The organism is Kitasatospora sp. NPDC052896 (assembly GCF_044547075.1).
Taxonomy (GTDB): domain Bacteria; phylum Actinomycetota; class Actinomycetes; order Streptomycetales; family Streptomycetaceae; genus Kitasatospora.
This window is the reverse complement of record NZ_JBITZU010000008.1, coordinates 70820-127127: the sequence shown is the minus strand read 5'-3', so window position 1 is coordinate 127127 and position 56308 is coordinate 70820. Positions and strand designations below refer to the sequence as shown.

The 56308-nt window shown below is 73.2% G+C and carries 53 protein-coding genes and 1 pseudogene (2 of these 54 cut by a window edge); 23 read left to right on the top strand and 31 right to left on the bottom strand.

Annotated elements, in window-relative coordinates; all coding sequences use genetic code 11:
• The 6 genes from ACIGXM_RS18775 to ACIGXM_RS18750 all read right to left on the bottom strand — a co-directional run.
• A protein-coding gene (locus tag ACIGXM_RS18775; RefSeq protein ID WP_396562174.1) for an 8-oxoguanine deaminase crosses the window boundary here: on the bottom strand, positions 1-1191 show its 5' portion. Its footprint begins 192 nt before the window's first position; the window shows 1191 of its 1383 coding nt (coding positions 1-1191); it begins with the start codon at positions 1189-1191; its stop codon lies beyond the left edge, outside the window.
• Between the two features lie 193 nt (positions 1192-1384).
• Entirely contained in the window at positions 1385-2299 is a 915-nt protein-coding gene (gene pucL / locus ACIGXM_RS18770) for a factor-independent urate hydroxylase (protein WP_396562172.1), read from the bottom strand.
• A 16-nt stretch (positions 2300-2315) separates the two neighbouring features.
• Positions 2316-2648 carry a hydroxyisourate hydrolase gene (gene uraH, locus ACIGXM_RS18765; protein ID WP_396562170.1) on the bottom strand — a complete coding sequence of 111 codons (333 nt, stop codon included), beginning with the start codon at positions 2646-2648 and terminating at the stop codon, positions 2316-2318.
• Positions 2649-2708: 60 nt separating this feature from the next.
• On the bottom strand, positions 2709-3242 hold the full coding sequence (uraD, locus tag ACIGXM_RS18760) for a 2-oxo-4-hydroxy-4-carboxy-5-ureidoimidazoline decarboxylase (RefSeq protein ID WP_396562168.1): 534 nt from the start codon (positions 3240-3242) through the stop codon (positions 2709-2711).
• A 174-nt stretch (positions 3243-3416) separates the two neighbouring features.
• Positions 3417-3800, bottom strand: coding sequence for a helix-turn-helix domain-containing protein (locus tag ACIGXM_RS18755; protein WP_396562166.1), 384 nt, complete (start codon positions 3798-3800; stop codon positions 3417-3419).
• Positions 3797-4060: a thiamine-binding protein gene (locus ACIGXM_RS18750; protein WP_396562164.1), complete on the bottom strand. Its 264-nt coding sequence runs from the start codon at positions 4058-4060 to the stop codon at positions 3797-3799. The genes ACIGXM_RS18755 and ACIGXM_RS18750 overlap by 4 nt, the downstream gene beginning before the upstream one ends.
• A 214-nt stretch (positions 4061-4274) precedes the next feature.
• On the opposite strand from ACIGXM_RS18750, the gene ACIGXM_RS18745 reads away from it, so the two are divergent.
• From ACIGXM_RS18745 to ACIGXM_RS18695, 11 genes are all read left to right on the top strand, one after another.
• On the top strand, positions 4275-5117 hold the full coding sequence (locus ACIGXM_RS18745; RefSeq protein ID WP_396562549.1) for a hydroxypyruvate isomerase family protein: 843 nt from the start codon (positions 4275-4277) through the stop codon (positions 5115-5117).
• A 55-nt stretch (positions 5118-5172) separates the two neighbouring features.
• Positions 5173-6066, top strand: a complete 894-nt coding sequence (locus ACIGXM_RS18740; RefSeq protein WP_396562162.1) for a 2-hydroxy-3-oxopropionate reductase — start codon at positions 5173-5175, stop codon at positions 6064-6066.
• Positions 6067-6562: 496 nt separating this feature from the next.
• Positions 6563-7708 carry a glycerate kinase gene (locus tag ACIGXM_RS18735; protein WP_396562160.1) on the top strand — a complete coding sequence of 382 codons (1146 nt, stop codon included), beginning with the start codon at positions 6563-6565 and terminating at the stop codon, positions 7706-7708.
• A gap of 120 nt (positions 7709-7828) precedes the next feature.
• Complete coding sequence (gene allB, locus ACIGXM_RS18730) at positions 7829-9196, top strand: allantoinase AllB (protein WP_396562159.1); 1368 nt, start codon at positions 7829-7831, stop codon at positions 9194-9196.
• 8 nt (positions 9197-9204) lie between these two features.
• Positions 9205-10485: an allantoicase gene (alc, locus tag ACIGXM_RS18725; protein ID WP_396562157.1), complete on the top strand. Its 1281-nt coding sequence runs from the start codon at positions 9205-9207 to the stop codon at positions 10483-10485.
• Positions 10486-10526: 41 nt separating this feature from the next.
• On the top strand, positions 10527-11987 hold the full coding sequence (locus tag ACIGXM_RS18720) for a catalase (protein WP_396562155.1): 1461 nt from the start codon (positions 10527-10529) through the stop codon (positions 11985-11987).
• A 266-nt stretch (positions 11988-12253) separates the two neighbouring features.
• A complete protein-coding gene (locus ACIGXM_RS18715) occupies positions 12254-13033 on the top strand; it encodes an IclR family transcriptional regulator (RefSeq protein ID WP_396562153.1) in 780 nt (259 codons plus the stop codon).
• A 181-nt stretch (positions 13034-13214) separates the two neighbouring features.
• Positions 13215-14120 carry a metal-dependent hydrolase gene (locus ACIGXM_RS18710; RefSeq protein ID WP_396562151.1) on the top strand — a complete coding sequence of 302 codons (906 nt, stop codon included), beginning with the start codon at positions 13215-13217 and terminating at the stop codon, positions 14118-14120.
• Between the two features lie 18 nt (positions 14121-14138).
• Complete coding sequence (locus tag ACIGXM_RS18705) at positions 14139-15299, top strand: PDR/VanB family oxidoreductase (RefSeq protein ID WP_396562149.1); 1161 nt, start codon at positions 14139-14141, stop codon at positions 15297-15299.
• A gap of 3 nt (positions 15300-15302) precedes the next feature.
• On the top strand, positions 15303-16148 hold the full coding sequence (locus tag ACIGXM_RS18700) for a M24 family metallopeptidase (protein ID WP_396562147.1): 846 nt from the start codon (positions 15303-15305) through the stop codon (positions 16146-16148).
• Positions 16145-17893, top strand: a complete 1749-nt coding sequence (locus ACIGXM_RS18695; RefSeq protein WP_396562145.1) for an SDR family oxidoreductase — start codon at positions 16145-16147, stop codon at positions 17891-17893. Before ACIGXM_RS18700 ends, ACIGXM_RS18695 begins: the two co-directional genes overlap by 4 nt.
• 3 nt (positions 17894-17896) lie before the next feature.
• Here ACIGXM_RS18695 and ACIGXM_RS18690 read toward each other — a convergent pair whose 3' ends face one another.
• Positions 17897-18166 (bottom strand): hypothetical protein, encoded by a 270-nt coding sequence (locus ACIGXM_RS18690; protein ID WP_396562143.1) that lies wholly within the window; start codon positions 18164-18166, stop codon positions 17897-17899.
• Positions 18163-18588 (bottom strand): ATP-binding protein, encoded by a 426-nt coding sequence (locus tag ACIGXM_RS18685; RefSeq protein WP_396562547.1) that lies wholly within the window; start codon positions 18586-18588, stop codon positions 18163-18165. Before ACIGXM_RS18685 ends, ACIGXM_RS18690 begins: the two co-directional genes overlap by 4 nt.
• A 60-nt stretch (positions 18589-18648) precedes the next feature.
• On the opposite strand from ACIGXM_RS18685, the pseudogene ACIGXM_RS18680 reads away from it, so the two are divergent.
• A pseudogene (locus ACIGXM_RS18680) lies at positions 18649-19068 on the top strand (XRE family transcriptional regulator); the annotation flags it as partial.
• A 266-nt stretch (positions 19069-19334) separates the two neighbouring features.
• Entirely contained in the window at positions 19335-19733 is a 399-nt protein-coding gene (locus tag ACIGXM_RS18675; protein ID WP_396562141.1) for a hypothetical protein, read from the top strand.
• 5 nt (positions 19734-19738) lie between these two features.
• Here ACIGXM_RS18675 and ACIGXM_RS18670 read toward each other — a convergent pair whose 3' ends face one another.
• Entirely contained in the window at positions 19739-20368 is a 630-nt protein-coding gene (locus ACIGXM_RS18670; protein WP_396562139.1) for a hypothetical protein, read from the bottom strand.
• Between the two features lie 49 nt (positions 20369-20417).
• Between ACIGXM_RS18670 and ACIGXM_RS18665 the strand changes: the two genes are divergently transcribed.
• The gene (locus ACIGXM_RS18665) at positions 20418-20705 is read left to right on the top strand and encodes a hypothetical protein (RefSeq protein WP_396562138.1); all 288 of its coding nucleotides are present in this window, start codon (positions 20418-20420) and stop codon (positions 20703-20705) included.
• Between the two features lie 65 nt (positions 20706-20770).
• On the opposite strand, the gene ACIGXM_RS18660 is transcribed toward ACIGXM_RS18665, so the two are convergent.
• From ACIGXM_RS18660 to ACIGXM_RS18605, 12 genes are all read right to left on the bottom strand, one after another.
• Complete coding sequence (locus tag ACIGXM_RS18660) at positions 20771-22747, bottom strand: glycosyltransferase family 39 protein (RefSeq protein ID WP_396562136.1); 1977 nt, start codon at positions 22745-22747, stop codon at positions 20771-20773.
• Positions 22740-23759: a glycoside hydrolase family 26 protein gene (locus ACIGXM_RS18655; RefSeq protein ID WP_396562134.1), complete on the bottom strand. Its 1020-nt coding sequence runs from the start codon at positions 23757-23759 to the stop codon at positions 22740-22742. The genes ACIGXM_RS18660 and ACIGXM_RS18655 overlap by 8 nt, the downstream gene beginning before the upstream one ends.
• Entirely contained in the window at positions 23756-25423 is a 1668-nt protein-coding gene (locus tag ACIGXM_RS18650; protein ID WP_396562133.1) for a glycosyltransferase family 2 protein, read from the bottom strand. Before ACIGXM_RS18650 ends, ACIGXM_RS18655 begins: the two co-directional genes overlap by 4 nt.
• Positions 25424-25662: 239 nt before the next feature.
• Positions 25663-26844: a globin domain-containing protein gene (locus ACIGXM_RS18645; protein ID WP_396562131.1), complete on the bottom strand. Its 1182-nt coding sequence runs from the start codon at positions 26842-26844 to the stop codon at positions 25663-25665.
• Between the two features lie 22 nt (positions 26845-26866).
• Complete coding sequence (locus ACIGXM_RS18640) at positions 26867-27043, bottom strand: hypothetical protein (RefSeq protein ID WP_396562129.1); 177 nt, start codon at positions 27041-27043, stop codon at positions 26867-26869.
• Positions 27044-27468: 425 nt separating this feature from the next.
• Positions 27469-28470 carry a hypothetical protein gene (locus ACIGXM_RS18635; RefSeq protein WP_396562128.1) on the bottom strand — a complete coding sequence of 334 codons (1002 nt, stop codon included), beginning with the start codon at positions 28468-28470 and terminating at the stop codon, positions 27469-27471.
• Positions 28467-29249, bottom strand: coding sequence for an RNA polymerase sigma factor (locus ACIGXM_RS18630; RefSeq protein ID WP_396562126.1), 783 nt, complete (start codon positions 29247-29249; stop codon positions 28467-28469). The genes ACIGXM_RS18635 and ACIGXM_RS18630 overlap by 4 nt, the downstream gene beginning before the upstream one ends.
• A 138-nt stretch (positions 29250-29387) precedes the next feature.
• Complete coding sequence (locus tag ACIGXM_RS18625) at positions 29388-30572, bottom strand: XdhC family protein (RefSeq protein ID WP_396562124.1); 1185 nt, start codon at positions 30570-30572, stop codon at positions 29388-29390.
• A gap of 95 nt (positions 30573-30667) precedes the next feature.
• Complete coding sequence (locus ACIGXM_RS18620; RefSeq protein ID WP_396562122.1) at positions 30668-32161, bottom strand: NCS2 family permease; 1494 nt, start codon at positions 32159-32161, stop codon at positions 30668-30670.
• A 275-nt stretch (positions 32162-32436) separates the two neighbouring features.
• Complete coding sequence (gene pucD, locus ACIGXM_RS18615) at positions 32437-34797, bottom strand: xanthine dehydrogenase subunit D (protein WP_396562120.1); 2361 nt, start codon at positions 34795-34797, stop codon at positions 32437-32439.
• Positions 34794-35279, bottom strand: coding sequence for a (2Fe-2S)-binding protein (locus ACIGXM_RS18610; RefSeq protein ID WP_396562118.1), 486 nt, complete (start codon positions 35277-35279; stop codon positions 34794-34796). Before ACIGXM_RS18610 ends, pucD begins: the two co-directional genes overlap by 4 nt.
• The gene (locus ACIGXM_RS18605) at positions 35276-36163 is read right to left on the bottom strand and encodes an FAD binding domain-containing protein (RefSeq protein WP_396562116.1); all 888 of its coding nucleotides are present in this window, start codon (positions 36161-36163) and stop codon (positions 35276-35278) included. The genes ACIGXM_RS18610 and ACIGXM_RS18605 overlap by 4 nt, the downstream gene beginning before the upstream one ends.
• Positions 36164-36693: 530 nt before the next feature.
• On the opposite strand from ACIGXM_RS18605, the gene ACIGXM_RS18600 reads away from it, so the two are divergent.
• Positions 36694-38286: a PucR family transcriptional regulator gene (locus ACIGXM_RS18600; RefSeq protein WP_396562114.1), complete on the top strand. Its 1593-nt coding sequence runs from the start codon at positions 36694-36696 to the stop codon at positions 38284-38286.
• A 51-nt stretch (positions 38287-38337) separates the two neighbouring features.
• On the opposite strand, the gene ACIGXM_RS18595 is transcribed toward ACIGXM_RS18600, so the two are convergent.
• A complete protein-coding gene (locus ACIGXM_RS18595) occupies positions 38338-39456 on the bottom strand; it encodes an alpha/beta hydrolase (protein WP_396562112.1) in 1119 nt (372 codons plus the stop codon).
• A gap of 379 nt (positions 39457-39835) precedes the next feature.
• Here ACIGXM_RS18595 and ACIGXM_RS18590 point away from each other — a divergent pair, with 379 nt between their 5' ends.
• Positions 39836-40939, top strand: coding sequence for an ROK family glucokinase (locus ACIGXM_RS18590; RefSeq protein ID WP_396562110.1), 1104 nt, complete (start codon positions 39836-39838; stop codon positions 40937-40939).
• Positions 40940-41087: 148 nt separating this feature from the next.
• Positions 41088-41891, top strand: coding sequence for an exodeoxyribonuclease III (locus tag ACIGXM_RS18585; RefSeq protein ID WP_396562108.1), 804 nt, complete (start codon positions 41088-41090; stop codon positions 41889-41891).
• Between the two features lie 26 nt (positions 41892-41917).
• Here the strand turns inward: ACIGXM_RS18585 and ACIGXM_RS18580 are convergent, their stop codons facing one another.
• Positions 41918-42337 (bottom strand): cytidine deaminase family protein, encoded by a 420-nt coding sequence (locus tag ACIGXM_RS18580; RefSeq protein WP_396562106.1) that lies wholly within the window; start codon positions 42335-42337, stop codon positions 41918-41920.
• Positions 42338-42451: 114 nt separating this feature from the next.
• Positions 42452-43168 (bottom strand): lysoplasmalogenase, encoded by a 717-nt coding sequence (locus ACIGXM_RS18575; RefSeq protein ID WP_396562104.1) that lies wholly within the window; start codon positions 43166-43168, stop codon positions 42452-42454.
• A 299-nt stretch (positions 43169-43467) separates the two neighbouring features.
• Here ACIGXM_RS18575 and ACIGXM_RS18570 point away from each other — a divergent pair, with 299 nt between their 5' ends.
• Positions 43468-45318, top strand: a complete 1851-nt coding sequence (locus ACIGXM_RS18570; RefSeq protein ID WP_396562102.1) for a DUF2398 family protein — start codon at positions 43468-43470, stop codon at positions 45316-45318.
• Positions 45319-45364: 46 nt separating this feature from the next.
• Here the strand turns inward: ACIGXM_RS18570 and ACIGXM_RS18565 are convergent, their stop codons facing one another.
• The 7 genes from ACIGXM_RS18565 to ACIGXM_RS18535 all read right to left on the bottom strand — a co-directional run bounded on the left by ACIGXM_RS18565 (position 45365) and on the right by ACIGXM_RS18535 (position 51449).
• Positions 45365-46222, bottom strand: coding sequence for a class I SAM-dependent methyltransferase (locus ACIGXM_RS18565; RefSeq protein WP_396562100.1), 858 nt, complete (start codon positions 46220-46222; stop codon positions 45365-45367).
• 128 nt (positions 46223-46350) lie between these two features.
• Positions 46351-46653, bottom strand: a complete 303-nt coding sequence (locus ACIGXM_RS18560) for a hypothetical protein (RefSeq protein ID WP_396562098.1) — start codon at positions 46651-46653, stop codon at positions 46351-46353.
• Positions 46654-47192: 539 nt separating this feature from the next.
• Positions 47193-47831 (bottom strand): TetR/AcrR family transcriptional regulator, encoded by a 639-nt coding sequence (locus ACIGXM_RS18555; protein WP_396562096.1) that lies wholly within the window; start codon positions 47829-47831, stop codon positions 47193-47195.
• 74 nt (positions 47832-47905) lie between these two features.
• Positions 47906-48823, bottom strand: coding sequence for an acyl-CoA thioesterase (locus tag ACIGXM_RS18550; RefSeq protein ID WP_396562094.1), 918 nt, complete (start codon positions 48821-48823; stop codon positions 47906-47908).
• A gap of 121 nt (positions 48824-48944) precedes the next feature.
• Entirely contained in the window at positions 48945-50129 is a 1185-nt protein-coding gene (locus ACIGXM_RS18545) for an MBL fold metallo-hydrolase (protein WP_396562545.1), read from the bottom strand.
• A 287-nt stretch (positions 50130-50416) separates the two neighbouring features.
• A complete protein-coding gene (locus tag ACIGXM_RS18540) occupies positions 50417-50869 on the bottom strand; it encodes a MaoC family dehydratase (protein ID WP_396562092.1) in 453 nt (150 codons plus the stop codon).
• 184 nt (positions 50870-51053) lie between these two features.
• Positions 51054-51449 carry a pyridoxamine 5'-phosphate oxidase family protein gene (locus tag ACIGXM_RS18535; protein WP_396562090.1) on the bottom strand — a complete coding sequence of 132 codons (396 nt, stop codon included), beginning with the start codon at positions 51447-51449 and terminating at the stop codon, positions 51054-51056.
• A 398-nt stretch (positions 51450-51847) separates the two neighbouring features.
• On the opposite strand from ACIGXM_RS18535, the gene ACIGXM_RS18530 reads away from it, so the two are divergent.
• From ACIGXM_RS18530 to ACIGXM_RS18510, 5 genes are all read left to right on the top strand, one after another.
• Positions 51848-52693 (top strand): hypothetical protein, encoded by an 846-nt coding sequence (locus tag ACIGXM_RS18530; RefSeq protein WP_396562088.1) that lies wholly within the window; start codon positions 51848-51850, stop codon positions 52691-52693.
• Between the two features lie 356 nt (positions 52694-53049).
• A complete protein-coding gene (locus ACIGXM_RS18525; protein ID WP_396562087.1) occupies positions 53050-53532 on the top strand; it encodes a hypothetical protein in 483 nt (160 codons plus the stop codon).
• Positions 53526-54554, top strand: coding sequence for a hypothetical protein (locus ACIGXM_RS18520; RefSeq protein WP_396562085.1), 1029 nt, complete (start codon positions 53526-53528; stop codon positions 54552-54554). The genes ACIGXM_RS18525 and ACIGXM_RS18520 overlap by 7 nt, the downstream gene beginning before the upstream one ends.
• 75 nt (positions 54555-54629) lie before the next feature.
• Complete coding sequence (locus ACIGXM_RS18515) at positions 54630-55418, top strand: SAF domain-containing protein (protein WP_396562083.1); 789 nt, start codon at positions 54630-54632, stop codon at positions 55416-55418.
• A protein-coding gene (locus ACIGXM_RS18510) for a hypothetical protein (RefSeq protein WP_396562081.1) crosses the window boundary here: on the top strand, positions 55418-56308 show its 5' portion. Its footprint extends 567 nt past the window's final position; only the first 891 of its 1458 coding nucleotides appear in the window; the start codon lies at positions 55418-55420; the stop codon falls past the right edge of the window. Before ACIGXM_RS18515 ends, ACIGXM_RS18510 begins: the two co-directional genes overlap by 1 nt.

The window sequence follows — 56308 nt, the reverse complement described above, 5'->3', positions numbered from 1 at the left end:
CCTCCAGAGCGCCAGGTCGGCCAGCTTGCCCACCTCGATCGAGCCGATCTCGTCCTGACGGCCCAGCACCCGGGCACCGCCCATGGTGCCCAGGCGCAGCGCGCCGCGCGCGGTGAGCGCGTCGGGGCGGCCGTGCAGCCGGTTGATCAGCAGCGCGTTGCGCAGCTCGGTGCCCAGCTCGCCGGACTCGTTGGAGGCGGTGCCGTCCACCCCGAGGCCGACCGGGACGCCGGCCCCGAGCATCTCCGGGACCCGCGCGATGCCCGCCGCCAGGCGGGCGTTGGAGGACGGGCAGTGCGCGACACCGGTGCCGGTCTCGGCGAACTTGGCGATGTCGGAGTCGTTCATGTGGACGCAGTGCGCCATCCAGACGTCCTCGCCCAGCCAGCCGGTGGACTCGAAGTAGTCGGTCGGGCCCATCCCGAACAACTCCTTGCAGAACTGCTCCTCCTCGGCCGTCTCGGAGCCGTGGGTGTGCAGCCGGACGCCCTTGCGGCGGGCCAACACCGCTGCCTCCCGCAGCAGTTCGGTGCTGACCGAGAACGGCGAGCAGGGCGCGATCGCGACGTGCAGCATCGAGCCGAAGGAGGGGTCGTGCCACTTGTCCACGGCCGCCTCGGAGGCGGTCAGGATCTCCTCGGTGGTCTCCACCGCGTGGTCCGGCGGCAGGCCGCCGTCCTTCTGGCCGCGGTCCATCGAGCCGCGCAGCGCGGTGAAGCGCAGGCCGAGCTCCTGGACCGCCTCGATCGAGGCGCCCAGGACGTCGCCGCCGCCGCGCGGGAAGACGTAGTGGTGGTCGCTGGCGGTGGTGCAGCCGGACTTCAGCAGCGCGGCGGCCGAGCCCTGGGAGGCGGCGTGCACCAGCCGGTCGTCGATCCGGGCCCAGGTCGGGTAGAGCGCGACCAGCCAGTCGAAGAGGATGTTGTCCTGGGCCAGGCCGCGGGTGATCCACTGGTAGAAGTGGTGATGGGTGTTGACCAGCCCCGGGGTGATCAGATGGCCCTCGCCGTTGATCCGGCGCACCACGTTGTCCAGCCACCGCGGGGCCGGGCCGTTGCCGACCGACTCGATCAGATTGCCCCTGACCACCACGTGGCCGCGGGCGTGCTCGGTGTCGTCGGCGTCGACCGTCGCGATCGCGACGTTCTCGATCACGATCCGCTGCTCGGGGTTGGGAGGCTGGACTGCCATGGCTGACTCCTGGGAGTGGGGGAGGGCTTGGGGGTGCCCCGGGGTGGACCTCACGGTCGGACGGCCGGGCGGGGAGGCCGGCTGGTGGGCCGTCCGACCGCGGAGGCCCGTCGGGGGGAGGACCGCCGTCGGTACTGCTGGCCCCCGAGGGCGGGACCGCGGAGCGAGAATCCCTCGGGCCGCGGTTCCCCGGTCAGGCGACCGGGATGACCGGGACGACGCCCTCGCGGTGCACGGTGCCCTCGATCAGCCCGTACATCCGGTCCGCGGCGTAGTAGACCTCGTTGTCGTTCTTCAGCCCGAACGGCTCCAGGTCGACCAGGAAGTGGTGCTTGTTGGGGAGTTCGAGGCGGACCTCGTCAACTTCCGCCCGGTTGTTGAGAACCCGGGTGCCCATCGCGTGCAGGGTCTGCTGCAGCGAGTAGGAGTAGGTCTCGGCGAACGCCTCCAGCAGGTGCCGGCGGACGTGGCTGTAGGAGCGGTTCCAGTTGGGCTGGGTCTCGTCCTCCCGGCCGCGGTAGGAGTACGCCCAACGGGCCGTCACCTGGGTGGCCAGGATCCGGTCGTAGGCCTCCTTCAGTGTGGTGTAGCGGTCCTTGATGTAGCCCCAGAACTCGGAGTTGGTGGTGTTCATCACGACCAGGTCCTTGAGGCCGGAGATCACCTGGACGGTGCTGCCGTCGTAGACGATCTCGGAGGTGCGGACCTCACCGCCGTTGCGGACGAAGGAGTGGCCGACCTCCTCCGAGCCGATGAACCGCGAGGTGTTGTCCGGAGTCCTGATCCGGTCCCAGGAGTACTCCTCGATCCGGATCCGGGCCCGGTGCACCGGCGGGGTGTCGTCGACGAAGTGCCGGGCCAGCGTGATGCCGAAGGCCTCGGCCGACTCGATGCCGTGCTCCTTGGCGAAGGCGTACACGGTGTTCTTGGTGGTGTCGGTGGGCAGGCAGTTGGCGTTCGAGCCGGTGAGGTGGACGTCGTCGAACTCGCCGGAGAGGGCGACCGAGACGTTCAGGTCCTTGATCTCGTGCCGGGTGCTGTCGCGGTACACCCGGACGATGCGGTTCTCTGCCTTGCCGTACTGGTTCTGACCGAGCACGTGGGCCATGGCGGGCTCCTGGTTCCTAGCTTCCGCGGTAGACGGAGTATCCGAAGGGGTTCAACAGCAACGGCACGTGGTAGTGGTGCTGCGCGGGCGCGACCGTGAAGACGATCGAGACCTCGGGGAAGAACGGCGCCTCGTCCGAACCCGCGTAGTAGGCCGCGGTGTCGAACCGGAGCCGGACGACCGAGCCCGCCTCCACGGCCGGGAGGTCCTTCACCCGGCCGTCGGAGTCCGTGGCGGAGGTGCCGAGCGCCTGCCAGCCACCCTCGGTGTTGAGTGCGAGCTCGACCGGGACGCCCTCGGCGGGACGGCCGCGGCTGGTGTCGAGCACGTGCGTGGAGATGCCAGTCATGGCGAGAAGACCTTACTGGTAACGTGATTGACGGATCGTCAAAAAGCTTCTCCGGGGAACCTACCGGGCGAGGGTCTCGTCCAGCAGTCGGTTGAGCCGGATGTCGTTGATCTTGCGCAGTTCGCCGCGGACGATCTCGGCCTCGGTGGCCGCGTCGTTGGGGAACCGCTCGCGCAGCGCGGCGAGCATGGTGGCCGCGGTGCGGCCGGTGGCGCAGATCAGGAACACGTGGCCGAACTTCGCCTCGTAGGCGGCGTTGGCCCGGTGTAGCTCGTCGAGGAGCGTGGGGTGCACGCCCTGGATGCCGGCCTGCTCGCGCTCGGAGGTGGCGTCACCCGACTTGGGCCTGCCGATCCGGGCGTGGCCGGCCATGGCGTCACCCAGGTCGGCGGTGCTGAGCCCGGCCATCGCCGCCTCGTTGGCGGCGAGCAGGACGTTCCGGTCGGACCAGGGCCGGGAGGCCGCTACGGTGGCCGCCCAGCGGGGGCTGGAACAGACCTCCAGGAGGAGGTGGTCCAGTTCGGCGGCCGGAGTCGCCGCCAGCGCCGAGAGGGCGCCGGTGGCGTCAGGGGACGCGTGGGGGTGGTTGCTCACGGGTGGACCTCCTGAAGAGTGGTGCCACCCGCACAAGCTAGATCCACCACCCCCGGGCGTCAACACTTTGTTGAACCCTTGGTGGTTACGTTTCGAGGCGCCGCCGCCGGCCGGCCGCTTTCGTGTGCGATCCGCCAAGTGTGCCGTCCCGGTCGGTCGGCAAGACTGGCCCGGTCAGCCGGCCTTCGGGCCTTCGACCTGGCGGTTCAGGTAGTTGTACACGGTGAACCGGCTGACTCCGAGCGCCGAGGCGACCGTCTCGACGCCGTGCCGGACGGTGAACGCGCCGCGCTCCTCCAGCAGGGCGACCACCTGCTGCTTCTCCAGGCGGTCCAGCTCGGCGAGCGGACGGCCGTCGAACTGCCTGGTCATCTCGGTCAGCAGCCGGTCCAGGGCGCTGCTCAGGTGGGGCAGGCGGACGGCCATGACCGGTTCGTCCTCCCAGCGCAGCACGACATCGTCCGGCTTGGCGGCGTCCAGGTCGAGGACCGTGGCGCCGACGGCGTCGAGCAGTGGCTTTATCGCCACGGTGAGCGGGTGTTCCAGGGCGTCGCTCACTGCGTACCCACTCCTTCGGGGGACTCGGGGATCACGCTGACCTGGACGGAGATCCGGCTCGCGCCGTGCTCCAGGGTCTCGTGCAGCAGTCGGTCGACCGCGGCGAGCACCTGCTGGGCCTCGCCCTCGGCGCTGGTGCCGAACGGGCCGACCGAGACGGTCAGGCCGGCCTCGTCGACCACGCGGCGGGCCGCCACGGCGTGGTCCGGGAAGTTGACCAGTTCGAACGGTTCTGTCGTGAATTCCACCATCAATCGCACCTGCTCACTGTAGCGAGCGGGCGGGTGGTGGGGTCTGGCCGGTTCTGACTGGTCGATCGGACAGTCGGTCGCCGACGCGGGAGGCGGGTTTCGGCCTCTTCAACAAATTGTTGCGACGACCTTGACACTCCATCGGGTGCCCGTGCCATGCTTCCACCAAGCAGAATCCCTCTTCCGGATCGTGGAAGTTGCGGATGAGGAAGAGTGAAAGGTGATGGACGTGACTGCCGCTGCCGAGCACAGCTACACGGTCAACCTGTCGATCCTGTTCAGCGAGCTCCCGCTCCTGGAGCGCCCGGCCGCGGCCGCGGCCGCCGGCTTCACCGCCGCCGAGCTGTGGTGGCCGTTCGGGACCGAGGCCACCCCGTCCGAGGCCGAGCTGGACGCGCTCCGCAAGGCCTTCACCGATGCCGGCGTCCGGCTCACCGGCCTCAACTTCCTCGACGACCTGACCGTGGGCGCCAAGGGCACCCTCTCCGTACCGGCCGAGCGCGAGCGCTTCCGGGCCAACCTCCCGGTGGCCGCGGCGCTGGCCGGCTCGCTCGGCGCCGGCGCGCTCAACGCGCTCTACGGCAACCGGCTCGCCGGGGCCGACCCGGCCGAGCAGGACGCGCTCGCCCTGGAGAACCTCGTCCTGGCGGCCCGCGCGGCGCACGAGATCGGCGCCGTGCTGCTGATCGAGACGCTCAACAAGGTCGACGCCCCGGACTACCCGCTGCTCACCGCGCAGGCCGCGGTGGACGTGGTGGACCGGGTCAACGCCGCCACCGGCCTCGGCAACGCCAGGTTCCTCTGCGACCTCTACCACCTGTCGGTGAACGGCGAGGACCTGGCCGCCGTGATCGACGGCTTCGCCGACCGGATCGGCCACGTGCAGATCGCCGACCTCCCCGGCCGCAACGAGCCCGGCACCGGCGAGCTGGACTTCGAGGACCTGTTCGAGCGGCTCGCCGCGGCCGGCTACACCGGCCCGATCGGCCTGGAGTACCGCCCGTCCACCGGCGTCAGCGCCGAGAGCTTCGAGTGGCTGCCGCGCGAGCTGCGCGCCGCGCGGTGACCCCCTCCCCTCCCTGCCCGCCCGCACCCACCCCCGTACGAAGGAACGCGACGCGATGAGCGCCTCCCGCAAGATCGCCTTTATCGGCCTCGGCATCATGGGCAGCCCGATGGCCGCCAACCTGGTCAAGGCCGGCCACCACGTCACCGGCTTCAACCTCACCCAGCCCCAGATCGACGCCCTGGTGGCGGCCGGCGGCCACGGCGCGACCAGCATCGCGGACGCGGTCAAGGACGCCGAGGTCGTGATCACCATGGTCCCGGCCGACCCGCAGGTCGAGCAGGTCATCCTCGGTGAGGGCGGTGTGCTGGAGAACGTGGAGCCGGGCGCCCTGGTGATCGACATGTCCTCGATCACCCCGCAGACCTCGATCAAGGTGGAGGCCGCGGCCAAGGGGAGGGGCGTCCGCACCCTGGACGCGCCGGTCTCCGGCGGCGAGGCCGGTGCCGTCGAGGCGGTCCTCTCGATCATGGTCGGGGGCGAGGCGGCGGACTTTGCCGAGGCCAAGCCGCTCTTCGACGCGCTGGGCACCACGGTCATCCACGTCGGCCCGGCCGGCGCCGGCCAGACCGTGAAGGCCGCCAACCAGCTGATCGTGGCCATCAACATCCAGGCCGTGGCCGAGGCCGTGGTCTTCCTGGAGAACGCGGGCGTGGACCTGTCGGCCGCGCTGGACGTGCTCGCGGGCGGCCTGGCCGGCTCGACCGTGCTGAACCGCAAGAAGGCCAACATGGTCGGCCGTGAGTTCGCCCCTGGGTTCCGGATCGACCTGCACCACAAGGACATGGGTATCGTGACCTCCGCCGCCCGCGCGGTCGAGGCCCCGCTGCCGCTCGGCGCGGTGGTGGCCCAGCTGGTCGCCTCGGCCCGGGCCAACGGTGACGGTTCGCTGGACCACTCGGCCCTGCTGCGCGGCGTGGAGCGGCTCGCGGGCCGCGAGGTCGACTAGCCCGCCCGCCCACCCGTCGCCCGCCACCGCCCTTCTGTGGGCGCGCTGCGCGCGGCACCTCTTGGATCCGTCGCCCGCCACCGCCCTTCTGTGGGCGCGCTGCGCGCGGCACCCCTTGGATCCGTCGCCCGCCACCGCCCTTCTGTGGGCGCGCTGCGCGCGGCGCCCCTTGAACTCCTCCTGGTGGCGTGTACCTGTCCGGTCGTGCCCGCGCCACCAGGAGGGCAGTTTCGGCCGGTAGGCAGGCTGAGGCCCAAGCACCTGCCTACCGGCCGTGCCAGACCGGCGGCGCAGCGCACTTCGGTCGTGCGCGGGCGCCGCCCGGCCCCCTCCCTCGCCGAGGGGAGCCCCCCGTACGTCGGAAGCGGGACGGGAGGAACGGCGGGGAGGGGGTCGCATCCCCACAGCCTGGGACCCACCATTGAGAGCACGTCACCCAGCTCGACCCGGAACAGCCCGAACCGGAACAGCTCGACTCGGAAGTGAGGCCAGCACCATGCCCGCCATCCCCACCCAGGGCCATGTGGTCGTAGCTCCCGACAAGTTCAAGGGCACCCTGGAGGGCGCCGAGGTGGCCGCTCGCCTCGCCGCCGGGATCCGCCGGGTCCGCCCCGAGCTGGAGGTCCGCGAACTGCCGGTCGCCGACGGCGGCGAGGGCACCCTGGCCGCCGCGCTGGCGGCCGGGTTCACCCGGATCCCGGTCAAGGTGGCGGGCCCGACCGGCCTGCCGGTGGACGCCGCGATCGCGTTGCGGGACGACACCGCCGTGGTCGAGCTGGCCCAGTCCTCCGGCCTGGCCCGGCTCCCCGGCGGCCGGACCGCGCCGCTCGCGGCGGCCTCCTACGGGGTCGGCCAGTTGATCGCCCGCGCGGTCTCGCTAGGCGCCGGGCGCGTCGTGCTGGGTCTGGGCGGCAGCGCGTGCACCGACGGCGGGGCCGGCATGGTGCAGGCGCTCGGGGTCGGGCTGTACGACGCCGCCGGCGTCGAACTGCCCCCGGGCGGTGCGGCCCTGCGCCGGCTGCACCGCCTGGACCCGGGCACGCTGGCGGACACCCTGGCGGGCGTGGAGGTGGTGGTCGCCTGTGACGTGGACAATCCGCTGCTGGGCCCGCGCGGCGCGACCGCCGTCTACGGCCCGCAGAAGGGCGCGGAGGGCGAGGACCTGGTGGTCCTGGAGGCCGGTCTGACCCGCTGGGCGGACGCGGTGCGGGACATCACCGGCCGGGACGTCCGCGACGCCCCCGGTGCCGGAGCGGCGGGCGGGGTCGGCTTCGCCGCCCTGGCCCTGCTCGGCGCCACCATGCGGCCCGGCATCGAGCTGCTGCTCGAGCTGCTGGGTTTCGACGAGGCCGTGCGTGGGGCACGCCTGGTCGTGACCGGTGAGGGGTGTCTGGACGCGCAGACGCTCCATGGCAAGGCCCCGGCCGGCGTTGCCGCGGCGGCCACCGGGGCGGGGGTTCCGGTGGCCGCCGTGGCAGGGCGGCTCGAACTGTCGGAGGGTGAGTGGCGGGGCGCGGGTTTCGTCGCCGCGTACGCCCTGACCGACCTGGCCGAGCAGCCCGGTGACAGCCTGACGAAGGCCGCCGAGCTGGCCGAGGTCGCGGGGGAGCGGTTGGCCGCGGAGCTGCTGGCGGCCCGTTGAGGACCGGGAGTTCACCTCCTGGCCCCACCCGATCCTGTCGTACTTTCCTACATTGACGTTTTGTTGAAGGCGGCCCTAGGCTCCGAGCCACCGCTACTCCACCTCAGTCCGGAGGTCTTGATGCCGCGCAGCGTGACTCCCCAGGCGACCGCGGTGATCCGTTCCCGCCGCGTGGTCCTCCCGGACGGCGAGCGCCCCGCGGACCTGCTGATCCGGGACGGCCGGATCGAGCGGATCGCCGCCCACGACTCGCTGCTCGTGGCGGACGCCACCCTCACCGACCTCGGCGACACCGCGCTGCTGCCCGGCCTGGTCGACACCCACGTGCACGTCAACGAGCCGGGCCGGACCGAGTGGGAGGGCTTCGCCACCGCCACCCGGGCCGCCGCGGCCGGCGGCGTCACCACGGTGATCGACATGCCGCTCAACTCGATCCCGCCCACCACCACGGTGGAGGGCCTGGCGGTCAAGCGGAAGACCGCCGAGGGTCAGGCCTGGGTCGACCTCGGCTTCTGGGGCGGCGCCGTGCCCGGCAACGCCGACGAGCTCGAACCGCTGCACCGGGCCGGGGTGTTCGGCTTCAAGAGCTTCCTCGCGCCGTCCGGCGTGGACGAGTTCCCGCACGTCGAACAGGCCGACCTGGAGAAGGCGCTGGCCGAGCAGGCCCGGATCGGCGCACTCGCGATCATCCACGCCGAGGACCCGGCCGTGCTGGCCGCGGCTCCGCAGCAACCCGGCGTGCACTACCGCGACTTCCTGGCCTCCCGGCCCGACGACGCCGAGGCGGCCGCGGTGGCCCGGCTGCTGGACACCGCGCGGCGGACCGGCGCCCGGGTGCACATCCTGCACGTCTCCTCGGCCGCGGTGCTGCCGCTGCTGGCCCAGGCCCGGGCCGACGGCGTGCGGGTGACCGCCGAGACCTGTCCGCACTACCTGACCCTGGCCGCCGAGGAGGTGCCGGACGGCGACACCGCCTTCAAGTGCTGCCCGCCGATCCGCGACGAGTCCAACCGTGACCTGCTCTGGGCCGCGCTGGCGGCCGGCGAGTTCATCGCGATCGTCTCCGACCACTCGCCGTCCACCCCGGACCTCAAGCTGCTGAAACGTTTCGGCGGCAGCGGTGACTTCGCCGCCGCCTGGGGCGGGATCGCCTCGCTGCAGCTGGGTCTGCCGGCGATCTGGACCGAGGCCCGCCGGCGCGGCCACCAACTCACCGACGTGGTGCGCTGGATGTCCGCCGGGCCGGCCGCACTGGTCGGCCTGGAGGGCAGCAAGGGCGCGATCGCGGTCGGCCGCGACGCCGATCTGGTGGCCTTCGACCCGGACGCCGGATTCGCCGTCGTAGCCGACGAGTTGCACCACCGCAACCCGGTCACCCCGTACGCGGGCAAGACCCTGACCGGCGTCGTCCGGACCACCTGGCTGCGCGGCCGGGTGGTGGACGTGCACGCCGAGCCCTTCGGCCGGCAGATCCTTCGTACCCGCTGAGGAGCGAGATGAGTACCCGTCAGACCCCGGCCGCTCCCTTCACCGAGCTGGTCAACCTGGCCTCCCGGCTGCTCGGCGCCGGCGTGGTGGCCACCAACGAGGACACCTTCGCCGACGCGGAGAACCTGCTGGTCGCCGAGGACGCCGAGTTCCGTCCGCACACCTTCGGCCACAAGGGCCAGATCATGGACGGCTGGGAGAGCCGGCGCCGGCGCGGCGCCTCGGCCGAGCAGCCGCACCCGACCGACCAGGACCACGACTGGGCGGTCGTCCGGCTCGGAGTGGCCGGCCGGATCCGTGGCGTGATCGTGGACACCGCGCACTTCACCGGCAACTACCCGGAGAGCGCCTCCGTGCAGGCCGCCTCGATACCCGGCATCCCCTCGGTCGAGGAGCTGGCCGCGGCCGAGTGGACCGACATCGTGTCGCGCAGCCCGCTGCAGGGCGACACCGCCCACGCGTTCGAGGTCACCGACCCCACCCGCTACACCCACGTGCGGCTGAAAATCTGGCCCGACGGCGGCGTCGCCCGGCTGCGGGTGCACGGCGAGGTGCTGCCCGACCCCCGCGACCTGGACGGGCTGACCTTCGACCTGGCCGCCCAGGAGTACGGCGGGGTCGCCGAGGCCGCCTCGGACCGTTACTTCTCCTCCCCGCACAACCTGAACGCTCCCGGCCGTGCCTCCGTCATGGGCGAGGGCTGGGAGACCCGGCGTCGGCGCGACAAGGCCAACGACTGGGTGCAGATCGCCCTGGCCGGGGGCGGCGAGGTGCTGGCCGTCGAGGTGGACACCACCCACTTCGTCGCCAACGCCCCCGGCTGGGCCGACCTGGTGGGCTACGACGCCTCGGCGGGTGGTGGGTCCGGTCGCTGCCGTCCGGAGGACGATGCCGCTGGTTGGTTCGAGATCCTGCCGCGTACCCGCCTGCAGCCCGACACCCGCCACCGGCTGCGCCTCGACGTGGGCCGCCCGGTGACCCACGTACGGATCAACGTGTACCCGGACGGTGGCCTGGCCCGGCTGCGGCTCACCGGCCGGCTCACCGAGGCCGGCCGCGCCGCCCTCGCGCTGCGCTGGTTCAACGCGCTGCCCGCCACCGAGGCCGCGCAGGCGCTCGCCGACGCCGGCCTGACCGGCGCCGAGGCCATCACGCTGGCCGCCGCCCGCCCGCTGGCCACCCCGGCCGAGGTCACCGCCGCCCTCGCGGCGCTGCGGCCGGCCGACGGGCCGGACGGCACCGAGACCTCCCGCCGGGGCGCCGCGATCTGGCGCCTGCTGGGCGTCTGATCCCCCTTCACCACGCACCGCTCCCCTTCCGAAGGACCGCCATGCCCAAGATCCTGACCACCGAGTCCGGCGCGCCCGTCGCCGACAACCAGAACTCGGCCTCGGCCGGCGAGTACGGCCCGCTGCTCGTCCAGGACCAGCAGCTGCTGGAGAAGCTCGCCCGCTTCAACCGCGAGCGCATCCCGGAGCGCGTGGTGCACGCCCGTGGCTCCGGCGCCTACGGCTACTTCGAGGTGACCGACGAGGTGTCGCGGTACACCCGGGCGGACTTCCTCGCCGACGTGGGCAAGCGCACCGAGGTCTTCCTGCGGTTCTCCACCGTGGCGGGCAACCTCGGCGCCAACGACGCGGTCCGCGACCCGCGCGGCTTCGCGCTGAAGTTCTACACCGCCGAGGGCAACTACGACCTGGTCGGCAACAACACCCCGGTGTTCTTCATCAAGGACCCGCTGAAGTTCCCCGACTTCATCCACTCGCAGAAGCGCGACCCGTTCACCGGCATCACCGAGGCCGACAACGTGTGGGACTTCTGGGCGCACGCCCCCGAGGCCACCCACCAGATCACCTGGCTCTTCGGCGACCGCGGCATCCCGGCCTCGTACCGGCACATGAACGGCTACGGCTCGCACACCTACCAGTGGGTCAACGAGTCGGGCGAGGCGTTCTGGGTCAAGTACCACTTCAAGACCAACCAGGGCGTCCGCTCGCTCGACGCGGCGCAGGCCGCCGAGGTGGTGGGCGGCGACGCCGACAGCCACCAGCGCGACCTGCACCAGGCGATCGAGCGCGGGGTGTTCCCGTCCTGGACCCTGTACGTGCAGATCATGCCGGTGGCCGAGGCGGCCGACTACCGCTTCAACCCGTTCGACCTCACCAAGGTCTGGCCGCACGCCGACCACCCGCTGATCAGGGTCGGCCGGCTGGTGCTCAACCGGAACCCGGAGAACGTCTTCGCCGAGGTCGAGCAGGCCGCCTTCTCGCCGAACAACTTCGTGCCGGGCATCGGCCCGTCCCCGGACAAGATGCTCCAGGGCCGGCTCTTCGCCTACGCGGACGCCCAGCGCTACCGGCTCGGCGTGAACCACACGCTGCTCGCGGTCAACGCTCCGAAGGCGACCGAGGCGAACAACTACGGCCGCGACGGCTTCTCGGCCGTCAACAAGTCCGGCCGCGGCAAGAACTACGAGCCCAACTCGTACGACGGCCCGCGTCAGACCGACAACGCGCTGGCCGCGCCGGTCGCGCTGAACGGCCACACCGGCGGCTACACCACCCCGGCCCACACCAAGGACGACGACTTCTTCCAGGCGGGTGAGCTGTACCGGCTGATGTCCGAGGACGAGAAGAGCCGGCTGATCGGCAACCTGGCCGGGTTCCTGGCCCAGGTCAGCCGGGACGACGTCGTGGCGAGGAACCTCGCCCACTTCCACGCCGCCGACGAGGAGTACGGCGCGCGACTGGAGGCCGCCGTCAACAAGCTCCGGGCGGGCGACGAGGGCTGATGCCCGTTCAGATCGGCTGACTCGCCGGGCAGGCCACCCTCAGGGCACCCGCTCCGCTCCGGGCGCCCGGCCGCCGACCCCTCTCCCAGGACAGTGGGGGAGGGGCCGACGTGCTGCCGATCCCCGCTTCGCGCCGCTTTCCGGCCGCCTCGCATATGCCAATCGGCCAATAGCTGTCACCTGCGGGAATCTGGGATGACCGGGGCTTGCGCGGGCCTGACCCCGGATAGGCTGATGGGTGGTACAGGGGAGCGGAAGGGGAGGCCATGCCGGCACAGAGCCACGGTCGTCCGGCCATGCTTGACCACGACGCGGCGGGTCCGCAGGGCTCCCTGCGGCGGGCACTGCGGGTGCTCGAGGCGGTGGATCGGCACCCGTACGGGGCCACCCTGGCCGACCTGGCGCGGGAGACCGCGCTGCCCGGGCCGGTGGTCCGCGAGCTGGTCGGCGTGCTCGCCGCCGAGGGCTACCTGCAGTCGCTGGACGGTGGTTGGCTGCTGGGCGGGGTCTTCGCGATGCTCGGGCAGCAGAACCGCGAGCAGCTGATCCGGATCCGGCTGCACCACAAACTCACCGAGCTGCGTGACGAGTTGGGCGCCGCCGTGTACTTCGGGCGCTACCACGACGGCGAGTTGAGCGTGGAGGCGGTCGCCGCGGCGGAGCACGCGCCGGCGGTGCACGAGTGGGTGGACTTCCGGGCCACCGCGCACGCCAGCGCGCTGGGCAAGTGCCTGCTCAGCCAACTCGACCACGAGGGCCGGCTGGACCACCTCTCCCGGCACCCGATCGCCCGGCTCACCTCGCGCACCATCACCGACGCCGAGCAGCTGATGCACCGGCTGGAGCGCCAGCCGGCCACCGTCCCCACCCTCGACCTGCAGGAGTACGCCCTCGGCACGGTCTGCGCCGCCGTCCCCGTGACGGCCGGGAGCACGGTGGGCTGCCTGGCGATGTCGCTCCCGCTGGACAACGCGCACCGGCTGCGGGCCGCGTCGGAGCTGCTGGCCGAGCGGGCGGCGCCACTGATGCTGGCGATGGCGGTGTAGTGCTCGATCCGTCCACCCACCGAGGGGCCCGTGCCTGCGCGCGGGCCCCTCGGCGTTCGGCGCCCCTCGCGGACGTTATTAGACTCACCGTCGATAAGAATGGCCGAACCCCTTGTGAGCTGCGGTACCCGCCAGTAGTTTGAAGTGCTGCCGCCACCCCCGCAGGTCAGGAGGCCCTCCCATGCCCCGAACCAGAGGCCCCGTCCGCCCCACGGCCCCCGAGGTGCACCACGACCTCGTGCTGGAACCCCGCGACGTGGCGTTCGACTGGACCGAGCTGCCGTTGCACTGGATCCCGGACGAACCGTTCGCCACCCACACCATCAACGTGCTGCACCTGCTGCTCCCCGAGGGTGAGCGCTGGTTCATCCGGGTCTTCAAGGAGGCCCTGCCGCTGATCACCGACGACGGGCTGCGCGAGGAGGTGCTCGGTTTCATCGGCCAGGAGTCGATCCACGCCGAGGCGCACCAGGAGGTGCTGGACCACCTGCTGGCACAGGGCCTCGACCCGCGGCCCTACGTCCGGCAGATCGCCTGGCTGTTCCAACGGATCCTCGGCGAGAAGCCGCACCTCAACGCGCGGCAGCGGCGTGAGACCGTCATCGAGCGAGTCGCCTTCGTCGCCGCGATCGAGCACTTCACCGCCTTCCTCGGCAACTGGGCGCTCAACTCGCCGGGCCTGGACCGGGCGCACGCCGACCCGACCATGGTCGACCTGCTGCGCTGGCACGGCGCCGAGGAGGTGGAACACCGCAGCGTGGCCTTCGACCTGATGGTTCACCTGGACCCGGGCTACCCGCGCCGGATCCGCGGCATGCTGGTCTCCGGGCCGCTGCTGGTGCACCTGTGGATCCGCGGGGTGCGCTACCTGCTGGCGCACGATCCGAGCCTGCGCGGCCGGGTCCGGCCCAGTTGGCGACAGGCGCAGGACGCGGCGCGGCGCGGCCTGCTGCCCGACCCGGTGCAGTCGATCCGCTCCGGGCTGCGCTACCTGAAGCCGGGCTACCACCCCACCCAGGAGGGCTCCAGTGCCCAGGCCCTGAGCTACCTCGCCACCTCGCCGGCCGCCCGCGCCGCCGCCCGCTGAGTTCCGGAGCACCGCCGCATGGACCACACCCCGACCGAGCAGCACGGCCCGACCGGGCCGACGGCCCCCGCCCGCAGCGCCGCCTTCGGGCGCACCAGCACGCACGACCTCAGCGCCCCGCCGCCCGACCTCTACGGGCGTCCGCGCGCCGACCGCTTCCTGCGCGGCCTGACCGCCTTCGACCGGCACTACGGCCCCGCGCTGGGTTCTCCGGGTCTGCGCCGCAACCCGCGCCGCCCGGCCGCCCGGCCCACCGCGCCGCTCTGCCTGGTGGTCGTCTCGCACCGGCAAGTCGCCGATGAAGTCGTCGAGTTGCTGCTCGCCGATCCCGCCGGAGGCCCGCTGCCCGGCTGGCAGCCCGGTGCCCACCTGCGGCTCACCCTGCCCTCCGGCCGCGAACGCCACTACTCGCTCTGCGGCGACCCGGCCGACCGCGCCACCTACCGGATCGCGGTGCGGCGGATCGCCGACGGAGGCGGTGGATCGGTGGAGATCCACGAGGAGTTGCACGTCGGTGCCCGCCTGACGGTCCGCCGGCCGCGCAACGGCTTCGCCTTCTGCGGCGAGCCGGTGCCGCTCCTGGTGGCCGGCGGGATCGGCGTCACCCCGCTGCTGCCGATCGCCCGGGAGGCCGAACGGCGCGGACTGGACTGGCACCTGGTGTACGCCGGGCGGAGCTCCGGGTCGATGCCCTACCTCGACGAGCTGCGTGCCCTGGCCCCCGACCGGCTCACCCTGCTCACCGGCCGGATCCCCACCGGTGCCGAGCTGCTGGCCCCGGCCCGCCCCGGCGCCGCGGTCTACTGCTGCGGCCCGGCCCCGATGCTGGCAGCCGTGCAGCGGGCGCTGGACGGATCGCCGGCCACCGCCCTGCACTTCGAGCGGTTCGGCGCCGCGCCGATCACCGACGGTCGCCCGTTCAGCGTGCAACTGGGCACCGGGGGACCGGTGTTGCCGGTCCCGGCGGACCGCTCCGCGCTGGACGTGCTGCGCGAGGCCCGCCCCGACCTGCCGTACTCCTGCCGCCAGGGCTTCTGCGGCACCTGCCAGGTCAGCGTGGCCGCCGGCAGCCCCGAGCACCGCGACCGCCGGCTGACCGCCGAGGAGCGGGCCGCCGGCGCCCTGCTGCCCTGCGTCTCACGGGCCGCCGAGGGCGACACCCTGGTCCTGGAGGTCTGAACCTTGAGCCGGTCACCGTCGTTCCGCTACACCACGCAGGACCTGGACCGTTTCCGTGAGGTCCAGCAACTGGCCTACCACTGCGCCGAACAGGTCGCCGCCTGGATCGAGCCCGGCGTCACCGAGCGGCAGGCCACCGCACGGCTGCGCCACCTCCTGGTGGCCGCCGGGGTGCGGGACTTCTTCCACGTGCCGTTCGCCTGGTTCGGCGACCGCACCGCGTTCCGACACTTCCACACCCCGCTGCAGTTCTTCGCCGGCGGCCGGGTGCTGCGCGAGGGCATGCCGTACGTGCTGGACTGCGCGCCGGTGGTGGACGGCTACACCGCCGACATCGGCTACGGCGGCAAGGTCGGCGACAACCCGGTCTGGGACCGGCTCGCCCGCGACCTGCGGGTCTACCGGGAGCTGATCCTGCGCGAGGTGCGGGCCCGCAAGCCGCTGGACGAGGTCTACGCGGCGGTCGACGCGCAGATCGTCGCGCACGGCTACGACAACCGCCACCAGGTCTACCCGGGCCGGGTGATCGGCCACCAGGTGACCCGCAACACCAGCCGGGCGCCGGTCGGGGTCAACCTGTTCGGCTTCGGGCTGCGCACCCTGCAGACCCTCGGCCGTGAGCTCATCAGCGAGCGCCTGCAAGGGCGTTCGCCGCTCTGGGCGGACGGTCGGGCGTCCCGGCACGCGCCCACCCCGGGCCTGTGGGCGGTCGAACCGCACATCGGATTCCGCGAGGTGGGCATCAAGTTCGAGGAGCTCCTCGTGGTGACCGAGGACGACGCCTACTGGCTGGACGACGACCTGCCGCACGTGCGGCGCTGGAACAGGCTTGAGGAGGCCGCCCGATGAGCCCCATGACGCCGATCAGCCCGACGCCGCCGCCCGCGACCCGGCGGAGCACCGTGCACTCGGCGGGCGTCGCGCTCGCCGTCTTCGCACAGGGCGATCCCGAGGCGCCCACCGTGCTGCTGGTGCACGGGTACCCCGACACCCATCGGGTCTGGGACGACGTCGCGGCCGACCTGGCCGCCGACCACCACGTGGTCCGCTACGACGTGCGCGGGGCCGGTGAGTCCGGGGTGCCGGACGGCCGCGACGGCTATCGGCTGGAGCTGCTGGCCGCGGACCTGTTCGCGGTCGCCGACGCGGTCAGCCCGGACCGTCCGGTGCACGTGGTCGCGCACGACTGGGGTTCCCTGCAGTCCTGGGAGGCGGTCACCGAGCCCGACGCGGAGCGCCGGATCGCCTCGTACACCACGATCTCCGGGCCCTGCCTGGACCACATGGGCTACTGGATCCGGCACCGGCTGCGCCGGCCCACCCCGCGGCACCTGCGCCAACTGCTCGCCCAGGGAGCGCACTCCTGGTACATCACCGCCTTCCACCTGCCGGTGCTGGCTCCGGCCACCTGGCGGCTCTGGCTGGCCCGGGCCTGGCCGCGGGTGCTGCGCGATCTGGAGGCGGTCACCCCGCGGCCCGGACACCCGCAGCGGACGTTGCGTCAGGACGCCGTCCGGGGGATCGAGTTGTACCGCGCCAACATGCGTCCCCGGCTGCGCGCCCCGCGCGAGCGGCCGACGAAGGTGCCGGTGCAGCTGATCACCCTGCGCCGGGACCACTACGTCGCGCCGTTCCTCTCCGAGGGGTTGGAGCGCTGGGCGCCGCACCTCACCCGGCGCGAGCTGAACGCCACCCACTGGTCCGCCCTGTTGGAGCGTGGCGATCAAGTCGCCGGACTGGTCCGGGAGTTCACCGGACGCCTGGCCTCGGGTGCACCGTCCGACGCGAGCCGCCGGTTGGTGGTGATCACCGGCGGCGGCAGCGGGATCGGGCGGGCCACCGCGCTGGCCTTCGGCGAGCAGGGCGCCCGGGTGGTGGTCGGCGACCTCGACCTCGCGGCGGCCGAGCGGACCGTCGAACTCGTCGCCCTGGTGGGCGGATCGGGGCACGCGTACCGGGTCGACGTGAGCGACGGCGTGGCCGTGGACGACTGGGCGCGGACCGTGGCCGCCACGCACGGCGTGCCGGACGTGCTGGTCAACAACGCCGGCATCGGGCACTCGGGAACCTTCCTGCAGACCACCGAGAAGGAGTGGCAACGGGTCCTGGACGTCAACCTGTGGGGCGTGATCCACGGCTGCCGGGCGTTCGGCACGCTGATGGCCGAGCGCGGACAGGGCGGGCACATCGTCAACCTGGCCTCGGCCGCCGGCTACCTGCCGTCCAAGATGCTGGCCGCCTACGCCACCAGCAAGGCGGCTGTGCTGATGCTCTCCGACTGCCTGCGCGCCGAACTCGCCCCACAGGGCATCGGGGTGAGTGCCATCTGCCCCGGCATCGTCAACACCAACATCACCCGCACCGCGACCTTCTCCGGTCTCTCGGCCGACCAGCAGGCCGTCAAGCAGGCCCGCGCCGCCCGGCTGTACGCCCGACGGGGCTTCCCGCCGGAGAAGGTCGCCGCCGAGATCGTCCGGGCGGTCCGCACCGGCAAGCCGGTGGTCCCGGTGACGCTGGAGGCCAGGGCGGCCCGGCTGCTCGGCCGACTCTCACCGGGGCTGCTGCGCCTGGCGGCCCGGCTGGACCTCGGCTGACCGCTACCCACCGGCGGTCGGGTGCATCCGCAACAGGTGCACCCGGCCCGCCACTTCGAACGTCAGCGTGAGTCCGCCGTCCCGTTCCAGGAACTCGGTGGCCCGCTCCACGGCGTCCGGGCGGGTGAGGAAGTACTCGTACGCCCGGTGGGTGCTCTCGTCCAGCGCCAGCACCCGCATCGCCGCCCAGAGCGCGGCGAGCGCGTCGCCCACCCGCGCGAAGCTCGCGGGCCCGGTGATCCCGGTCAGCTCCACCGTCACCGCACCGATCACCCGCCCACCTCCGGGGCGCACTCGCACCACACCACCTTGCCGACCCCGCTCGTCCGAGCCCCGGCACCCCACCCGACCACCAGCGCCTCCACCAGCACCAACCCCCGTCCACCCTCGGCCTCCCAGGCGCCGCCGCCCCGCTGCGGCCAACGCTCCTCACGGGCGTCGTGCACCTCAATACGCAGCCGTTCGCCCTCGAGTTCAAACCGCGCGCGGAGCAGCCGCCCCCGTGCTCGCCCGTGCAGCACGGCATTGGTCACCAACTCGCTGACCAGCAACTCGCCTGGACGCAAAAAGCGTTCACCCCCGGGTGCGCTCCCCAGCCACCCCCGCAACGCGCGCCGCGCCAACCCCGGCGCCCGCCGACTGTAGGGCAGCCAGCAGTCGTGGGCGCCGGTGGGGGACGGGGATCTCCCGATCATTTCGGACATGGTGCAGCCACCTTCCCGGGTGGACGTCTGTTGAGATGCGCGCTCGAGCAGCCCGCTTTCCACGCCACGCTCCGCGACAAGGCCGAATCCGGTTGCCGGGTCCGGTTCCTGCTCGGCGACCCGGAGGGCGAGGTCACCCGGCGGCGGGAGGAGGTCGAGGAGGTGGCCCTCACGGTCTCCACCCGGATCCGGATCACCCTGGAGAACCTCGCCGGGCTGCGGGACGTTCCCGGGCTGGAAGTCCGCCACAGCTCGGCCGCGGACGCGCCCAACCACGTCGGCCTGTGCGTCTTCCGTTTCGACGCCGACGCGCTGGTGACCCCCCACCTCGCGCGGGTGGTCGGCCACGACTCGCCCCTGTTCCACCTCCGGCGGCGCCAGGACGGCGGCATGTTCGACCGGTTCGCCGCCCATGCCGAGGAACTCTGGTCGCGGGGAGTCGAGTCGAGCCGCCCGGTGGCCGGCGGTTGAGGGGGCGCACCGCACCGGCCCTCCCTCTCCACCCGCCGGCGCGTAACGACTCGGCAAACAGCTGACCGTTTGTCATGTTGCCCTGCCACGCTGCCGCTGTCCGAGCAGGCGAGCGCGCGAGCAGCAGGAGCAGTGCGATGGGGACACCGGATCCGCGGCGGCGGACCAGCTGGGGGACTCCCGCGCGGTCGGTGCCGCGGCCGCCGACGTCCCATCGGAAGAAGGGCGGCGGGCGGCGGGGGCGACGGCTCGGGTGCGCCGTCGTCGTGCTGCTCGTCGCCCTGGCCGGTGCCGCCGTGGCCGTCGAGGCCAGGGACGGCGCCCGTCGCCCGGCGGCCTCCGCCCGGCGGCCGTCGACGGCCGCCACCGCACCCCACACGCTCACCTACGTCGTCACCGGCGCCGGGAGCGCGGCCGTCCAGTACGGGCCGGCCGGTTCCGACCTGCAGGGCCACGCACCGATGAGCGTGACCCAGCCGCTCGGCAACCCCAGCTACTACGCGATCTCCGCCCAGCTCCAGGGCGGCGGCGCGGTCAGTTGCCAGTTGGAGGTGGATGGCCAGGTGATCTCGCAGGCCACCGCCTCGGGCGGCTACGACATCGCGTCCTGCGAGATCAGCAAGGACCCGCGCACTGGCAACTGGACCGCCACCGACCAGGGTTGACCGCCCTAGCGGTCGGCCGTGCCGGCGCGCCCGACGGCGGCGAGCGCGACGGCGTAGGCCAGGTCGAGTAGCAGGATGCTGACGAACAGGTAGGGGAGCAGCGGCCCGTGGTGCAGCGGCTCGTCCGCCCGGCCGAGCCAGGTGTCGGCCGAGGCCAGCGCCGTGCCGACCAGCTTGCAGACGGCGATCCCGAGCGACTGCCCGCGGGTGGAGCGCCGGGTGAGCAGCATGCCGAGGAAGAGGCCGGACATCATCAGGTTCTGGCCGAACGCGGCGAACGTCCCCGCCCCGGCGTCGAACTGGCGGCAGACCGCGTCAACGCCCAGGTAGCTCAGCCCGATCGTGCCGGCCACCAGGGCGGGGAAGGCCCGGCACGACAGCCACCGGAACTCGCGCGGGCCGAACCGCAGTACGGTCCACAGGATGCCGCAGTCCAGGGCGAGCCAGACCAGGTCGATCACGTGCTGCACACCGTCGTGCGGCCGGACGAAGCTGAAGATGAACTCCCAGGAGAGGTTGGCCCCCAGTGCGACCAGCGGCATCCCGTAACTGCGGTCGCGCAGCCCGACCCGGATGACCAGCACGTAGGTGACGGTCCAGAAGACCCCCGAGCCCACGGCGAGCGCGGTCCCCATCGCGTTCCCTCCCCCAGATGGCATGCTCGGGACAGCGTACGCTGCTGCGGTGTCCCTCGCCTTCGTCCGCCGCCTCGACGGCCTGACCTACCACTTCCGGCCGGACGGTACCCGCAACGGCAGCCCGTGCCACCGACGCGTCGACCTCGACCTGTGGCTGGTCCGGCTCCCCGACCGCGGCTGGTGCACCTGCGACGCGGACGGCGTCGCCAACGGCTGGCCCCTCCCGTCCGGCGCGGCCCACGCGGCGCTGCCCCCGCTGACCGCGTGGCGGAGCTGGAAGGCGGGCCGGTCGTACCTCTACGACCTGCGCGCCTGCGGGCCGTCGGGCTGCTGATCCCCGCTGACCCGCTGACCCGCTGACCCGCGGGCCGCCGGTCAGCCGGTCGGCCGATCGGCCGTTCAGCTGGTGCGCAGCCAGACCTCGAAGTGGCCCTGGCCGGCCGAGGTGCGGTAGGGCAGGGCGCTGTCCAGCCGGTACCGTCCGCCCGACCGCAGCTGGTCGCGGATGGCGGTCTCCACGGCGCCGGGGTTGTCCGACCAGTCGAGCACCACGCCGTCGAAGTAGCCGTCCTGGAGCGCGGCCACGTAGCCGGGGATCCCGGTCAGCTGTTGACCGGGACGGCCGGTGTAGTCGATGTAGAAGATCGAGGTCCAGCGCGTGTAGTCGGTCAGACGGCGTGCCGTCAGGTAGTAGACCGGTCCCTCGTGCGGCTCGCCGAGCCAGCGCTGCCCGGGCTGGACCTTGGTGGACAGCTCCTGGATCAGGTAGGTGGTGTTCGGCCAGATCCCGTAGTTGTACGCGGACTGCGACATGCCCAGGGTCAGCGCGATCGTCCCGATCGCTATCGCCGCCTGCGGGAACTTGAAGTGGGCGCCCATCAGCCGGGTCATCCCGACCCCGGCCATCGGGGCCGCGAACAGCAGCCCGAACCCGACGTGCTTCTGCAGCGAGGTGGTGGTCTGGAGGTGGATCTGGTACGCGGGCGCGAGCAGTGCCGTCCCGGTGAGCAGGGTGCCCAGGGCCAGTCGCCAGCGGGCCCCGGGGACGGCCTGCCGCCAGCCCGGCATCTCGCTGAGCCGGGCCCGCCGGGCGTACAGCACGGTGCCGAGGGCGGCGACCGCGAAGAGCAGGCCGCCCCACTGGGTGCTGTCCTGGATGATCGTCCAGGCCGAGTCGGTGCCGAGGGCCCGGGCGGTGGTGGTGCTCTGGATCGCCTGGAGGTAGTCGGTGGCGTACAGCGCACCACCGAGCAGCCCGACCACGCCGACGGTGAAGACGGCCGCGCGCAGCAGCGCCCGCGGCACGCCGTACCGCTGGTAGGCGACCAGCATCAGGAGCATGGCCAGGGTGGGCAGGTAGAGCGCGGAGGCGTACTTCACGCCGACCGCGAGCGCGGCCACCGGAGCGGGGAGCAGCGACAGCGCCCAGTGGCCGTGCCCGAACCGGACCACGATCCAGGCCGACAGCGCGAGCAGGAAGACGGCGCACGCGTCGTAGGTCGCGAAGTTGCCGAGGAACAGGGTGGACTGCGCGAAGGCGAAGAGCACCGCGCCGCAGAGCCCGGCACGTTCGCTGAAGAGCCGGCGGGAGAAGGAGTACAGCAGCGCGGTGCTGCCCAGCATGAAGAACAGGCTCATCACCCGCACACCGGCCAGGCCGAAGAGCGAGTCCACCGCCGCCGCCAGCACCGGGTAGAGGGTGGGCGCGCCGGAGAAGTACGAGCCGAAACCGCCGTAGTCCGGGACTCCGTGGAAGAGGTGCGCGATCATCGCGTGACCGGCGTAGATGTACAGCGCCTCGTCCTCGAAGGCGGTGTTGGTCAGGCGGAGCGAGAGCGCCGCCTGCACCACCAGGAGCACGGCGAGCAGCCCGCGGCTGATCCAGGTCCGCCGGGAGCTGGCGCCGGCCGCCCAGGCGGCGTCCGGGACGTGCGGCAGTGTCCAGCCGGGGCGCACCGGCTCGGCGAAGGCGTAGCCGGGGTCCGCCGCCGGGTCCGGGGAGGGCAACACCCGCAGCTGCATGGTGCGTTCGGCCTGGCGTTCCGGCTGCCGCCCGGTCGGCGGGTCGGTCGGCGGGTCGGTGGGTCGAGCGGCGGGTGGCGCGGCCGGGTGGCGCCGCGCCGACTTCGGCAGCACGGACAGCTTCAGCGTGGCATCGACGTCGAAGCCGGACTGCCGCGCCGGCCCGGGGACGGTCGACCGGGGTGTGGGCGGCTGCGACTCGGCCGCCTCCGGGCCGGCCGGTCGCGGGTCGGCCCGTGCGGCCGTGCTGCCGTGAGCCGGTCCGGTGCCCGGCCGGCCGGGCGCGAACCAGGAGCCCGCGTTCTCGGGCGTCTGCGCGGGGCCGCCGGGCCCCTTGGTGTTCTGCTCAGGCATCGGGGTGCTCCACGTCGAAGCCGAAGCGCGGATCAGCCGCTGCGTTCCGGAAGGCAGCCAGGGACTGCGGACTGCTGTCGATCCGCCAGTCGGTCTCCTTGTTGAGGTCGAACCAGACGAAGCCCAGCACGTCGTCGCGCGCCGCGACGCCGGCGAACAGGTCGGCGATGTCGGCGGGCTTGCGCGGGGTCGGCTCGGAGGCCGTCTCGGAGAGCAGCACCGGCTTGGCGGTGAAGGCGCGCACCTCGTCCAGGGTCGGCCCGAACAGGGTGTCGAAGGTGTGCGGCCCGGTCGCGGCGTAGTAGCCGATCACGCCGAGCCAGTCCACGTAGCCGTCCCCCGGGTAGTACGGCTTCAGCTGCACGGTGGGCGCCGGGTTGATCACGTTCGGGCTCCACACCCAGATGACGTTGGAGACGCCCACGTCCTGGAAGCGGTCGTGGAGGTGCTGCCAGGCCTTGACGAAGTCGGCGGGGGTGTTCTGCTTGGTGCCCCACGGGTACCAGTCGCCGTTCATCTCGTGCCCGAAGCTGATCGCCACCGGCACGTTGAGGGCGCGGATCGCCTCCGCGGTGCGCTGGATGTAGTCGTCCTCACCGCCGCCCGCGATCTGCTGGAGGGTCTTCTTGAACGGCTCCCACGCGACGTACGGCAGCATGCCGTGCTTCCAGACCGCCAGGGTCTGGTCGGGCTGGAAATCGTCGCCCCAACCCAGGTAGTAGACCAGCAGGTTGGGCGCCTTGCCGGCGATCTGGGTCCAGGCGTCGACCGGCGCCAGGGTCTGCGGAACCCCGTCGAAGGTGGCCCCGAGGTACTTGTGCTTCGGCTTCAGCAGCTTGGTGACGTCGTACGGCACGTACGGCACGGCCGAGGTGGAGCCCGGGCCCGACCCGGGCCCGGCGCCCTGGCCGCCCGCTCCGATCGGTGCGGTGGGACTGGCGCAGCCGGCCAGCCCCAGACCGCCCAGGGCGGCGGCGAGCAGCGCGGCCCGTCGGCTGATCGATGCGCTCATCCGGTCACCGCCGCGGTCTGGGTGGGGAGTCCGGCCGGGAGTTCGGCCGGTGGCTCGGGGTCGGTGCGGGGGGTGACCAGCACCCGGCAGATCGCGACGGCGTAGAAGACGCCGGAGGCCAGCATCAGGGTGAAGTCCTGCGGGACCATGGTGTCCATCCGCCACAGCGCCGCACCGATCCACAGCACGGCGGTGGGCAGGCTCCAGGCCCACATGCCGATCCAGAAGCGGCGGGTCTTGTTGTTCTTGGCGTTGCCCGAGCCGCTGGGCTGCCAGCCCATCGGGCGGCGGCGCAGCACGTCCCAGATCGCGAAGACGTGGGCCCAGCCGTACATCACCCGGGTCGCCCAGGCCTCCAGCCGGTAGGGGTTGCGGTGCCACAGCGGGTAGACCACGGTCAGGTAGAGCACGCTGGGCAGGACGTACCACATGTTGGTGGCGCGCAGCTGGTCCGGGAAGAACAGCAGCAGCACCAGCGCGATGGCCGGCCCGGTGAAGGTGAGCAGCGCGGTCTCGATGTAGTAGACGAAGCCCGACATGTAGCAGAGCCGGCTGGCGAAACGCATCTTGACCCGCCAGAAGTCCTGGAGGCTGCCGAGCATGCTCATCGAGGCCATGCACCAGCGGTACTGCTGGTTGTAGTACGCGCCGATGCTGTCCGGGCAGACGCCGGTGGACAGCGCCAGCGGTACGTAGCGCAGGTCCCAGCCGCGAGCCCGCAGGTCGAAGCCGGTGTGCATGTCCTCGGAGTGCTCGATCAGGCTGGTGCCGCCGATCTCGGCCAGTGCGCTGCGCCGGTAGACCGCGCAGGAACCCACGCAGATCGAGCCGTCACTGCGTTGCCGGGAGACCTGCACCGAGCGGTAGAAGAGCTCCTGGACGGCGCCCGCGCCGCGCTCGATCCAGTTCTGCTGGTCGAGCACCCGGAAGTACTGCGGCGACTGGACGATCGCGGTGCGCGGGTCGTCGTCCATGTACGGCAGCAGTTCGTCGAGCAGGTCCGCGCGCGGCGCGAAGTCGGCGTCCAGGATGAGGATGTGGTCGCTGTCGGAGTTCTCGAAGCCGTGCCGCAGGTTGCCGGCCTTCTTGAACCAGCCCCGGTTCGGGCGGACGAGATAGCGGAAGCCGAAGTCGGCGGCCATGGCGGCCAGTTCGGGGGTGTCGGAGTCGTCCAGCACGATCGGGGTGACCGGGCCCCGGTAGGAGTCGGCGAGCAGCCGCACGTGCGTCCAGGTGTTGTGCAGCACCTCGATGGGCTCGCCGCAGACGGGCAGGAAGACGTCCACCGAGGGGTGGACCGGCGGTGCCCAGTCGCGGACCAGCTTGCGGTGCTGCTTGAGGTCGAAGCTCGGTGTGAAGGCCTCCAGCCGGACGCCGATCAGGAAGCCCACCATCGAGAGCAGCAGCACCGGCGAGAACAGCCAGATCCACAGGCTGTGCCGGGCGGTGTCCAGCTGGCTGTAGAGGACGAAGACGAAACCGACCAGGGAGGAGAGGGTCAGCACCCAGTTGTACCGCTTGACGTAGGAGTACTTCTCCCGGTCATCGGGCGGCACGGGCAGCAGGCCGGTCTTGCCTCTGGCCGCCGTCCCGGCACGCGGGGCTCGGCGACGGCCGCCGTGCGCACCGGGGTGCGCGGCGGAAGGGTTGTACGGGACGTTCACAGATGCAGGCTCCGCGGACCGCGCCGGTGCTCTCCGGCTCTCCAGGCAAGGCAGGGGACCCCCGCTGTCACAGGGTGTCTGCAAGAGAGTTGAGGGCTTGCAGACAGTATCGAATGCCGGGAACCTGTTCGGTGCGAATTCGATAACCGCCACACAACTTTTGCCGAAGCGACTTATCCTGAGATTTCTCCCAGTTGTCCTGAGCCTTCTCCCAGTTTCTGGTCGCGCCGGTGACGGCGTCAGTGGTAGTGGGCCCCGGTGTCCAGCAGGCCTGAGGTGATGTCGAGTTCCTGGGGGGTGGTGGTCAGGTCGTAGTGCAGGCGTTCGGCCGGGACGCCACCGCGCTGGAAACGTTCGACCATGGTCATCACCATGTCGTCGGGGCCGGCCACGAAGACCTCGTGCTCGGCCCAGTGGCCCTGGGCCGGGACCACCTCGGGGAGCCGGCCCTGTACTCCGGCGTACTCGATCTCCTCGGAGACCACCGGGATCAGCAGCAACCGGGGGAAGACCGCGGCCAGCTGGCGCAGGCCGTCCAGGTCGTAGAGGTCGCTCGCGCGGCGCGCGCCGGCGAACAGGTGCAGGGTGAGCGGGCGGTGGCGCGAGATCATCTCCTCGGCCAGTGCCTTCACCGGGGCCAGTCCGGTGCCGCCGGCGACGCAGACCACCCGGCGGGAGAGCTGGTCGGGCAGGGTCATGGTGCCGCGCCCGGGCCCGAGTCGGAGCACGTCGCCGACCTGGGTCTGGTGCACCAGGGTGTTGCTCACCCAACCCGCCGGCACCGCCCGCACGTGCAGGGTCAACAGGCCGTCCCGGCGCGGCGCGTTGGCTATCGAGTACGGTCGCCAGACCTTCGGCCAGCGGGCCGTCTCCACCGTGGTGTACTGGCCGGCCCGGTAGGGGAACGGTGCGTTGGGTCGCAGCGTGAGCACCGCCAGGTCGGGGCCGCGCAGTTCGTGTCCGACCACCTCGGCCAGCCAGAACGGCGGGGTGCGGCCGGCCTCCTCCTCGGCGGCGGCGCTCATCGCGGCGGCGATCTGCCGGTACGCCTCGGTCCAGGCCCGTTCGTGCGCCGCGGTCCAGGCCTCCCCGGCGAAGCTGCGCAGCGTGCTCAGCAGGGCGGCGCCGACCGCGTCGTAATGCGCGTTCTGCACACCGTACTTGCGGTGGTCACGGCCCAACTGCTGGAGGAAGGGGATGAGTTCCGCCGGGCGGTCGATCATGCGCACCGCGCCGGCCAACGCCCGGAACAGCCGGTCGCGTTGCAGGTCCATGGCGGGTGGGAAGAACTGCCGGACCTCGGGATTGTGCAGGAAGAGGGTGGCGTAGAAGTGACCGGTGAGCTTGTCCGCGCGGTCCTGGACGAGCGCGAAGCTCTCGCGGATCAGGGTGAGATTGTCCTGGCTGTTGTCGTCAGTCATCGGTGATGATCCTGATGATCCGTCAGAGGGTGTGACGGCTGGTGCGGGAGTCGGCGGCGGCGCGAGGCCGGGGAGTGGGGTGATCCGGCACCCGTTCGGTGGAGAGCCGTTCGGCTCGCCCGGTCGGGTCGTAGGCTGCCTGGACGTGCTGCTCGCCGGCTGGGGCCTGTCCGGGATGGTCGAGAAGATGCTTGGGCATCCGTCTCCTCAATGTCAAGGGCATGACAAGATCTTCTCCAGGTGCACACGACCTCCTTGCTGGAAGCCGGAGTTCGGGCACTCACCGCACCATACACGCAGGGCAACTTCTGGTCACTCGTCAGCCTGCCCGCCACGGACGGGATTCGCGGTGACCCGGTGATCCTGGCGGGTGGCAGGGCCCGACGGTGACCGTGGGGCCGACGGGACGCGTCGACGGGACGCCATGGGGCCCGGGCTCGGTCCGGCCGACCCCTGCCGGACCGAGCCCAGGCGTACCACGGGTCGGTGGTGGACCCGGGGGAGTCCGCCACCGCTCCGGTGGCCGGCAGCCAACTCATGCACAGTCGGGGCTGCCGGTGATCCGGCCGGATGGCGTGCCCGGGGAGACCGCCATCCGTCCGGAGTTCGTGGGTGTTCCGCTGGTTACCAGCTGCCCCCTACCGTGCCGAACAGGGACGGGAGTTGGGGCGTGGGCGGGATCAGCCCGGGCAGCCCGCCGCCCACCGTGGGACGACTGGTGCCCTGGCCGCCCTGGTCCGGGCCGCCCGGGTCGGGGTGGTTGCCCGGGCCGCCGCCGTGGCCGTGACCGCCGTGGTCGGTGCCACCGGGGTCGACGGGAGTGCCTGAGCCGCCGTCGTGGTCGGAGGTGGCGCTCGGGGACGGACCGGTGGAACCGGCCGGCCTGCTCGAAGCGCCCGGGGACGAGCCGGCCGGAGGCGTGCCGGCCGAACCCGGTGCGGGCCCGACCGTGGGGCTCGGGGACGCGAGGAGGTCCGCGCAGAAGTCCCGGACCCGGTTCGGGCCGCCCGCCGCGCGCGTCAGCGGCTCGAACCGGGAGTCTGCGGTGGCCTGGCCCGGCTCGGCCCAGGCCAGGCAGAGTCCGGCCAGCAGCTGGGCCGACGCCCGGTCACCGGGCACCTGGTCGGCCGCCGGCGGCCTGGTCGACCCGTCCGGACGGTCGACCGCGCGCCCACTGGGCCGCGCCGAGGCGGTGGCCGCGGCGCTGTCGGACACCGTGTCGTCGGGCGAACCACCCAGCACGGTGGGCAGGTACCCGCCCCCGGCCGCCATGGCGACGCCACCGACGGCGGTCGCCGCGAGCGCGACCACGGCGACCTTGGCGCTGAGGAAGCGCACCGGTGCGCAACTGGTCATCCAAGGTCTCCGGGGCTGGCGGGTGGCGGGCTGGGTGCTGCTGGTCGGGCGGACGGTCGGGGTGGCGGAGCCGGGGCTGAGCTGGGCCGCCTCCCGGAACGCGGCCAGGGCCGCCTCCTCCCCGGCCAGCTCGGCCGCGGTGGCAGGGCCGGCCGCGGCGGCGAGCAGATCGGCGAGGGCGCCCCGACCGCCCTGCGTACCGTCCGCGGCGCCGGTGAGCAGCTGCTCGGCGGCGTCTCGGTCGATCCGACGGGATCGGTTGGTGCTCATCTCATGTCCTTCAGCGTCGGAGCTCCGGGCGGTGTCACACCTTCGGAAGAATTTTCGGCAGAACTTTTCCGGGAGGGCCCGGTCGACTGTCGGGAGGGCTCCGCCGCCGTCCCCGAGGGCTCCGCCGCGGCCCGCTGGCCGGGTACCGCACCGCGGGATTCGAGCAGTTTGGCGAGCCTGCGCAGCCCGCGGTGGGCGGCCATCCGGACGGTGCCGGCCCGCTTGCCCAGCACCCGGGCCGCGCTCTCGGCGTCCAGCTGCATCACCACGCGCAGCAGTACCGCCTCGGCCTGGTCCCGCGGCAGCCCGGCGATCAGCGCCAGCGCCTCCCGGGTGCCCGCGGCGGTGAGCACCGCGCCCTCGGTGTCGTCCCGGGCCGGGAGGTCGAGCAGCTCCTCGACCGGCAGGTCGGTGGTGGGCCGGCGGCGCTTGGCACGCAGGTGGTCCATCGCGCGGTGCCGGCCGATGGTGGCGGCCCAGCCGCGGAACCCGTCGGCGTCACCGCGGAAGGTGTGCAGATCCCGGGCGATCTGCAGCCAGGTCTCCGAGGCGACGTCCTCGGCGTCCGAGCCGTCGCCGCCGACCAGCACTCTCAGGTAGCGCAGCAGCGGAGGCTGGACGGCGCGGAACAGCAGGCGGAAGGCCTCCTCGTCCCCTTGCTGCGCGGCCCGGACGGCTTCCGCGAGATCCGGCGTCGATGTCTCTGGCGGCGGTCCCGAGGACGGCTCCGGCGGGCCGGCGGCGTCGGCGGCGCCGCCGTACTGATCTGCATTTCGCACTGCGCCATCATCGGGCATCAGGGTGAGGCGTCCTGCACGCACGTGCGAGCCGACGGGGGAGCGGGTGCCCCGGCCTCCTGGCCGACCTCTGATCACGGGGCCGACTTGCCGGGTGCCAGGCCGCCGGGGCCGCGCGGGTCAGGCGACCCGGCGCCGGCCCTCGGGCGCCGCCACCCCGTCGAGGTCGTGGTGGATCGGGCCGTTTCCGGCCGAGAGCGGGAGGCAGCCGCCGCCGCGGCGGGAGGCGACGATCTCGGCCGCCACCGCGACGGCGGTCTCCTCCGGGGTGCGGGCGCCCAGGTCGAGGCCGATCGGCGAGCGCAGCCGGGCGATCTCGGTCTCGGTCAGGCCCACCTCGCGCAGGCGTTCGTTGCGGTCCAGGTGGGTGCGGCGCGAGCCCAACGCGCCGACGAAGCCGACCGGCAGCCGCAGTGCGCGCTCCAGCAGCGGGATGTCGAACTTGGCGTCGTGGGTGAGCACGCACAGCACCGTCCGCCCGTCGACCAGATCGAGCTGGGTGTCCAGGTAGCGGTGCGGCCAGTCGACCACCACCTGGTCCGCGTCCGGGAACCGGCGCTCGGTGGCGAAGACCGGGCGGGCGTCGCAGACCGTCACGTGGTAGCCGAGGAACTTGCCGACCCGCACCACCGCGGCGGCGAAGTCGATCGCACCGAAGACGATCATGCGCGGCGCCGGCACGTACGACTCGACGAAGAAGGTGACGGTCCCCTGCGCGGTGGGGTCGCACGGGCGGCCGTCCAGCGCGAGCACCACCCGGCCGGTCCGGCCGGCGTCCAGCATGGCCCGCGCCTCGGCGACCGCCGAACGCTCCAGCGCGCCGGTCGTGGTGAGGGCGGACGGCTTGGGGCGGAGCGTGCCGTGGTGGGCGTCGGCGGTGACCGCGACGGTGGCGCCGAGCAGCCCGGCCGGACCCTCGATCACCCGGACCAGCGCGACCGGCGTGCCGGAGGCGATGTAGGCGATGCCGGCGTCGATCGCCGCATCGGCGCCCGGCACGACCGGCTGGACGAACACGTCGAGGATGCCGCCGCAGGTCAGACCCACCGCGAAGGCGTCCTCGTCGCTGTAGCCGAAGCGCTCCAGCACCGGCTCGCCGGAGACGATCGCCTCCTGGCACAGCTCGTACACCGCGCCCTCCACGCACCCGCCGGAGACGCTGCCGATCGCCTCGCCCGCGGCGTCCACGGCCAGTGCCGCGCCCGGGTCGCGCGGCGCGCTGCCAGTGACGCCGACCACGGTGGCGACCGCGAAGGAGCGCCCGGTGGCGTGCCAGGCGTGCAACTGCTCGGCGATGTCCTGCATGTCCGGTGCTCCTGTCGTCCGTGCGGGGGTGGTCGGGGAGAAGCGGTGAGCGCGGTACGGGGGCCGTCGACCCCCGTACCGCGGCGGGTGACCGATCAGTGCACGCCGAGCCATTCCTTGATCGGCGTCAGCGCGAAGTACACGACGAACACCGCGGTGAGAATCCACATCAGCGGACCGGGCTCGCGCCACTTGCCCCTGCCCGCCTTGATCACCACATAGGAGATCACGCCGGCGGCGACACCCGCGGTGATGCTGTAGGTGAAGGGCATCAGCACGCAGGTCAGGAAGGCCGGAACGGCCACCTCGCGGTCCGCCCAGTCGATGTGCCGGGCCTGACTCATCATCATCGAGCCGATGACGACCAGTGCCGCGGAGGCGACCTCGACCGGCACGATCCCGGCCAGCGGGGAGAAGAAGAGCATCAGGGCGAACACGCCGCCGGTGACCACCGAGGAGAGGCCGGTCCGCGCGCCCTCGCCGACGCCGGTGGCGGACTCCACGAAGACCGTCTGGCCGGAGGCACCCGCCAGACCGCCGATGATGCCGCCGGTGCCGTCGATGAACAGGGCCTTGCTCAGGCCGGGCATCCGACCCTGCTGGTCGGCCAGCCCGGCCTCGGTGCCGACGCCGATGATGGTGGCCATCGCGTCGAAGAAGCCGGCCAGCACCAGGGTGAAGACCGCGACCGAGGCGCTGATCGCACCCAGGCCCCTACCACCGAAGGCGCCGAACAGGTCCACGTGGCCGAAGAGGCCGAAGTCCGGCGCGGAGACCGGGCTGCCCGGCCAGACCGGCGCCGAGCTGGCCCAGGCCTTGGCGGGCAGGTGGGCGACCTGGTTGACGACGAACGCGAGGACGGTGCCGGAGGCGATGCCGATCAGGATCGCGCCGCGGACGTCGCGGGCCAGCAGGACGAAGATCGTCAGCAGCGTCACCGCGAAGCAGACCACCGGCCAGCCGGCCAGCTCGCCGAAGGGGCCGAGGGAGACCGGGGTGGGCCCGCCGGTGTGCACGAAGCCGGACTTGACCAGGCCGATCAGCGCCACGAAGAGGCCGATGCCGATGGTGATGGCGTGCTTGAGCGGCAGTGGGATGCCGTTCATGATCTTCTCGCGCAGGCCGGAGACGACCAGCAGCACGATCAGCAGGCCGTAGATGACGCAGAGGCCGAAGGCCTGCGCCCAGGTGGTGTGCGGCACGACCAGGGCGGAGACCGCGCCGGAGACCGACAGGCCGGCGGCGGCGGCCAGCGGCGCGTTGCCGACCACGCCCAGCAGGATCGTGGTCACGGCCGCGGCGAGTGCCGTCGCGGTGGTGAGCTGCGCGTGGTCGAGCTTGGCGCCGGTGACGTCCGCGCCGCTCAGGATGATCGGGTTGAGCAGGACGATGTAGGCCATCGCCATGAAGGTGGTGAGGCCACCTCTGAGCTCGTTGCCGAAGGTCGACCCTCGGGCCGAGATCTTGAAGTACGCGTCCAGGGCGTTCCTCGGGACCGGGTCCGGCGCGGGTGCCTCGGCCTGCGTGGGGGTGCCGGCCTGGGCGGGAATCTCTTCGGTGGTGCCGGGGTCCGTGGGGATCCGGGTCATGTCCACTCCCAAGTGTCATAGGGGATTGGGGTGGGCGAGTCGACCTGGCTGTCGGTTGGGGACGACAGGAGGGGGACTTGTTCGACTCACGAGGCGCACTCTGTGGTGCTCGCGGTGCGTTGGGGTGGTGCGCACCGCTGCAGAGCCCCGGCGTGGGAGAGGCAGCGGATTGATGCACGACAGTGTTGCCTGGATCTGTTGTCGCGGGTGGGGTGGAGCGGCCCCGGGGCGGCGGGGGAAGACTGGCCGCCGCCCCGGGGAGGTTGGGGTGCTGTCTAGAGCGTCCCGGTGAGGTGCTCGGGGCGGACCGGCACCCGGTTGAGTGCGATGCCGGTGGCGGCCCGGATGGCGGCCACGATCGACGGGGTGGAGGACACCGTCGGGGCCTCGCCGACGCCGCGCAGCCCGTACGGGGCGTTGGGGTCGGGCAGTTCGAGCATGTCGACCGGGATCGGCGGGACGTCCAGGATGGTGGGGATCAGGTAGTCGGTGAAGGAGGCGTTGCGCACCTTGCCGTCCGTGACGATGATCTCCTCCATCACCGCGAGGCCCAGTCCCTGGGTGCAGCCGCCCTGGATCTGGCCGATCACCGAGAGCGGGTTGAGCGCCTTGCCGACGTCCTGGGCGGCGGTCAGCTCGACGACCTTGACCAGGCCGAGCTCGACGTCGACGTCGACCACCGCGCGGTTGGCGCAGAAGGTGTACTGGACGTGGCCGAAGCCCTGTCCGGTCTCCTTGTCGAACGGGACGGTCGGGCGGTGGTGGTGTTCGCGGGTCAGGTCGATCGCGTCGTCGCCGAGCAGGTCGACCATCGTGACCAGCACGCCCGACGACGCGGAGACCACCTTGCCGCCGGCCAGCGTGATGTCGTTCTGGGTCCAGCCGTAGCGCTGGCGGCCCTTGGCGATCAGCGCCTGCTTGACGGCCTCGGCGGCGAGCTTGACCGCGCCGCCGGTCATGTAGGTCTGTCGGGAGGCGGAGGTGGAGCCGGCCGAGCCGACCTCGGTGTTGGCCGGGTGGATGGTGACCTTCTCGACGCCCAGCTCGGTGCGGGCGATCTGGCCGTGCACGGTGACCCCGCCCTGGCCGACCTCGGCCATCGCGGTGTGCACCATGGCGACCGGCTCGCCGCCGATCACCTCCAGGCGGACCCGGGCGGTGGAGTAGTCGTCGAAGCCCTCGGAGAAGCCGACGTTCTTGATGCCGACCGAGTAGCCGATGCCGCGCACGATGCCCTCGCCGTGCGAGGTGTTGGAGAGCGCGCCGGGGACCTCACGGATGTCCAGGTTGTCCAGGTCCAGCGGCGGCGGCAGCGGCATGTCCTTGACCCGCTGGAGCAGTTCGGCGACCGGGGCCGGTGAGTCGATCAGCTGGCCGGTGGGCATGTGGTCGCCCTCGGACATCGCGTTGAGCTGCCGCAGCTCGACCGGGTCCATGCCCAGTTCGGCGGCCAGCTTGTCCATCTGCGACTCGTAGCCGAAGCAGGCCTGGACCGCGCCGAAGCCGCGCATCGCGCCGCAGGAGGGGTTGTTGCTGTAGAGGGCGATGGCCTCCATCCGCACGTTCGGGATCACGTACGGGCCGTGGCCCAGCGAGGCGGCGTTGCCGACCACGGCGGGCGAGGCGGAGGCGTAGGCACCGCCGTCCAGCACGATCCGGGCGTCGGCGAAGACCAGCTTGCCGTCCCGGGTGGCGCCGTGCTCGTAGGTCATCCTGGCCGGGTGACGGTGCACGTGGCCGAAGAACGACTCGTCGCGGGAGTAGACGATCTTGACCGGCTTGCCGGTGCGCTGCGCCAGCAGGCAGGCGTGGATCTGCATCGACAGGTCCTCGCGGCCGCCGAACGCGCCGCCGACGCCGGCCAGGGTGAGCCGGACCTTCTCCTCCGGCAGCGCCAGCACCGGGGCCATCTGCTGGCGGTCCACGTGCAGCCACTGGGTGGCGATGTAGAGGTCGATGCCGCCGTCCTCGGCCGGCACCGCCAGGCCGGACTCCGGGCCGAGGAAGGCCTGGTCCTGCATGCCGACCTCGTACTCGCCCCTGACGATGACGTCCGCCATCGCCCGCACCTCGTCGGTCACGCCCAGACCGGAGACCAGCTTCTGCGAGTGCACGACGTTGCCCGACCCGTGCGACTTGTACTCGTGCGGCTCGTGCACGTACCCGTACTTCTCCGGGTTGAGGCACTGCTCCTCGGTGACGATCGGGGTGAGCACCTCGTACTCGACCCTGATCTTCTTCACCGCGCGGCGGGCCGTCTCCGGGTGGTCGGCGGCGACCAGGGCGATCGCCTCACCGTGGTAGCGGACCTTGTCGATCGCCAGCGCCGGCTGGTCCTGGATCTCCAGGCCGTAGAACTTGGAGCCGGGGATGTCCTCGTGGGTGAGCACCGCGTGGACACCGGGCACCTTGAGCGCCTCGGAGATGTCCACCGAGAGGATGTTGGCGCGCGGGTGCGGGGAGCGCAGCGCCATCCCCCACAGCATGTCCTCGTGCCACATGTCCGAGGAGTACGCGAACTCGCCCCTGACCTTCAGCGTGCCGTCCGGGCGCAGCGGCGAGCCGCCGATGCCGTCCGGGCTGCCGGTGGTGATGTCCTGCAGGTTCTTCTGACCCTGGATGGTGCGCGTGCTCATTCCGTGGACCCCGCCTTCTGGCACTTGCGGGCGGACGCCAGCCGCACCGCGTCCATGATCTTCTCGTAGCCGGTGCAGCGGCACAGGTTGCCGCTCAGCGCCTCACGGATGTCGGTGTCACTCGGCTGGGGGTCACGGTCCAGCAGCGCGTGGGTCTGGACCAGCAGGCCCGGGGTGCAGAAACCGCACTGCACGGCGCCGGCGTCGATGAACGCCTGCTGCACCGGGTCCAGGCCGCTCTCGTCGGCCAGGCCCTCGACCGTGCGGACCTCGCGGCCCTGCACCTGACCGGCCGCGACCAGACACGAACAGACCGGCGTGCCGTCCAGGTAGACCGTGCACGAGCCGCACTCGCCCTGCTCGCAGGCGTTCTTGGAGCCCGGCAGGCCCACCCGCTCGCGCAGCACGTAGAGCAGGCTCTCGCCCTCCCACACGTCATCCGCCTCGACCGGCTTGCCGTTGGCGGTGAAAGTGACCCTCATGCCGCGCTCCTGATCTGCTTGCCGTAGTCGTTCCAGGTCCAGGTCAGCGTGCGCCGGGCCATCACGGCCAGCGAGTGCCGCCGGTAGTCGGCGGTGCCCCGGACGTCGTCGATCGGGGAGGCGGCGGCCTTGACCAGCTCGCCGAACCGCTGGATCACCTCGGTCCCCAGCAGTTCGCCGGACTCCCACAGGCCGCGCTCGGCGAGCACGCCCTGCAGGTACTCCTCCGCCTCGACGGCGCGGCGCGGCGTGGGGGCGGCCGAACCGATGCCCGTTCCGACGGTGCCGTTCCTGGGGTGCAGCGCGAAGCCGAACGCGCAGACCGCGATCACCATCGCGTTGCGGGTGCCGATCTTCGAGAACTGCTGCGGGCCGTCCGCCACCGGGATGCGCACCGCGCGGATCAGCTCGTCCTGCTCCAGGCTGTTGCGCTTCACCCCGACGTAGAACTCGTCGATCGGGATCAGCCGGGTGCCGCGCACCGAGTGCGCCTCGACGAACACGTCCCGACCGGCGGCCAGCAGCGCGGGGTGCGCGTCACCGGCCGGCGAGGCGCCGCCCAGGTTCCCGCCGACCCCGCCGCGGTTGCGGATCTGCGGCGAGCCGACGGTGCGGGCCGCGAGTGCCAGACCCGGCAGGGGGCCGGAGAGCTCCTCGATGATCCGGGTGTAGGACACCGAGGCACCCAGTCTCACCACGTCATCGGTGATGGACCAGTCGGACAGCTCGGTCACGCGGTTCAGGTCGAGCAGCGCGGACGGCCGGTGCACGTCGAAATTCATCTCGACCATCACGTCCGTGCCACCGGAGATCGGCAGCGCGGTCGGGTACTCAGCCTTCGCCGCGAGCGCCTCGTCCCAGGTAGCGGGCCGCAGGAACTCCATGCGGGTGTCTCCTCAAGTCGTCGCCAATCGAACCTTTGGGCACTGTGCCCGGACTCCGCCGGGCTTCGCCCGTTCGGGGGCCTCGGCGCGAGAGTCCATACCTTCGGTGTTCGGACTCGGCACCGGAGCGTTGCCGCGGCGTCGAGTCCTGGTCACCGGGGTGTGTCCGGCGGCGTGTGGCCAGTGAACTCCCGTTCGGCCGTCCGGAGGCAGTCACCGATGGCATGAAGCCCGTGCGCCGGGGTCGCCCGGCATCCTGTACGTTCCTCTAAGGGCAATGAATGCCCAGCTGAGCGGTTTTCCAGCCGCCCCATACGACCGTAATCCGGCCGTGATGACGAAGCGACGGCCCCGTGACCCCGCGGAGCGCTGACACGTAACACCGAAGGCCCGGATTCGGGCACACTGTGAGCCCCCTCACCTGCGGCGACCACCCCACGCTGCGTCCACCGCAGCCCACCCCACCCCCGCTCCCACCCCCACGACCGACCCCCTCCGGCCCCCTACCAGCCCAGACAAGGAGTCCGCGGATGCGCGTCCGTGACCTGCTCGCCCCCGGAGCCCCGAGACTTCGGTTGCTCGCCGCCGAGGACGAACTCGACCGACAGGTCAGCGGCGTCATGACCACGGACCTGCACGACCCGGGCCGCTACCTGCACGGGGGCGAGCTGGTGCTGACCGGGATGCTGTGGCGCACCGCGCCGGAGGACTCCGAGCGGTTCGTCCGGACCCTGGCGGCCGGCGGGGCGGTCGCCCTGGCGGCGGGCGAGGCCGAGGTCGGGCCGGTTCCCGAGGACCTGATCGACGCCTGCCGCCGGCACCGGATGCCGCTGCTGGCGGTCCCCGACGACATCGCCTTCAGCACGCTGACCGAGTTCATCGGCCGGCAGGTCTCCGCCGACCGGGCCGCCGACCTGGCCGCCCTGGTCGACCGGCACCGGCTGCTGGTCACCGCGGCCGGCGGCGGCGGTCTGGACGCCGTGCTCAACCTGCTCGGCGGCGACCTCGACCTGGACTGCTGGGTGCTCACCCCGACCGGCCGGGTGGTGGCCGGCCCCGCCGAGCACCTCGGCGCCGAGGACCGCGAGCAGCTGGTCCGCGCCCACCTGGCGGCCCAGCGGCAGCGCCGCCGCCCGCCGCACCGGGCCCGGCTGGCCTCCGGCTCGTACTCGCTGCTGCCCGCCGCCGTCGATCCGGAGGCCGAGGCGCCGCTCTCCGACTGGGTGCTGGCGATCGCCGGCGACGTCACCGAGTGGACCACCAAGCGCCAGCAGCTCGCCGAGAACCTGTCCCGGCTGGTGGCCGCCGAGCGCACCCGACGGGACGAGGGGCGCCGGCTGCGCCGCCGGCTGGCCGACGAGGTGCTGACCCTGCTGCAGCGCGACGCCGACCCGGCCGAGATCAGCCGCACCCTGCACGCCTCCTCGGCGATGGCCGCCAGGTACGAGGGCGCGGTGCCCAGGACCCCGCTGTCGGACACCTCCTGGCTGGTGCTCAGCGCGGAGGGCACCGGTCTGCCGGACGGCGCGGTGCGGACCATCCTGGAGGAGGCGCTGACCGACACCACCGACCGGGCGCTGGTGGCCGGCACCGGCACCTCGGCGGTGGTCGTGATGCCGGCGCCGGAGGCCGCGGTGCCCGCCGACGCGCTGCGCGACCTGCTGGCGCCGCTGGAGGCCGGGCTCGGCTCGGAGGGCCGGATCACCGTCGGCGTCTCGGCGCCCGCGCTGGAGGCCGGCGGGCTGCGCGGTGCGCTGGAGGAGGCCCGGCACGCGCGGCGGATCGCCGCCGCCCGGGTCGGCCGGGTCTGCGTCTCCGGCCCGGAGGAGCTGGCTTCGCACGTGCTGCTGCTGGCCGCCGTGCCGGACGAGGTGCGCCGGGCGTTCCGCAGCCGGCTGCTGGACAAGGTGATCGGCTACGACATCGAGCACCAGGCGGACCTGGTGCGCACCCTGGAGGCGTTCCTCCGTTCGGACGGCTCGTGGACCCGCTGCGCCGCCCAGCTGCACGTGCACGTCAACACGCTGCGCTACCGGATCGGCCGGATCGAGGAGCTGACCGGCCGTGACCTGTCCCGGCTGGAGGACCGGGTGGACTTCTACCTGGCCCTGGAACTGGCCTGACCGGTCGTCGGGCCGACGACCGGTCAGGATCTGGTGATCAGGACGGGGTGATCAGGGCTGGGCGGGGATGATCCCGGTCAGCCACTTGAACACCTGGGGGACCATCGGCTTCCACAGTGCCGGGGTGTGCGGGCCGGTGGTCTCGACCACCGTCACCGTGGTCGGCGCCTTGGCCGCCTTGGCCAGCGCCTGACCGGCCTCGTAGCCGTCGCCCGCGTCCCCGGCCTCGTAGAGCGCGACGTTCGGCGGGGTGGCGGCGTGGGTCAGCACGTAGAGCGGGTTGGCGATCTCGCGCAGGTGCGGGTCCTTGGCGGTCAGCGAGTCCGGCTCGGCGGCCGGGTCGTTGTAGCCGGACATGCTGATGCCCGCGCGGTAGCGGTCGGGGTGCTCCAGCGCCAGCCGGCTGGCGCAGTGCGCCCCGGCCGAGTAGCCGGCCACCGCCCAGCGGCTCGCGGACGGGTCGGCCCGGAAGTTGTCCAGGATCATCTGCGGCACGTCCCGGGAGAGCCAGGTGTCCGCGTTGATCTTGCCCGGCACGTCCGCGCAGCCGCTGTCGGTGCCGGTGCCGAGCAGCTGGGTGCGCGGCGAGACCAGGATGAACGGCGCCACCTGGCCGGACTGCATCAGCGGCTTGAGCTGCTCGGACACCTTCAGGGTGCCGAACCAGGTCTTCGAGGAGCCCGGGAAGCCCGGGAGCAGCTCGACCACCGGGAACTTCTTGTCCTTGTACGCCGGGTCGTTGTACTGCGGCGGCAGCCAGACGTTGACCTCGCCGTCGACCCCGGAGAGCCGGCCCTTCAGGTCGGTGGTCTGCACGTCGCTCGGCACGGCCGGGTCGTCGATCGCCTTGAACTGCTGCAGCACCTTGGCCTGGGCCTTGGCGTCCGCGCCGCCGCCGACCGCGTCGGCCGGCGGGACGGCCACCGAGCGGACGTGACTGTCGCTGCCGAGCAGGTCGTCCCAGCTGCCGTAGAGCAGGTTGGCGTTGTTCACCAGGACGAAGACCAGCGTCACCGCGGTGGCCTGGCAGAACAGCAGCATGATCAGCCGGGCCAGGGCCTGCACCGCCCTGGAGCCGCGGACCCGCCCCCACAGCAGCATGGCCACCGCGATGGAGACGGGTACCAGCAGGATCGTGAGGATCAGGAAGGGCTTGCCTGTCAGTTGCATCAGGAGTTCTCGTATCCGGGTCGCCAGCCGCCCCGGACGCCGCTTGCCCGGTGCGATTACCACTGGAGTGGACGGTCGTGAACGTGTGATCGGTTGCCGCTGAACCTGAACGGAACCTGAGAGGAAGATCACGCGGACATGAGAATCCACTGAATGTGGCCGCCCTAGTCTGTCATCTTCGCGACCGAGTCCCCCGCACGGGCCCAGAAAGTACTCAGCGGACTACCTGACTACCGCCCGCTGACTGCCGCCCGCGGGGCCGCCCCGGGCCGCCCGGATGCCGCACCCGGCTGCTGCCGGCCCGGGCGGCGCGGGAGGATGGCAGCCGAGTCGTCCGTCGTTCCCGCCCCGTCGTCGCCGAGAAGGAGCCACCGCCGTCGTGACCGCCCCCCAAGGCCGGACCGGCCAGCCCGTCCTCCCCGCCCTGCTCGGCCTCGGCCAGCGCGGTGCCGACCGCCGTGGCCGCCGTCCGCTGCCCGCCAGCGTGTTGCGGCTGCCAACGATCGGCATCGACATCGGCGGCACCAAGGTGGTCGCGGGGGTGGTGGACGGCGAGGGGAGGATCGTCGAACAACTGCGCACCGAGACCCCGCACAAGAGCAAGAGCCCCAAGGTCGTCGAGGACGTCATCGTCGAGCTGGTGCTGGAGCTGGCCGACCGGCATGACGTCCACGCGGTGGGCGTCGGGGCGGCCGGCTGGGTGGACGCCGACCGCTCCCGGGTGCTCTTCGCCCCGCACCTCAACTGGCGCAACGAGCCGCTGCGGGAGGCGCTCAGCGACCGGTTGAAGTTCCCGGTGGTGGTGGAGAACGATGCCAACGCGGCGGCCTGGGCGGAGTGGCGGTTCGGCGCCGGGCGCGGCGAGGACCTGCTGGTCATGATCACCCTGGGCACCGGGATCGGCGGCGCGGTGGTCCGGCACGGCTACGTCGACCGGGGCCACTACGGGCTTGCCGGCGAGTTCGGGCACATGCAGGTGGTGCCCGGCGGACACCGCTGCCCGTGCGGCAACCGCGGCTGCTGGGAGCAGTACTCCTCGGGCAACGCGCTGGTGCGCGAGGCGCGCGAGCTGGCGGCCGCCGAGTCGCCGGTGGCCCAGCCGCTGCTCGCGATGGCCGGTGGGGACGTCGCGGCGATCACCGGCCCGTTGGTCACCGAGGCGGCCCAGGCCGGCGACCCGATGGCGGTGGAGCTGCTGCACGACATCGGCACCTGGCTGGGCGTCGGCCTGGCCAACCTGGCCGCCGCGCTGGACCCCGGGCGCTTCGTGATCGGCGGCGGCGTCTCGGCCGCCGGCGATCTGCTGCTCGCGCCGGCCCAGGACGCCTTCCGGCGCACCCTGACCGGGCGCGGCTTCCGTCCGGAGGCGCAGCTCGCCCGGGCCGCGCTGGGCAACGAGGCCGGACTGGTCGGCGCCGCCGACCTGGCCCGGTCGGTCGCCCGCCGGTTCCGCACGGTCAAGCGCAGCCGCGCGGAGCGGTAGGGCTCGACCGGCGGGACGGCGTTGTCGGTGCCGGGCGGTAGATTCGGTGACGGGTACCGGCCAGGGGCCGGTGCCCGTCCGTCCGGGGGCCGGCCGGTGGCGGGAGCCCGGCGCCGGCCCCGCCGCACCGCCCCGGGAAGGCCCCGCCGTGACCGTCCGCATCGCCACCTGGAACATCAACTCCGTCACCGCGCGGCTGCCCAAGCTGCTGGAGTGGCTGGAGGGCGCCAAGCCCGACGTGCTGTGCCTCCAGGAGCTGAAGTGCGCCGCGGACGCCTTCCCCTACGAGGAGGTCAGCGCGCTCGGCTACCAGACCGAGGCGCACGGGACGGGCCGGTGGAACGGCGTCGCCATCCTCTCCCGGCTGGGCTTCGCCGACGTGGTCCGTGACCTCCCCGACCAGCCCGGCTACCTGGCCGACGACGCGCTGCTGCCGACCCTGGAGCCGCGCGCCATCGCCGCCACCTGCGGGCCGGTCCGGGTCTGGTCGGTGTACGTGCCGAACGGGCGCGAGGTCGACCACGCGCACTTCCGTTACAAGCTGGACTGGTTCGAGGCGCTCCGGGCCGCCGTGCGGGAGGACGCGGCCGGCGGTCGGCCGTTCGCGGTGCTCGGCGACTTCAACGTCGCGCCGACCGACGAGGACGTCTTCGACCCGGCCGCCTTCGAGGGCCTCACCCACGTCACCCCGGCCGAGCGGGCCGCGCTGGCGGCGCTGCGCGAGGCCGGCCTGGCCGACGTGCTGCCCCGGCCGCTGAAGTACGACCGGCCCTACACCTACTGGGACTACCGCCAGCTGGCCTTCCCGAAGAACCGCGGCATGCGGATCGACCTCACCTACGGCAACGCCGCCTTCGTGAACGCGGTCACCGACAGTTACGTCGACCGGGAGGCCCGCAAGGGCAAGGGCACCTCGGACCACGCGCCGGTCGTCGTCGACCTGGCGCTCTGAGTCCACCGGGCGCGCCGGCCCGGGGCCTACACCTGGTCGGCCCAGACGTAGGCCTCGGGCAGCAGCTCGCGGACCGGGACGCAGCGCAGCCAGCCGCCGGTGTTGATGATCACGGTGAGTTCCGGATAGTAGTCCAGCAGCACCTGTCGGCAGCGGCCGCAGGGCGGGATCACCCCGCGGCCGCGGTCCGCCACCGCGACCATGGCGGTCAGCTCGCGGACGCCCTGCGCCACCGCGGCGCCGATCACCACCAGCTCGGCGCACGGCCCGCCGGTGAAGTGGAAGGCGTTCACCCCCGTGACGATCCGGCCGTCCCGAGTCCGGGCCGCGGCGGCCACGGTGTGCAGCTCACCGTGGCAGGCGGTCTCGGCCACCCGGGTGGCCGCGTGGACGAGTTCGAGGTCGAGGTCCGGTTCCCGGCACGCGTGGCCGCTGTCCGTGGTCATGGCACTGCCTGCCTCTCTGCCCGGGCCTCCTTCGCCGCCCCGGGGGTCCGACCGTACGACACCGGGACGGTCCGCGCTCCTCGGCCCGCGCCTCAGCGCTCCTCGGCCCGCGCCTCAGCGCTCCTCGGCCCGCAGCGCGGCGGTGGCCAGCAGGTACTGGGCGGCCAGGTAGGTGGACATGATCCAGAACTCGTGGCCCGGCAGCTCCCGCCAGCCCGCCAGCCGGGTCGCGATCAGGGTGTCGGAGAGCAGGAACAGGCCGCCGCCGAGCCCGCCGCGCAGGCCGAGGCCGGCCGAGCTCACCGCGGTGGCGGCGAGCAGCAGGCTGTAGCCGGCCACCGGCACCCGCAGCGCGCCCAGCCCCGGCCAGAGCTGACTGATCATCACCGCCCAGGCCGTCCCGTACGCCGCCGCCACCAGGGCGGTGCGGCGCCGGTCGGTCAACGCGCCCTGCTTGGCGAACATCGTGACGAAGCAGACGTGCGCCGCGGCGAACGCGCCCATCCCGGCCAGGAACGCGCTCTCGTCCTCGAACTGCAGCAGGGTGTCCCCGGCCGCGCTCGCCAGCAGCGCGGGGACCAGCGGCCGGGTCGCGCCGGTCGTGCCCGGGGCCTGCGAGCCGGTGGCGCGGGCGGCCCGGGTACCGAGCACGTGCGCGGCCAGCAGCGGCATCAGTGCCGGCTTGGTGGCCCGTTCCACGCCCCGGCCGTCCGTCAGCAGCGCGCCCAGGTGCGCCGCCGAGGTGGCGGCGAAGGCACCCAGCAGCCCGCGGGCTCGTCCGCTGCCGCGGCCCGAGAACGTCGTCGTGCGGATGGCGAGGCTGTTCAGCATGGGGGGAGGACCTCCGGGTCGGTCTTGGCGGGGGCGGCGGGTTCGGGCTGCCGGCCCGGAGCCCCGCTCGTCCATCCCCGGCACGATACGGGGACGAGCGGCGGAGCGGGAAGGGCATGTTACTCCCGCGTAGCCCGGTGGCCGCGCGGCCGTCCCCCAGGTGTCGCCGTCGTACCGCACCGCAACCGCAAGGCAGCGGCTGAGCCCCCGTCCGGGTGTCTTAGGCTATTGCCCGACAAGATGAAGGCGGGACGGACATGCCGGGCGGTGAGCGCAACCGGCGGCACGGCGGAGGGCGCGTGAACGGGGGCGGAGCGCTGGGCGGTGCCGGTCGGCCGCTCGGTGACGGCGCGACCGTCGGCCAGCCGGGCCCGTTCCGTCCGATCGGCGTACTGACGCTCGAACCGGAGGCCGCGTCAACCCCGCTGCCCGGCCCCCGACCGGACGACGCGCCGGTGCCGGCCGCGCTGCCCCGTACCCGCTGCGCCCACGAACCCGCCGAGGGCTGCCCGCTGGCCCGGTCGGCGCCGGACGCGGTGTCGGGCCTGCTGCGGCTGGCCGGACGCTTCGCCCGTGCGGCCGACGACCGTGCGGCCCACGACCTCTTCGCCGCCGCCTTCGGCCTCTACAGCGCCCGGCACTTCGGCCTGGCACCGGATCAGGACGCCGCCGACCTGGCGGAGGTGAGCTGGTGGCACGGCCCGACGGTCGGTCAGCCGCTCGCCCCGGCGCCGGCGCCGGTGTCCGCGCAGCCCAGCGGTCCGGGCGGTTCGCCGACCCGGCGCCGCCCGCGCCGCGGTTGCGGAGCGGGATCGGGGAGCCCCGCGGCCGTGCCCGAGGGCGGCACGGACGGTGCCGGACGGCGTACCGCCGGTCGCCACCGCAAGCCCGAACTGCCCGCCACCGGCGACCGCCCCGACGCGGCACTGGGCGTGGAGCGCCGCACGGCGGCACGGATGTTGCTCGCGCACCCGCTGGTCACCGCGGCCGGGCCGCACGCGGAGGCGCTGCCACTGATCCGGCGTCACGCCGACTGGCTGGCCGAACGTTTCGATGCGCTGCTGGGCTACCGTCTGGTGGTCACCGACGGCTTCGCCCGGTTGGTGAAGGCCCACCCCGGCGCCGACGCCCTGCGCGGCCTGGAGATCGACGGCAGGCCCTGCCCGCCCGAGGTCTACGCGGCGCTGGCGCTGGCGCTGGCCGAGCTCCTCGCCGGCCCGCCCCGCCGGCCGCTGCCACAACTGACCGCCCGCCTCCTCGAACTCGCGGACACCGAGGGCCTCACCGTCCCCGGCCTGCCCGCCCCCAGCGGTCCCGCCGTCCCCGCTCCCGCCGTCCCCGCTCCCGCCCTCACCGCGGCGATCGCCCCGGGGGCCGTCGCCGCCGCGCTCGACGTCCTGGCAACCTGGCAGGTCCTCTCCACCCCCGCCACCCCCGACGGTGCCCCCGAGCCCTGGCTGGCCGTCGACCAGCAGCTCGCCTGCGCGCTCAGCGTCGGCTGCGCCGACTTCCCCTCCGCAGAGCCGGCGGAACGCTCCGAGCGGCACGCCGGCATCCCGGTCGCGGTGCGGCGACGGCTGGCGGAGACCCCGGTCGTCCTCCTGCACGACCTCACCGCGCTGGAGCGGGAGTGGCTCTGGGAGTCCCGCCGGCAGGAGGCGGAGACCTTCGCCGACTTCCTGGGCCTCACCGCGGAGATCCGCAAGGAGGGGGTCGCGCTGCTGGACCCGGCCGGCGAACTCACCGATCTCCGGCTGCCCGGCGCCGACGCCCCGGCCCACGCCGCACTGCTCCTGGTCGAGCGGCTTGCCGAGCTCCTGCGCCCGCTCCCCGAGGACGGCGACGCGGCGGTCGGCGTGCCGATCCCGGAGGCGCTGATCGACGGCATCCTCGGCGACATCGCGGACGAGTACGGCGCCGGCGTGGGGTGGCGGCCCGCCCTGGCCCACCGCTCCGCCTTCCGTCGCGAGGTGCTCGGCCTGCTCCACCGCATGAGCCTGATCACCCCGGCCCCGGCCGCCACCCTCCCGCCGGCACGCCCGGTCCGCGGCTGGCTGCTGCTGGCCCCGGCCGCCCGCTACGCCGCCCCCGCCGTACTGCGCCCCACCCCCGGCAACGGCCGCCACTCCCGGCGCGCCGCGCACCCCTGACCCGCCCTCCTCGAGGGGTCGCTCCCGTCCCCGCACGCGTGCGGGGTCAGGCCGGCCTGACCCCGCGCAGGGCGAACATCAGCGGTACCTTCGGCGCGTCGTCCGGTAGCCGCCACCAGCCGTTCTCCTCCCGCCGCATGCTCGGGAAGCGCGGCCACGGCAGCAGGTCCGTCTCGCGCAGCCCCGCCACCCGCAGCCCCGCGCCCACCACCGCCTGCACGGCGTCACCGATGCCGTGCCGCCATTCGTAGCTGACCGTCGCCCCCAGCAGTGGCGGGCCGTCGGTGTAGGTGTGGGCGGAGTCGCTCCGCACCGGTCCTCGGCCGCCCAAGTAGTCGCGGTGGAGACGCAGTTGTCCCTGCTCCTCGCCCGGCTGCGGAACCGGGCCGAGGGAGTTGAGCAGCGGATGGAACTCCACCACGTACAGCACGCCTCCCGGCCGCAGCAGGGTGTGCGCGATCTGTGCCCACCTGGCCAGGTCCGGCAGGTAGCAGAGCGCGCCCTTGCCGGTGTAGACGACGTCGAACCGCCGCCCGTCGAGCGCGGCCACCGCGTCGTGCACGTCGGCCCGTACGAACTCCAGGCTCCGCTCCGCCCCGGCGGCGAGCCGGCGGGCCTGCGCGATGGCCTCCCCGGAGAAGTCGAGTCCCACGGTGTGGGCCGCGCCGCGCTCGGCGAAGGCGCGGGTCTCGGTGCCGAGATGGCACTGCAGGTGGAGCACGGTGCGCCCGTGCAGGTCGCCGAGGTCCTCCCACTCGAAGGGCGCGAACCAGTCGGCGGGGGAGCGCGAGCCGTCCAGCCCGTAGAAGTCACTGGTCGCGTGCACCGGGGTACGGGCGTCCCAGTTCCGCTCGTTGGCCCGCAGCATCTCCGGGACGGTGGGCTCACGGCCTGCTGGTGTCATACCGGCGTTCCTACCCGCGCCACCGGCGGTGCCACACGTGACGGCGGGCGGGGCGGCGGAGCTTCGTGCGAGGGGAGCCGGCCGGGCCCGGCGGGCGCGGTTCCGGGAGCCGCTGTCGCCTGTCGCCGTCAGTGCGAGGCGGCCGCGGCGTTGACCGTGCCGTGCTGGACGGTCTCCACCGTCGCGCCGACGCCGAAGCCGCCGAGCGCGATGGACGCGGCCACCGCCGCGCAGGCCAGGATCCGGCGGTGGCGCTGCGGGAGCGGGAAACCGGAGGGGTTCGCGCTCGCCGCCGTGGCCGGGTGGGCCGAGTCGGCGGTGGCGTCCATCGCGCTCGCCGGGTACGCGCCGCGCAGGTCGCGCGCGTCCAGGGGGTCCAGCGCCGCCGGCCCGGGAAGCGGGCGGGCGACGCGTGGCAGTCGGTCGTTCATGGTGATGAGCTTCCCAGTCAGGTGTTAAACGATGACGACACGAGGGTGAACGCCGCACCCGTCCCACGCGGCGATTCGGAACGGTGGTCCGGAAGCCTGCGCGGAAACCGCGGCGGCGGGTCGGACTCTGTGTGGATCCGCTGGTCAGCGGCTTGCGTTCGACTGGAGGAGGGACGGAGCGCGGAAGGCGGGACCGGGCGGGGCGGGGGCGCCGGCTCCGCGCCCCGGGTCCGGCCGGCGGGTGCGCCGGCCGTCTGGACGGACATGCTGATCGGCTTTCGGACGGACGGGAGGAAGGACGCGGTGATGGCGGCGACCGGTCGGCGACGGTGCGGCGACCGGGCGGCCCCGAGCGACGGGCGGGGCCGGTCGGTGTCCGCCAGCATGCCACTCATCTGACTTTCTGTAATGTGCGGTTGCTTTTGGTAACCGACCGTGCTCAGGTGGCACCGCCCGGGCACGCCAAGGGAGATGACCGTGGGACGCGGCGCGCGGTCGGGCTGGGAATTCACCCGGACGGAGGAATGGCGGAGGGTCGCTCAGGCCGTCCCGTACGGCGCCAGCACCAGGCGCACCACGTCCTCCAGCCGGCGCCGGGCATCGCCCAGGGTGGCCCGACCGGTGACCCACGCGGTCAGTTCGCCCTGCCAGGCGTGCGCCACGATCCGGCCGACCAGGTCGCTCTCCGCGGGTGGCACGTCGGACATCACCGCCCGCAGCGCCAGCGCGTCCGCCCGGGCCATGCCCTGCAGCGCCTCGCTGGCGAACGGGTCGGTGGAGCCCGCCACGGTCACCCGCAGATGGGCGAGCTGCGGTTGCCGCTGGTAGGCCCGCATGCCGTGCCGGACGAACCGCAGCATCCGGTCGGACGGCTCCGACGGGCCGGCCGACTCCGGCAGGCCGCGCGGCCGGCGTGGCTCCGCGACCAGATCGGCGAGCAGCAGCCGGTGCCAGTCGGCGATCGCGGCGGCGAGCAGGTGCTCCTTGGAGGAGAAATAACGGTAGGCCGTGCCGAGGGCGACCCCGGAGCGCTCGCACACCTGCTTCATCTGCAGCCGCTCCACGCCGGTCTCGGTGACCAGGGCGAGCGAGGCCGCGATCAGGCTCCGGCGGCGCTCCAGCTGACGGGGCGACATCGCCTCGATCGGACGGGGTGACAGGTCAACCTTGGTCGTCACCCACACCATGATACGGGCCGCTCCGCACGGTGAATATGACGCGGGCGGGGGTGGGAGCGGGGCGGTGGCCGGGCTCAGCCCAGCGGGCGGACCGGTCCGCGCTCGCGCAGCAGCGTCTCCTGGACGGCGGAGGCGACCAGCACGCCGTCCCGGTCGTAGAACTCGCCCATGGCCAGCCCGCGGCCGTCCCCCGCGGTCGGGCTGCGCTGCGCGAAGAGCAGCCAGTCGTCGGCGCGGAACGGCCGGTGGAACCACATCGCGTGGTCGAGTGAGGCCAGCGCCACCCGGGTCGGCCCGGTCCGCTGGAACCGGTGCTGCTGCAGGTGCAGCGCGGTGGTGGAGGCCAGCGTCAGGTCGGAGAGGTAGGTCAGCGCGCAGACCTGGAGCAACGGGTCGTCCGCCGGCAGCTCGGTGCGGGTCCGCACCCAGACGAACTGCTGCGGCATGCCCGGGACGGCGGGTGGCAGGCCGGGTGCGTCGGCCGGGACGAACCGGATGTCCAGCGAGTGGAAGCCGGCGGCCCGGCCGAAGTCCTCCGGGTCGGTCTCGGCCCAGCGCCGGATCGGGTCGGGCAGCTCATCCGGCCCGGGCACCGGCGGCATGGTGCGCCTGCGCTCGGGCCCCTGCTCGGGCGTCTTGAACGAGGCGGAGAGCGTGAAGATCGCATGGCCGCGCTGGACCGCCGTCACCCGCCGGGTCGCGTAGGAGAGGCCGTCGCGGACCCGGTCCACCTGGTAGTCGATCGGCTCGGTCGGGTCGCCGGGAAGCAGGAAGTAGCCGTGCAGCGAGTGCACCTGACGCCCGGCCCGCACGGTCCGGCCGCCGGCGGTCAGTGCCTGGGCGGCCACCTGGCCACCGAAGGCCCGCATCGGTGCGCCGGCGTGGCAGCGGCCGCGGAACGCGTTCTCGTCGAGCTGGTCGATCCGCAGCAGGTCGCGGAACGATCTGCCGGCCCCCGCCTCCTGCTGCTCCACCGTCACCGCGTCAGTCATCGGATCATAGTGACAGAGGGTGGGCCGACCGGGCTGTGAGCTTGGTAACGGGCACCCGCGGGGCGGCGGCGCAGCCGGGCGGGGTGAGCGGCCCGCGCCCCTGGCCGGCCCGCGCCCGCGGTCAGGCGGGGACCTCGTCGCCGTGGGAGGCCTCGTCCGGCACCGACTGCGGCTCCCCCAGTGGCTCGGCGGCCTGCGCCTCGACCACCAGCGGCTCCGGGCGGCCCACCACCGCGCGCCACCAGCTCTCCGGCTCCGGCGGTTCGGCCGGCTCGAACGGCACCCCGGGCCGTGGCACGGCCACCGTGACGGCCAGCGACCGGGCCTCGGCGACGGTCCGCTCGACCGGTTCCTCCCACGGGTGCGGCGCGAGGTTGAAGGTGCCCCAGTGGATCGGCAGCAGCACCGCGCCGCCGAGGTCCAGGTGTGCCCGGACGCCCTCCTCCGGCGTCATGTGCACCTCGGGCCAGAACCGGCTGTACGCGCCGACCTGCACCATCGTGGCGTCGAACGGGCCGAGCCGGCCGCCGATCTCCGCGAAGCCGGGGAAGTAGCCGGTGTCGCCACTGTGGAACACCCGGTGCGCTGGGCCGGCCACCGCCCAGGAGGCCCACAGGAAGTGGGTGCTGGTGCGCGGGCCGCGGCTGCAGTAGTGCCGCGCCGGGGTGGCGGTCAGGGTCAGGCCCGCGACCTCGGTCGACTCCCACCAGTCCAGTTCGGTGATCCGGTGCGCCGGCACGCCCCAGTGCTCCAGGTGCGCGCCGACTCCGAGCGGCACCGCGAACTGCGCGCCGCTGCCGATCAGGGCCCGCACCGAGGTCATGTCCAGGTGGTCGTAGTGGTCGTGGGAGATCACCACGACGTCGACCGGACCGAGGTCGGCGATCCGGATCGGCGCCGGGTGCAGCCGCTTGGGGCCGATCCCCGTGAACGGCGAGCAGCGCTCACCCCAGACCGGGTCGAAGAGCACCCGGCGGCCGTCCAGCTCGGCCAGCACGGTGGCGTGGCCGAGCCAGGTCAGCCGCAGCCCGGAGGTGGGCGGGACGGTGAGGTCCGCCGCCCGCAGCGGGTGCACCGGTACCGGGTTGCCGGGCACCCGGCGGCCCCGGTCGGTGGTCAGCTGGGCGCGGGTGATCTCCAGCGGCGACCGCTCGTAGACCAGCCGGCGGGTCGGCACCGGGTTGCGGAAGGCCCCGTCGACGAAGTGCGGGCTGCGCCGGATCCGGGCCAGCCGCTCGCCGGCCGGCTCGGCCCCGAAGGCCTTCGCCCGGACGCGGTGCCAGCCGGCGGTCGACAGCCCGCGCAGTCCACCGGTCCCGGGGGAGAGCAGTTCGAAGACTCGGGAGTACCAGGGGACGGGGCCGGGTAGCACGGCAGCTCCTAGTCCTAGAAGTCCTGGAACGGACGTCACACGACGCCGAGCGGGCCTGCCGTCCGGTGGGCCCGCTCGATACGATCAACACCTCATCGGGAGACTACCGGTCCCTCGGCCGCTCGGCCCGTCGGATCGGGGATTCGACCCTCCGTTCGAGGCGACGCCGGACAGGCCGTCAGCAGGCGCCGTGACAGGTGCAGGCGGCAGCCGCGGGAGCGTCAGACGTAGAAGCGGGTGATCGTCTCCGCGACGCAGTGCGGCTTCGGGCTGGCCTCGCTCACCACCGAGAACCGGACCACGGCCTGCGCCCCGCCGGACACCTCGGTCACCGAGAGCAGCTCGGCGGTGGCCCGGACCGCGGTGCCGACCGGCAGCGGGGCGGGGAACCGGACCTTGTCCGAGCCGTAGTTGACCGCCATCCGGACGCCGCCGACGCCGTAGCACTCCTTGGCCAGCAGCGGGATCAGCGAGAGGGTCAGGTAGCCGTGCGCGATCGGGCCGCCGAACGGGCCCTCCTTGGCGCGCTCGGGGTCGACGTGGATCCACTGGTGGTCGCCGGTGGCCTCGGCGAACTGGTTGACCTGCTCCTGGGTCACGGTGTGCCACGCGCTGGTGCCCAGTTCGGTGCCGACGGCGGCGGTCAGCTCGTCGAGGGTGGTGAACGTCGTCATGCTGCGCTCCTGAGGGCCGGTGCGGACTCGGGACGGACGGCTCGGCCCGGCTCGACGGCCGGCCACCCGTTTCGGGGAGCGTAGTCCTACCGGCCGGTCACCCGAGGGGCCGGTGCCCGCAAGCCGCGCCGGCGGGCTGCGGGGCCGGAGCGGGCCGCGGGGCGGCGCTGGCGGGCGGGCGCAGTCAGCGCCCGGCGAGCAGCTCGGGGGTGAACAGGACGAACATCGGCTCGCGCTCGGTCAGCCAGAGCCGCGGCCCGGTGCTCAGCAGCGCGTGGCGCCGCGCCGGGTCGCGGAGCACCTCGGCCCGGCCGTGCGCCAGCACGCTCCAACCGGTGCCGCCGGCGGCGTCTAGGTGGTCGGCCTGGAACGCGATCACCGTCCCGTCCAGCGCGCGGGAGCGGCCGGGGTCCGGCAGCAGCGCGAGGACCAGCCGGCCGTCCGGGTCGAGCCGGAAGACGACCGGCAGCACGGCGGGCAGCGCGTGCTCGGTGTACACCACGCGCCCGATGGGCACGGTGGCCAGCAGGCGCAGGCAGTCGGCCTCGCTCAGGTCCTCGATGCGGTCCGGATGGTCCATACCCCAGATGGTGCGCCCAGGCGGGGCGGGCCGATAGGGCCCATGGTCCCGGAGTCTGCAAGCCGTGGCGGAGAGTGACCGGGATCACCGTCCGGGTGGGTCGGGGTCACCGTCCGACGGGCCGGGGTCACCGTCCGGGGGGACCGGGGCGGTCCACTTCGCCGGACACCCGATCGAGGTGTTCTCGCCGAGACCCCCACCCGGCGGGCGGCCGTGCGGCAGAGTGTGAGGTGAGCGACGCGCCGGGGGCGGTGACGTCCCGTCGGTGACCCGGTCCGGCGCCGGCGGCACGGGCGGCGTGGGTGGCGTGCGGAAGGTGGCGCGCGGTACCAGTGGGCCGGGTGGGAAGCGGCGGGTGACGCCGGCGGGGTGGCGACGGGCGACGAAGGGGTGCGGGCATGAGCGGCGGGGTGGAACTGGTGGTGATCGGCGCGGACGGCGGTCCGGAGCGCAGCTTCGGCGGCTCGGCGCGGGCCGCGCGCGGCGCGCGGCTGTTGGCCGAGGCGCTGCCCGGGGTCTGTTTCGACACCGGCAACCAGGGCTGTCGGACCACGCTGGTGCCCCCCGGAGCGGACGCGAACACGATTCTGACCGCGCTGCGCGAGGCGGCCAAGCAGGAGGGGCGCTGGCTGGTGGTCTGCCTGTTGGGCCAGCTGGTGGCCGACCCGCGCGCGCGACGGCTGGCGCTGGTCACCGCGGGCAGCACGCCCGACAACGCCTACCGGCGCGGACTGGCGTGGGACTGGGTGGTGAGCACCATGGTGCACGGCGCGCAGGAGGAGGCACTGCTCCTGGTGGACGCCGTCGCCGCCCCGGACACCTGGGCGGCGCTCGGCGGATCCACCGGCGAGCAGGGGGCGGCCGAGCTGCTGGCGCACTCCAGAGTCCCGCTGTGGGGAAGAGTCGGGCCGTACCCGGGTGGTCGGCGCGGCCGGTCGGCGGTGCTGCCGGGTGCGGAGGGTTCGTTCAGCTGGGCGCTCGCCCGGGTGCTGGAGAAGGGCGTGCCGGGTGCGCCGCCCGCGGTCGGGCCGGCCGATCTGCAGCCTGCGGTGGTGGCCGAACTGGCACGGGGCGAGCTGGCGTCGGGGGTCGAGGCACGGCTGCTGGTGCCGCCCGCCGGTGGCCGGTTGTTGATACGCAATCGCGCCGCGGTGCGTGGCGCGCTGGCCGGATTGTCGGTTTCCGAAGAACTGTTGGCTGTTCTGTGGCGGGAAAGTGCCCCAACCGATCCGCCTTCCGCGTAAGGTCAGGGGCCCAAGGTGTTGCCGGGCGCGGGTGGGTTGGCGAAGAATCGGTGCCCACGCCGTACTTGGGCAACAGGTGGGTGTTTTCTGCCAACTTCGGCCGGTTGTCGTCGAGTTAGTCGCGGCAAGGTGGGGTTATGTGCCGTAGCAAGGCTTTGTCACGCCTGAGGGCGGTCTTACGCCTGAGGGCGGTCGGGGTCGGTGCGGCGGTTCTGCTCACGCTTCTCCCGGCCGGCTGCGCGGCCTCGGCGGGGACCGCGGCCCGGCTCGCACCGGGCGTTCCCGGTACGGGAGTTGCCGGCGGCTCGGGGGTGCCTTCGCAGCCGTCGTCGGAAGCGTCGCCGGATTCCTCCGGGGTGTCGCAGTCCGGTGTGCCGCAGCCCGGTCCGTCGGGCGGCGCGGCGGTTCCCAGCAGCGGACCCGACGCGGCGGTGGCGCGGGTGGTGCTCCGGGCCTACCAGGCCTGGTGGGCGGCGCAGGTCCAGGCGTTCGCCACCGGTGACCAGACCGGTGCGCAGGTGCGGGCGTACTCCAACGGGCAGGCGCTCAGCCAAGTGCTGGTCAGCCTGCAGCAGTTGCACCAGGCGCAGCTGGTGATGACCGGTGCGCCCGCCACCGACCCGGTGGTTCGGCAACTCGACCTGCGGAGCAGTCCGCAGAGCGCGGTGATCGAGGACTGCGTGGACGTCACCGGCTGGCACCAGGCGGACGCCCACAGCGGCGCCATCGAGGATCCACCGCAGCGCCTCACCCGCTACCCGGCGACCGTGGTGCTGCGGATCAATGACAGCAGTTGGAAGGTATTCGAGTTCAACCGCGAGGCGGGCCGGACATGTTGAGGTCATTACGCCGCACGATGGGCCAACTCCTGCTGATCGCCGGTCTGCTGGCCGGCACGACCCTGCTACCCGGCACGACCCCGCCCGCCGCGGCGGCCGGACCCACCAGGGGTGGCGTCAACCCCTGTGTGGTGTTGGAGGTCTGCGTGGTGGTCACCTCGCCGGGGAGCAGCCCGACGCCGGGCTCCGGCGGTGGTGGCGGTACCGGCTCGGGGGGTGGCGGCGGCCCGGCGATGTGCAGTTGGAACGGTCAGCAGTGGCCGTGCTGGGATCCGGACTACGGCTGGTTCGACAGCTCGTCCGGCTGCTACTTCGACGAGTTGAGTCCGCAGCCGGATCCGGGCGATCCGCTCTGGGGCGGCCACAGCTCGAGTGACGGCGCGGTGTACGCCAAGGCCTGCGCGCTGACCGGCGGCGGGCTGGAGGTCGAGAGCCCGGTCTGGCTGGCCAAGCCGCCGGGGGTCGGGCAGGCGCCGCCCGACCCGGGCACGGTGGCCCAGATGGCCGTCAAGCAACTGAAGTTCGCCAAACCGGTGGTGCACACCGCGCCGGCCGGCACGGCGCTGGTGGGGGTGCCGGTCTGGTTCTGGTACGAGACCTCGGCCGCGGACCAGGACCAGACGGTCGGACCGCAGAGCACCACGGTCTCGCTCAACGGCCTCTCGGTGACCGCCACCGCGCGGCTCGACCACGTGCTCTGGGACCTCGGCTACGTCGATCCGACGACCGGCCAGGAGGCGGTGCTCGACTGCGGGGGGCCCGGGGTGCCGTACCAGCCGGGCCTGGAGCAGGACGTGCCGGCCGGCGCGTGCACCAGGACGTTCAGCAAGGCGACCACCCCGACGGCCGGTGCCTCGGCCGCCGCGGGGGGCACGGCGGGGTTCTACCTGACGGCCACCGAGTACTGGACGGTCAGTTCGTGGAACAACACCGCCGGCGACCAGGCCTATCCGGACCTCACGATCACCGTGGCGAGCGACCCGATCGGGCTGTCGGTGAACGAGTTGCAGGTCCTCAACTAGCCCGTAGCACAGCACCTGTACCCGAAACCCCGTACCTGGTGGTACCCCGTACCTCGTGAGGAAGGCCGACGCCCGATGGAGAACCGCACCTTCCCGGCACCGACCCTCGGCAGGTCCGCCTTCGGCTGGGAGCAGGCGGCCGGGGTGGCGGTGCCGGCGCGCTCGGAGGAGCGGCCGGACCCGGTCGCGCCGTCCCGTTCGCTGCGCGCCCGGCGCCGCCGGCCCGCGGTGATCGCGATGGCCGCCGCGCTGATCGCGGCCGGCGGGCTCGGCGGCGCCGTCCTCTACAACAGCACCGGCCAGCGGATCGCCGTGCTGGCACTGGCCCGTGACGTCCCGTACGGACAGCCGCTGACCGCGGCCGACCTGGTGGTGGCGCGGATCGCCAGCGACCCGGCGCTGGCTCCGGTGACCGCGGCCGACGAGCAGCTGGCGATCGGCCAGCGGGCCACCACCGACCTGCACCGCGGGGCGCTGCTGCTGGTGGCGGACATCACCCGGGCGCTGGTGGTGCAGCCGGACCAGCAGGTGGTCGGGGTCTCGCTCAAGCGCGGCCAACTGCCCGCCGGCGACCTCGAGGCCGGCCAGCAGGTGGTCCTCGTGCTGACCGGCGATCCGTCCACCGGCGGACTACCCGGGGGATCGCCGACCACGATGAACGCGGTGGTCGCGGACGCGAGCAAACCGGACAGCGACGGCGGGCAGGTGGTGAACGTCGCGGTGCCGGCGAGCAACGGGCCGACGCTGGCGGCCTGGGTGGCGAGCGGTCGGGTCGAGGTGATCCTGGCGGCGCGGTCGCCCTCGTCCTCACCACAGGCGTCGTCGAGTCCGAGCACGGGTGGCCAGAGCGGGGGCGGTTCCTGATGGCGGTGATCGCGATCGCCGGTGGCCCGGGTGCGCCCGGGGCCACCACCACGGCCCTCGCCCTGTTGCTCGCCTGGCCGCTGCCGGCCGGGCGCAGGGTGCTGCTCGTCGAGTGCGACCCGGACGGCGGGGCGGCGCTGGCCGGCGCGCTGGAGGGCCGGGTCGAGGCGGTGTACGGACTGCGCAACCTCGCGGTCGCGGACCGGCGCGGCCTGCTCGCGCAGACCCTGTGGGAGCAGCTGATCGACGTCTCGCCGGAGGGCGCGGGGGACCGGCTGCTGCTGCCCGGCCTGACCGACCCGGCCCAGGCCGCCGGGCTCGCCTACACCTGGGAGCCGTTGGTCGAGACGCTGCACGGGCTGGAGGCGCAGGGCTACGACGTGCTGCTGGACCTCGGTCGGTCCGGCGCGTTCGGGCGCAGCGCGGTGCTGGCCCGGCGGGCCGACGCGGTCGCGGTGACCGTGCGGAGCACGCTGCGCGGGCTCAGCACGGCCCGGCCGCGGCTGGCCGCGCTCCGCGCGGACCTGGAGAGCGCCGGGACCGGCGCGGACGCGCTCGGCCTGCTGGTCGTCGCCGAGGGCCCGTACCCGGCGGCGGAGATCACCCGCGAGTTCGGGCTGCCGGTGCTCGCCACGCTGCCGCACGCGGTCCGCACGGCCCGCGTCCTCTCGGACGGCGGTGACAGCACGGACCGGCGGTTCGTCCGCTCGGAGTTGATGCGCACGGTGCGGACGGCGGCCGACGAGTTGCAGGCGCTCGTCGGGCGACGCCGGGTGCGGCTCACGCCCGGGGCCTCCACCGGGGCCGGCACCTCGGGTGTGCCCGCCGGCTCGGGTGTCGCCGCCGCTGTTCCCGGTGTCCCCGCTGTCCCGGGCGTTCCCACCGGCCCT

What these genes read in the sequence shown, in the direction of transcription:
- ACIGXM_RS18635 (WP_396562128.1), bottom strand. Translation starts at nt 28,470, where the DNA reads ATGAGCACCAACCGATCCCGTCGGATCGACCGAGACGCCGCCGAGCAG.
- ACIGXM_RS18600 (WP_396562114.1), top strand. Translation starts at nt 36,694, where the DNA reads ATGCGCGTCCGTGACCTGCTCGCCCCCGGAGCCCCGAGACTTCGGTTG.
- ACIGXM_RS18670 (WP_396562139.1), bottom strand. Translation starts at nt 20,368, where the DNA reads ATGGGGACCGCGCTCGCCGTGGGCTCGGGGGTCTTCTGGACCGTCACC.
- ACIGXM_RS18685 (WP_396562547.1), bottom strand. Translation starts at nt 18,588, where the DNA reads ATGATCGGGAGATCCCCGTCCCCCACCGGCGCCCACGACTGCTGGCTG.
- ACIGXM_RS18520 (WP_396562085.1), top strand. Translation starts at nt 53,526, where the DNA reads ATGTTGAGGTCATTACGCCGCACGATGGGCCAACTCCTGCTGATCGCC.
- pucD (WP_396562120.1), bottom strand. Translation starts at nt 34,797, where the DNA reads ATGAGCACGCGCACCATCCAGGGTCAGAAGAACCTGCAGGACATCACC.
- ACIGXM_RS18620 (WP_396562122.1), bottom strand. Translation starts at nt 32,161, where the DNA reads ATGACCCGGATCCCCACGGACCCCGGCACCACCGAAGAGATTCCCGCC.
- ACIGXM_RS18655 (WP_396562134.1), bottom strand. Translation starts at nt 23,759, where the DNA reads ATGAGCGCATCGATCAGCCGACGGGCCGCGCTGCTCGCCGCCGCCCTG.
- ACIGXM_RS18710 (WP_396562151.1), top strand. Translation starts at nt 13,215, where the DNA reads ATGCCCCGAACCAGAGGCCCCGTCCGCCCCACGGCCCCCGAGGTGCAC.
- ACIGXM_RS18530 (WP_396562088.1), top strand. Translation starts at nt 51,848, where the DNA reads ATGAGCGGCGGGGTGGAACTGGTGGTGATCGGCGCGGACGGCGGTCCG.
- ACIGXM_RS18640 (WP_396562129.1), bottom strand. Translation starts at nt 27,043, where the DNA reads ATGCCCAAGCATCTTCTCGACCATCCCGGACAGGCCCCAGCCGGCGAG.
- ACIGXM_RS18740 (WP_396562162.1), top strand. Translation starts at nt 5,173, where the DNA reads ATGAGCGCCTCCCGCAAGATCGCCTTTATCGGCCTCGGCATCATGGGC.
- ACIGXM_RS18695 (WP_396562145.1), top strand. Translation starts at nt 16,145, where the DNA reads ATGAGCCCCATGACGCCGATCAGCCCGACGCCGCCGCCCGCGACCCGG.
- ACIGXM_RS18735 (WP_396562160.1), top strand. Translation starts at nt 6,563, where the DNA reads ATGCCCGCCATCCCCACCCAGGGCCATGTGGTCGTAGCTCCCGACAAG.
- allB (WP_396562159.1), top strand. Translation starts at nt 7,829, where the DNA reads ATGCCGCGCAGCGTGACTCCCCAGGCGACCGCGGTGATCCGTTCCCGC.
- ACIGXM_RS18575 (WP_396562104.1), bottom strand. Translation starts at nt 43,168, where the DNA reads ATGCTGAACAGCCTCGCCATCCGCACGACGACGTTCTCGGGCCGCGGC.
- ACIGXM_RS18550 (WP_396562094.1), bottom strand. Translation starts at nt 48,823, where the DNA reads ATGACTGACGCGGTGACGGTGGAGCAGCAGGAGGCGGGGGCCGGCAGA.
- ACIGXM_RS18645 (WP_396562131.1), bottom strand. Translation starts at nt 26,844, where the DNA reads ATGACTGACGACAACAGCCAGGACAATCTCACCCTGATCCGCGAGAGC.
- ACIGXM_RS18720 (WP_396562155.1), top strand. Translation starts at nt 10,527, where the DNA reads ATGCCCAAGATCCTGACCACCGAGTCCGGCGCGCCCGTCGCCGACAAC.
- ACIGXM_RS18705 (WP_396562149.1), top strand. Translation starts at nt 14,139, where the DNA reads ATGGACCACACCCCGACCGAGCAGCACGGCCCGACCGGGCCGACGGCC.
- ACIGXM_RS18560 (WP_396562098.1), bottom strand. Translation starts at nt 46,653, where the DNA reads ATGAACGACCGACTGCCACGCGTCGCCCGCCCGCTTCCCGGGCCGGCG.
- ACIGXM_RS18515 (WP_396562083.1), top strand. Translation starts at nt 54,630, where the DNA reads ATGGAGAACCGCACCTTCCCGGCACCGACCCTCGGCAGGTCCGCCTTC.
- ACIGXM_RS18565 (WP_396562100.1), bottom strand. Translation starts at nt 46,222, where the DNA reads ATGACACCAGCAGGCCGTGAGCCCACCGTCCCGGAGATGCTGCGGGCC.
- ACIGXM_RS18595 (WP_396562112.1), bottom strand. Translation starts at nt 39,456, where the DNA reads ATGCAACTGACAGGCAAGCCCTTCCTGATCCTCACGATCCTGCTGGTA.
- ACIGXM_RS18745 (WP_396562549.1), top strand. Translation starts at nt 4,275, where the DNA reads ATGGACGTGACTGCCGCTGCCGAGCACAGCTACACGGTCAACCTGTCG.
- ACIGXM_RS18540 (WP_396562092.1), bottom strand. Translation starts at nt 50,869, where the DNA reads ATGACGACGTTCACCACCCTCGACGAGCTGACCGCCGCCGTCGGCACC.
- alc (WP_396562157.1), top strand. Translation starts at nt 9,205, where the DNA reads ATGAGTACCCGTCAGACCCCGGCCGCTCCCTTCACCGAGCTGGTCAAC.
- ACIGXM_RS18715 (WP_396562153.1), top strand. Translation starts at nt 12,254, where the DNA reads ATGCCGGCACAGAGCCACGGTCGTCCGGCCATGCTTGACCACGACGCG.
- ACIGXM_RS18625 (WP_396562124.1), bottom strand. Translation starts at nt 30,572, where the DNA reads ATGCAGGACATCGCCGAGCAGTTGCACGCCTGGCACGCCACCGGGCGC.
- pucL (WP_396562172.1), bottom strand. Translation starts at nt 2,299, where the DNA reads ATGGCCCACGTGCTCGGTCAGAACCAGTACGGCAAGGCAGAGAACCGC.
- uraH (WP_396562170.1), bottom strand. Translation starts at nt 2,648, where the DNA reads ATGACTGGCATCTCCACGCACGTGCTCGACACCAGCCGCGGCCGTCCC.
- ACIGXM_RS18660 (WP_396562136.1), bottom strand. Translation starts at nt 22,747, where the DNA reads ATGCCTGAGCAGAACACCAAGGGGCCCGGCGGCCCCGCGCAGACGCCC.
- ACIGXM_RS18535 (WP_396562090.1), bottom strand. Translation starts at nt 51,449, where the DNA reads ATGGACCATCCGGACCGCATCGAGGACCTGAGCGAGGCCGACTGCCTG.
- ACIGXM_RS18580 (WP_396562106.1), bottom strand. Translation starts at nt 42,337, where the DNA reads ATGACCACGGACAGCGGCCACGCGTGCCGGGAACCGGACCTCGACCTC.
- ACIGXM_RS18605 (WP_396562116.1), bottom strand. Translation starts at nt 36,163, where the DNA reads ATGGAGTTCCTGCGGCCCGCTACCTGGGACGAGGCGCTCGCGGCGAAG.
- ACIGXM_RS18610 (WP_396562118.1), bottom strand. Translation starts at nt 35,279, where the DNA reads ATGAGGGTCACTTTCACCGCCAACGGCAAGCCGGTCGAGGCGGATGAC.